The organism is Acinetobacter sp. YH12098, assembly GCF_013419235.1.
Classification (GTDB): domain Bacteria; phylum Pseudomonadota; class Gammaproteobacteria; order Pseudomonadales; family Moraxellaceae; genus Acinetobacter; species Acinetobacter amyesii.
In genome coordinates this window covers 1-50,426 of the sequence record NZ_VPAO01000033.1, presented here as the reverse complement: position 1 = coordinate 50,426, position 50,426 = coordinate 1, and the positions used below count along the sequence as shown (strand labels likewise).

At 39.9% G+C, this 50,426-nt stretch carries 45 protein-coding genes and 1 tRNA gene; 24 read left to right on the top strand and 22 right to left on the bottom strand.

Translation table 11 applies throughout. The features are described from left to right. Nucleotides 1-444 precede the first annotated feature (444 nt). The 5 genes from dapC to FTU38_RS11670 all read right to left on the bottom strand — a co-directional run bounded on the left by dapC (nucleotide 445) and on the right by FTU38_RS11670 (nucleotide 7,545). On the bottom strand, nucleotides 445-1,614 hold the full coding sequence (gene dapC / locus FTU38_RS11690; protein ID WP_180022559.1) for a succinyldiaminopimelate transaminase: 1,170 nt from the start codon (nucleotides 1,612-1,614) through the stop codon (nucleotides 445-447). A 24-nt stretch (nucleotides 1,615-1,638) separates the two neighbouring features. After that, nucleotides 1,639-4,305: a [protein-PII] uridylyltransferase gene (gene glnD, locus FTU38_RS11685; protein WP_180111271.1), complete on the bottom strand. Its 2,667-nt coding sequence runs from the start codon at nucleotides 4,303-4,305 to the stop codon at nucleotides 1,639-1,641. Between the two features lie 29 nt (nucleotides 4,306-4,334). Then, nucleotides 4,335-5,540, bottom strand: coding sequence for a formate-dependent phosphoribosylglycinamide formyltransferase (purT, locus tag FTU38_RS11680; protein ID WP_180111269.1), 1,206 nt, complete (start codon nucleotides 5,538-5,540; stop codon nucleotides 4,335-4,337). Nucleotides 5,541-6,448: 908 nt separating this feature from the next. Then, nucleotides 6,449-6,796, bottom strand: coding sequence for an L-valine transporter subunit YgaH (gene ygaH, locus FTU38_RS11675; RefSeq protein WP_078189050.1), 348 nt, complete (start codon nucleotides 6,794-6,796; stop codon nucleotides 6,449-6,451). Then, nucleotides 6,793-7,545, bottom strand: a complete 753-nt coding sequence (locus FTU38_RS11670; RefSeq protein ID WP_180111266.1) for an AzlC family ABC transporter permease — start codon at nucleotides 7,543-7,545, stop codon at nucleotides 6,793-6,795. The genes ygaH and FTU38_RS11670 overlap by 4 nt, the downstream gene beginning before the upstream one ends. A 103-nt stretch (nucleotides 7,546-7,648) precedes the next feature. Between FTU38_RS11670 and FTU38_RS11665 the strand changes: the two genes are divergently transcribed. Further along, nucleotides 7,649-8,128, top strand: a complete 480-nt coding sequence (locus FTU38_RS11665; RefSeq protein WP_078189048.1) for a hypothetical protein — start codon at nucleotides 7,649-7,651, stop codon at nucleotides 8,126-8,128. Between the two features lie 435 nt (nucleotides 8,129-8,563). After that, entirely contained in the window at nucleotides 8,564-8,722 is a 159-nt protein-coding gene (locus tag FTU38_RS11660; protein ID WP_180133541.1) for a hypothetical protein, read from the top strand. A 96-nt stretch (nucleotides 8,723-8,818) separates the two neighbouring features. Here FTU38_RS11660 and FTU38_RS11655 read toward each other — a convergent pair whose 3' ends face one another. Continuing rightward, nucleotides 8,819-9,526 (bottom strand): Crp/Fnr family transcriptional regulator, encoded by a 708-nt coding sequence (locus tag FTU38_RS11655; protein ID WP_180111264.1) that lies wholly within the window; start codon nucleotides 9,524-9,526, stop codon nucleotides 8,819-8,821. A gap of 100 nt (nucleotides 9,527-9,626) precedes the next feature. On the opposite strand from FTU38_RS11655, the gene FTU38_RS11650 reads away from it, so the two are divergent. Then, on the top strand, nucleotides 9,627-10,166 hold the full coding sequence (locus tag FTU38_RS11650) for a DUF962 domain-containing protein (protein ID WP_180022557.1): 540 nt from the start codon (nucleotides 9,627-9,629) through the stop codon (nucleotides 10,164-10,166). A gap of 65 nt (nucleotides 10,167-10,231) precedes the next feature. On the opposite strand, the gene FTU38_RS11645 is transcribed toward FTU38_RS11650, so the two are convergent. After that, nucleotides 10,232-10,624: a hypothetical protein gene (locus FTU38_RS11645; RefSeq protein WP_218954720.1), complete on the bottom strand. Its 393-nt coding sequence runs from the start codon at nucleotides 10,622-10,624 to the stop codon at nucleotides 10,232-10,234. Nucleotides 10,625-10,897: 273 nt separating this feature from the next. After that, complete coding sequence (ychF, locus tag FTU38_RS11640; protein WP_180111263.1) at nucleotides 10,898-11,989, bottom strand: redox-regulated ATPase YchF; 1,092 nt, start codon at nucleotides 11,987-11,989, stop codon at nucleotides 10,898-10,900. A 269-nt stretch (nucleotides 11,990-12,258) separates the two neighbouring features. Between ychF and FTU38_RS11635 the strand changes: the two genes are divergently transcribed. After that, a complete protein-coding gene (locus FTU38_RS11635; RefSeq protein WP_180111261.1) occupies nucleotides 12,259-13,023 on the top strand; it encodes a glutathione S-transferase family protein in 765 nt (254 codons plus the stop codon). A gap of 83 nt (nucleotides 13,024-13,106) precedes the next feature. Here FTU38_RS11635 and FTU38_RS11630 read toward each other — a convergent pair whose 3' ends face one another. Beyond that, nucleotides 13,107-14,435 carry a hypothetical protein gene (locus FTU38_RS11630; RefSeq protein ID WP_180111259.1) on the bottom strand — a complete coding sequence of 443 codons (1,329 nt, stop codon included), beginning with the start codon at nucleotides 14,433-14,435 and terminating at the stop codon, nucleotides 13,107-13,109. Nucleotides 14,436-14,918: 483 nt separating this feature from the next. On the opposite strand from FTU38_RS11630, the gene FTU38_RS11625 reads away from it, so the two are divergent. Further along, entirely contained in the window at nucleotides 14,919-15,389 is a 471-nt protein-coding gene (locus tag FTU38_RS11625) for an Lrp/AsnC family transcriptional regulator (RefSeq protein WP_111885999.1), read from the top strand. Nucleotides 15,390-15,478: 89 nt separating this feature from the next. Here FTU38_RS11625 and FTU38_RS11620 read toward each other — a convergent pair whose 3' ends face one another. The 3 genes from FTU38_RS11620 to FTU38_RS11610 all read right to left on the bottom strand — a co-directional run bounded on the left by FTU38_RS11620 (nucleotide 15,479) and on the right by FTU38_RS11610 (nucleotide 17,940). Continuing rightward, nucleotides 15,479-16,231, bottom strand: a complete 753-nt coding sequence (locus tag FTU38_RS11620) for a YebC/PmpR family DNA-binding transcriptional regulator (RefSeq protein ID WP_111886000.1) — start codon at nucleotides 16,229-16,231, stop codon at nucleotides 15,479-15,481. A gap of 298 nt (nucleotides 16,232-16,529) precedes the next feature. Next, a complete protein-coding gene (locus FTU38_RS11615) occupies nucleotides 16,530-17,099 on the bottom strand; it encodes a 1-acyl-sn-glycerol-3-phosphate acyltransferase (protein ID WP_078189041.1) in 570 nt (189 codons plus the stop codon). 764 nt (nucleotides 17,100-17,863) lie between these two features. Continuing rightward, nucleotides 17,864-17,940: transfer RNA gene (locus FTU38_RS11610), tRNA-Ile, on the bottom strand. Between the two features lie 368 nt (nucleotides 17,941-18,308). Here FTU38_RS11610 and FTU38_RS11605 point away from each other — a divergent pair. Both FTU38_RS11605 and FTU38_RS11600 read left to right on the top strand, forming a co-directional pair. Beyond that, on the top strand, nucleotides 18,309-20,513 hold the full coding sequence (locus FTU38_RS11605; RefSeq protein ID WP_180111257.1) for an OsmC domain/YcaO domain-containing protein: 2,205 nt from the start codon (nucleotides 18,309-18,311) through the stop codon (nucleotides 20,511-20,513). 536 nt (nucleotides 20,514-21,049) lie between these two features. Beyond that, nucleotides 21,050-21,274, top strand: coding sequence for a hypothetical protein (locus FTU38_RS11600; protein WP_168379636.1), 225 nt, complete (start codon nucleotides 21,050-21,052; stop codon nucleotides 21,272-21,274). Between the two features lie 127 nt (nucleotides 21,275-21,401). On the opposite strand, the gene bioB is transcribed toward FTU38_RS11600, so the two are convergent. Both bioB and queG read right to left on the bottom strand, forming a co-directional pair. Next, a complete protein-coding gene (bioB, locus tag FTU38_RS11595) occupies nucleotides 21,402-22,394 on the bottom strand; it encodes a biotin synthase BioB (RefSeq protein ID WP_180111255.1) in 993 nt (330 codons plus the stop codon). 277 nt (nucleotides 22,395-22,671) lie between these two features. Further along, nucleotides 22,672-23,766 carry a tRNA epoxyqueuosine(34) reductase QueG gene (queG, locus tag FTU38_RS11590; protein ID WP_180111254.1) on the bottom strand — a complete coding sequence of 365 codons (1,095 nt, stop codon included), beginning with the start codon at nucleotides 23,764-23,766 and terminating at the stop codon, nucleotides 22,672-22,674. Between the two features lie 20 nt (nucleotides 23,767-23,786). Here queG and FTU38_RS11585 point away from each other — a divergent pair, with 20 nt between their 5' ends. Together FTU38_RS11585 and FTU38_RS11580 are read left to right on the top strand one after the other, a co-directional pair. After that, a complete protein-coding gene (locus tag FTU38_RS11585; protein WP_180027228.1) occupies nucleotides 23,787-25,274 on the top strand; it encodes an NAD(P)H-hydrate dehydratase in 1,488 nt (495 codons plus the stop codon). A 1-nt stretch (nucleotide 25,275) separates the two neighbouring features. Further along, complete coding sequence (locus FTU38_RS11580; RefSeq protein WP_180012138.1) at nucleotides 25,276-25,551, top strand: acylphosphatase; 276 nt, start codon at nucleotides 25,276-25,278, stop codon at nucleotides 25,549-25,551. Between the two features lie 70 nt (nucleotides 25,552-25,621). Here FTU38_RS11580 and ruvC read toward each other — a convergent pair whose 3' ends face one another. Continuing rightward, a complete protein-coding gene (gene ruvC, locus FTU38_RS11575) occupies nucleotides 25,622-26,167 on the bottom strand; it encodes a crossover junction endodeoxyribonuclease RuvC (RefSeq protein ID WP_078189034.1) in 546 nt (181 codons plus the stop codon). Between the two features lie 132 nt (nucleotides 26,168-26,299). On the opposite strand from ruvC, the gene FTU38_RS11570 reads away from it, so the two are divergent. Together FTU38_RS11570 and FTU38_RS11565 are read left to right on the top strand one after the other, a co-directional pair. Next, nucleotides 26,300-26,872, top strand: a complete 573-nt coding sequence (locus FTU38_RS11570; protein WP_180111252.1) for an FxsA family protein — start codon at nucleotides 26,300-26,302, stop codon at nucleotides 26,870-26,872. A 146-nt stretch (nucleotides 26,873-27,018) separates the two neighbouring features. After that, entirely contained in the window at nucleotides 27,019-27,666 is a 648-nt protein-coding gene (locus FTU38_RS11565; protein WP_180007363.1) for a LysE family transporter, read from the top strand. A 69-nt stretch (nucleotides 27,667-27,735) separates the two neighbouring features. Here the strand turns inward: FTU38_RS11565 and FTU38_RS11560 are convergent, their stop codons facing one another. From FTU38_RS11560 to ahpF, 3 genes are all read right to left on the bottom strand, one after another. Beyond that, on the bottom strand, nucleotides 27,736-27,930 hold the full coding sequence (locus FTU38_RS11560) for a hypothetical protein (RefSeq protein ID WP_180111273.1): 195 nt from the start codon (nucleotides 27,928-27,930) through the stop codon (nucleotides 27,736-27,738). Between the two features lie 235 nt (nucleotides 27,931-28,165). Then, nucleotides 28,166-28,408, bottom strand: coding sequence for a hypothetical protein (locus tag FTU38_RS11555; RefSeq protein ID WP_180007362.1), 243 nt, complete (start codon nucleotides 28,406-28,408; stop codon nucleotides 28,166-28,168). A gap of 266 nt (nucleotides 28,409-28,674) precedes the next feature. Beyond that, nucleotides 28,675-30,240, bottom strand: coding sequence for an alkyl hydroperoxide reductase subunit F (gene ahpF / locus FTU38_RS11550; protein WP_078189029.1), 1,566 nt, complete (start codon nucleotides 30,238-30,240; stop codon nucleotides 28,675-28,677). Between the two features lie 283 nt (nucleotides 30,241-30,523). On the opposite strand from ahpF, the gene FTU38_RS11545 reads away from it, so the two are divergent. Continuing rightward, nucleotides 30,524-30,742, top strand: coding sequence for a DUF1653 domain-containing protein (locus FTU38_RS11545; RefSeq protein ID WP_078189028.1), 219 nt, complete (start codon nucleotides 30,524-30,526; stop codon nucleotides 30,740-30,742). Nucleotides 30,743-30,799: 57 nt separating this feature from the next. Further along, nucleotides 30,800-31,393 (top strand): O-methyltransferase, encoded by a 594-nt coding sequence (locus FTU38_RS11540; protein ID WP_180111250.1) that lies wholly within the window; start codon nucleotides 30,800-30,802, stop codon nucleotides 31,391-31,393. Nucleotides 31,394-31,477: 84 nt separating this feature from the next. On the opposite strand, the gene FTU38_RS11535 is transcribed toward FTU38_RS11540, so the two are convergent. From FTU38_RS11535 to ahpC, 3 genes are all read right to left on the bottom strand, one after another. Beyond that, nucleotides 31,478-31,684: a KTSC domain-containing protein gene (locus tag FTU38_RS11535; RefSeq protein WP_078189026.1), complete on the bottom strand. Its 207-nt coding sequence runs from the start codon at nucleotides 31,682-31,684 to the stop codon at nucleotides 31,478-31,480. 218 nt (nucleotides 31,685-31,902) lie between these two features. Beyond that, nucleotides 31,903-32,379 carry a hypothetical protein gene (locus tag FTU38_RS11530; protein WP_180111249.1) on the bottom strand — a complete coding sequence of 159 codons (477 nt, stop codon included), beginning with the start codon at nucleotides 32,377-32,379 and terminating at the stop codon, nucleotides 31,903-31,905. Nucleotides 32,380-32,670: 291 nt separating this feature from the next. Continuing rightward, nucleotides 32,671-33,234 (bottom strand): alkyl hydroperoxide reductase subunit C, encoded by a 564-nt coding sequence (gene ahpC / locus FTU38_RS11525; protein ID WP_078193727.1) that lies wholly within the window; start codon nucleotides 33,232-33,234, stop codon nucleotides 32,671-32,673. A gap of 356 nt (nucleotides 33,235-33,590) precedes the next feature. Between ahpC and FTU38_RS11520 the strand changes: the two genes are divergently transcribed. The 11 genes from FTU38_RS11520 (at nucleotide 33,591) to FTU38_RS11470 (ending at nucleotide 49,780) form a co-directional block, all read left to right on the top strand. Then, on the top strand, nucleotides 33,591-34,034 hold the full coding sequence (locus FTU38_RS11520; protein WP_180111248.1) for a hypothetical protein: 444 nt from the start codon (nucleotides 33,591-33,593) through the stop codon (nucleotides 34,032-34,034). A 535-nt stretch (nucleotides 34,035-34,569) separates the two neighbouring features. Beyond that, entirely contained in the window at nucleotides 34,570-38,487 is a 3,918-nt protein-coding gene (locus FTU38_RS11515) for a DUF3418 domain-containing protein (protein WP_218954719.1), read from the top strand. A 30-nt stretch (nucleotides 38,488-38,517) separates the two neighbouring features. After that, nucleotides 38,518-39,633, top strand: coding sequence for a beta-ketoacyl-ACP synthase III (locus tag FTU38_RS11510; protein ID WP_180026928.1), 1,116 nt, complete (start codon nucleotides 38,518-38,520; stop codon nucleotides 39,631-39,633). An 11-nt stretch (nucleotides 39,634-39,644) separates the two neighbouring features. Beyond that, nucleotides 39,645-40,412, top strand: coding sequence for a 1-acyl-sn-glycerol-3-phosphate acyltransferase (locus tag FTU38_RS11505; protein ID WP_180108750.1), 768 nt, complete (start codon nucleotides 39,645-39,647; stop codon nucleotides 40,410-40,412). A gap of 212 nt (nucleotides 40,413-40,624) precedes the next feature. After that, the gene (locus tag FTU38_RS11500) at nucleotides 40,625-42,640 is read left to right on the top strand and encodes a hypothetical protein (protein ID WP_180111246.1); all 2,016 of its coding nucleotides are present in this window, start codon (nucleotides 40,625-40,627) and stop codon (nucleotides 42,638-42,640) included. Nucleotides 42,641-42,736: 96 nt separating this feature from the next. Further along, nucleotides 42,737-44,452 (top strand): AAA family ATPase, encoded by a 1,716-nt coding sequence (locus FTU38_RS11495; RefSeq protein ID WP_180111245.1) that lies wholly within the window; start codon nucleotides 42,737-42,739, stop codon nucleotides 44,450-44,452. Between the two features lie 148 nt (nucleotides 44,453-44,600). Next, nucleotides 44,601-45,587 (top strand): ion transporter, encoded by a 987-nt coding sequence (locus tag FTU38_RS11490; protein WP_180007353.1) that lies wholly within the window; start codon nucleotides 44,601-44,603, stop codon nucleotides 45,585-45,587. 182 nt (nucleotides 45,588-45,769) lie between these two features. Continuing rightward, entirely contained in the window at nucleotides 45,770-46,690 is a 921-nt protein-coding gene (locus tag FTU38_RS11485) for a LysR family transcriptional regulator (protein WP_078189020.1), read from the top strand. A gap of 69 nt (nucleotides 46,691-46,759) precedes the next feature. After that, nucleotides 46,760-47,026, top strand: coding sequence for a gamma-glutamylcyclotransferase family protein (locus FTU38_RS11480; RefSeq protein ID WP_257222647.1), 267 nt, complete (start codon nucleotides 46,760-46,762; stop codon nucleotides 47,024-47,026). A gap of 271 nt (nucleotides 47,027-47,297) precedes the next feature. Continuing rightward, entirely contained in the window at nucleotides 47,298-48,308 is a 1,011-nt protein-coding gene (locus FTU38_RS11475; RefSeq protein ID WP_180065242.1) for a sensor domain-containing diguanylate cyclase, read from the top strand. 305 nt (nucleotides 48,309-48,613) lie between these two features. After that, a complete protein-coding gene (locus FTU38_RS11470; RefSeq protein WP_257225711.1) occupies nucleotides 48,614-49,780 on the top strand; it encodes a CynX/NimT family MFS transporter in 1,167 nt (388 codons plus the stop codon). 32 nt (nucleotides 49,781-49,812) lie between these two features. On the opposite strand, the gene FTU38_RS11465 is transcribed toward FTU38_RS11470, so the two are convergent. Beyond that, nucleotides 49,813-50,268 (bottom strand): DUF441 domain-containing protein, encoded by a 456-nt coding sequence (locus FTU38_RS11465; RefSeq protein ID WP_078189017.1) that lies wholly within the window; start codon nucleotides 50,266-50,268, stop codon nucleotides 49,813-49,815. Between the last annotated feature and the right edge of the window lie 158 nt (nucleotides 50,269-50,426).

Genomic DNA, 50,426 nt, shown 5'->3' with positions numbered 1-50,426 from the left:
GTATTTGGATTGTCACTGCTTGCTCCAAAGTTAACATGTTGAGCAGTCCAAAATGACCGCTATATTAACCAAGGGGGTCAGTTTTTAAATGCCATTAGGGGGTCATTTTTACACTGCCGCTAACAATAGATTTGGGTGCAAACTATAAAACGCAAATCAAGAATGTACCCACCAGTTTGAATTTTAGTGTGACTAATGTTTTAGATAAAAACTATTGGGCTTCAGCCTCGGTGAACGACTATACGTATTTGTCACTGAGCGAACCTCGAACATTTAAATTGAGTGCTACATTTGATTTCTAATATTTTTCAATGATTTCTTAATAATTGTTTCTAAGTGAATACCCTTAAATGATTTTCTCTGAATGATGGTTAAGAAATGACTCAAATAAAAATGCCCCAAATCTGGGGCATTTTTTGTTTTAAGCAAAACGCTTTAAATCAATTAAAGTACTGCTTTTAAGCGACGAATCACTTCTTCACATTGGGCAATATCGGCAACAAGGGCTAAACGCACATGATTTTCGCCCGGATTACCTTGTGCTGTATCACGCGATAAATAACGGCCTGGAAGCACTTTAACGTGTGCTTTTTCCATGAGCATTTTGGCAAAGCTTTCATCATTATCCACTTTTAACCAGTAGTAGAACCCTGCATCAGGTTTTTGTAATGGTAGTAGGTGACCCAGTTCGCGTTGGAATAATTCAAATTTTGCACGGTACTGGACGCGGTTTTCTTCGACGTGTGCTTCGTCATCCCAAGCTGCAATTGAAGCTAACTGGTGTTGAACAGGCATCGCAGCGCCATGATAAGTACGATATTGTAAATAAGGTTTTAAAAGCGCAGCATCACCTGCAACAAAGCCAGAACGCATACCCGGTAAGTTAGAACGCTTAGACAGTGAGTGGAATACCACGCAGTTCTTATAATCATCACGGCCTATTTCAGCACAGACTTCAAGCAGACCAACAGGTGCTTCATCAAACCAAAGCTCTGAGTAGCATTCATCAGATGCAATCACAAAATTATATTGGTCAGACAGTGCAATCAGTTTTTTAAACTGTTCTTTAGAAAGTACCGCACCTGTAGGATTACCCGGTGTGCAGACAAACAGTAAAGTGGTTTTTTCCCAAACTTCAGCTGGCACAGCGTCAAAGTCGCCAAGGTAGTTATTTTCTTCTGTACAGTTGATGAAGTAAGGTTCTGCACCCGCAAGTAAAGTTGCGCCTTCATAGATTTGGTAGAACGGATTTGGCATCACGACATAAGGGGCATCTTCACGTTTAATCAAAGCTTGTACAAACGAGAAGATCGCTTCACGCGTACCTGACACAGGCAGTACGTTGGTATCTGCACTGATGCTATTGAGTTTAAAGCGACGGGTTAACCAATTTGCAATACTTGTGCGAAGCTCAGGTAAACCCTTGCTGTTAGGGTAAGTGGATAAATGCTGAAAATTATCAATAATGGCCTGTTTCACAAACTCCGGTGCAGGATGCTTTGGCTCACCAATCGATAGGGGAATCAAAGGCAAATCTGCGGGTTTCACATCCTGAAATAGCTTATTTAGCTTTTCAAATGGATAAGGGTGCAATAATGACAAACTGGAGTTCATGGAATGGATACCGATCAATTTAAGTTAATGATGACTACAAACCTGATTCGAAGCTTCATCGAGTGCTGACTTTAACTGTGCAGCAAACGTTTCTGCTTCTGAATCACTCATAGGTGAGCCATCTTTTTTAGTGACATAGAAAATATCTTCAGCACGTTCACCGAGCGTCGCAATTTTCGCAGAGTGAATATCTAGGCCTTGCATCATAAATAAACCACCGACTTTAGCGAGTAAGCCCGGATGGTCAAGTGTCGCAATTTCAACCATATTTTGTTGAAGCGCTTCATTAAAAGAAATACTCACGGTATTTTCAATATCAAAATGACGCAGTTGACGTGGAATGCGACGTTGCATCAGGCCTGGGTACTTGTCAGATTGGCTCAAGGCTTTTTTAAGCGCTTCAATAACGGTTTGCTCACGCTCTGGATTTGTTAATAAGGTGCCAAAACGGTCAAGTACAACATAGGTGTCCAAACTAAATGCAGTGGATGCAGTGATAATACGGGCATCTTGAACGTCTAAGTTCATTCTGTCCAAAATTGCCACTGTTGTTGCAAACAAGTTAGGCTGATCTTGGGTGTAAATAAAGATCTGTACCGCATCTTGTGCAAATTTACGATGTGCTCGCATCAGTACCAATGGTTCTGCATTATTGCCATGCTTTAATATGGCGCGCGTATGCCATGCGATTTCATCGGCAGATTCTTTTAGGAAATATTCATCACCGAGTTCTTGCCAAACAGTTTCTACATCGTAGAGCGAAAAATCGTTGACTAATAGTTCACTGGCCGCAAATTTAGTGTCTTCGATCAGCATTGGATAATCTACAGGACGACCCAAACCAGAACGAATCACATCACGCGCTTGTGTATACAGTTGGCGCATGAGGGATGCACGCCATGTATTCCAAAGCGTCGGATTAGTTGCATTGATATCAGCAACTGTCAATGTGTAAAGATAGTCGAGATGTTCCATATCGCCCATTTTCTCAGCAAATTCTTTCACTACATCTGGATCGGAAATATCTCTTTTCTGAGAAGTAACGGACATCAATAGATGGTTTTGAATCAACCATGCGACAAGGTTGCATTCACGTTCAGTAAACCCATGGGTACGGCAAAAAGCAATTGCATCCGCTGCACCAAGTTCACTGTGGTCACCACCACGACCTTTGGCGATATCATGGAAAATTGCCGCTAAATAAACAATGTCACGGCGCGCCAGTCGTTGGAATACGGAGCTAACGACAGGGAAGTCCTTAGCAAATTCAGGCTCTTTAAAACGGTTTAAATTACGTAGTAGTAATAGGGTGTGGGCATCGACAGTATAAATATGGAACAAGTCGTATTGCATGAGTCCCATGATTTGCCCAAAGGCAGGAATATAGTTGCCGAGCACACCATAACGTTTCATCGCCACCATGGTGTCGTATAACCGGTAGGGTGAGCGAATGATCGCCATAAATAAGGCTTGATGTGCGGGATTGTTACGGAAGTTTTGATCAATACGTTTTGCCGCAAGAGACAATAGACGTAAAGTTCGGGCACGAATGCCTTCAATTTCCGGACGATTCGCCAAGAGGTAGAAAATTTCTAAAATAGCACTTGGATTTTCAGAGAAAATTTTATGATGCTGCACCGCCAATTTGCCATCAACTAATTTGAAGTTGGCATTGATTTCTTCAATCTTACGTTCATAGTCAGGCAAGCGCGGTGTGATGACCGATTCATTGAAATAAGCCAAGAGCATTTCATTTAACGTCGTCACTTGCTGAGCGCTACGGTAGTAACGTTTCATGAACTGTTCGATTGGATAATTCGGTGATTTGCCTTCTTCACGCTGATAGCCAAATTTAGCGGCAATGTCACGTTGATAATCAAACAGTAAGCGGTTTTCGTCGCGCTTGGTTAAGCGATGTAAATGATGACGGATTTCCCAAAGAAAGCTTTCTGTTTCTTCAAGAACGCCAAGTTCAAACTCTGAAATAAAACCTAGATGTACAAGGTCATAGATGCGATTGACACGGAAATGACGCTTTGCAATCCAACCGATTTGGTTGATGTCGCGGATACCACCGGGCGCATTTTTAATATCGGGTTCTAAGTTGCTTTCGGTATTGTTATGTTGAGCATAGCGTTTGGCTTGCTCTTGCATTTTGGCATCATAGAAGGTTTTATCCGTCCATGTCTGTGACACGATACGGCGTGGCCATTTGGCTAGGTGTTCATTGCCCACAATCAAACGTGCTTCGATCAGCGCTGTTGCCACGGTTAAATCATTGGTGGCTTGAGCAACACAATCGTTAATAGTACGTACACTGATGCCCGGTTTGAAATTACCAACATCCCAAAGTGTTGAAATAAAGCTGGAGATGAGTTTTTCTTGTTCTGGGCTGATTTCATCCTCAGACAAAATCATGATATCGACGTCGGAGTATGGCAGCATTTCACGGCGACCATAGCCACCTACAGCAAACAAACCGAGATCGGTTTGGTCGAGTTCAGCATGTGTCCATAAGAACTTTAAAGCTTCATCGATTAGATTCGATCGCGCCAAAATCACATCACGAATCGACTGTCCATTTTCAAAGCATTTCTGTAGCTGATTTTCAACATCTGAGCGCCATTGGTTAATCGCCTGAATGTCGTGGTTACTTTTAATGTAATTCAGCAGAGGAAGCGTATTGATCATGAACAGTGGTCCGTTAAGGTGTTACAAACTTAGTTTTGTTGAACACTGACTTGTTGTGCAGCATGTTGAGCAAGTTCACGCGCGTGATCTGTGGTTTCAGCGCGTGCTGTTGCTACGCCCATACGGCGACGTTTAAAGCCTTCTGGTTTACCAAAGAGGCGTAAATCGGTGTCTGGATTAGCCAAAGCAAGATTTAAGCCAGTAAATGATAAATTGGTATCATCCACGCCTGCATAGATGACTGCGCTCGCAGCAGTACTGTGTCGAGCAGTATTCACAGGCAGACCAAGAATGGCACGTGCATGCAGTTCGAATTCGCTTTGGAATTGCGATGCAAGAGTGACAAGGCCTGTATCGTGTGGACGAGGTGATACCTCACTAAACCATACTTTATCGCCTTTGACAAACAGTTCCACCCCAAAAATGCCACATCCACCTAATGCAATGGTTACTTTATTGGCAATACGCTTGGCTTCCTCTAATGCAAGAGCAGTCATAAGTTGTGGCTGCCAACTTTCAACATAGTCACCAGCGTCTTGGCGGTGGCCAATTGGGTCGCAAAATGATGTTTCAATTTCACCTGTTTCTGCATTTTTAGCTCGAACAGTCAGCAGGGTGATTTCAAAGTCAAAGTCAATTTGTGATTCCACGATCACGGTGCCTTGATTTACACGTCCACCTGTTTGTGCATATTCCCAAGCAGCATCGACTTCATCAAAGCTTTTTACACGTGACTGTCCTTTACCCGAAGACGACATGACAGGTTTAACAAAGTTTGGATAGCCAATGTCATCGCATGCTGCACGGAACGCTTCAAGGGTATTGGCAAATCGGTAGGCTGAAGTCGGGAGTCCAAGCTCTTCGGCAGCTAGACGGCGAATCCCTTCACGATTCATCGTCAGGTTGACAGCTTTTGCAGAAGGAATGACAGTGGCAATCTTTTGTTCTTCAATCTCGACCAAAACTTGAGTCGCAATGGCTTCAATTTCAGGGACAATCAAATGAGGCTTCACTTGAGAAATTAAGGCTTTAAGTGCCTCGGGATCTGCCATATTTAAAGTATGAGAAAAATGTGCAACTTGCATGGCCGGAGCATGGTCATAACGATCGGCAGCATGAACTTCTACACCCAAACGTTGCAATGAAATCACAACTTCTTTACCGAGTTCACCAGAACCTAACAGTAAGATTTTATACGCTGAAGACTGAAGTGGAGTACCAATAGTGACGCTCATGTAATCATCCATGCTTGATTTTATGGGAATTTAAGCATAGCAGAACTTGTTCGAGAGATAAGCGAGTGTTCACATAAATAAATGATATTGTCCAACAATTTTTTTTATATCTTTATGGGTATGCGTTCGTGTAATTATTTACCTGTGAAAATCTTTAAAAAGTGGTATTTAGTTGTTTTTATTTAAATTCACTTTAAATATACCTGCATTTTTTACAGATGCAGGGAATGGCTCAATATCCAAATTTGCACATTGAAGCGCACAAAGCTGTATAGATGTTTGGCGGAAATTGGGCTAGTACAGCAATCCGAGCAGTGGTGCGACACATATGCATAAAATCAATATTAAGCCAATTAAAATGGCAGTGAAATAGAGTGCGTCTGCAACTACCGATAGAATGTGAAATGATGAATTGAGCCATGAACTGAGGCTAAAAATGCACAATAGAAAAATCAATAAAAAACCCGCCAGCTGCAGAAAATTGTTGAACAGGCGGGGCATTGAGATGTGTGAAAACATCAGGCGACGTTGATGTAAGTGCAGAATCTGCTGTGTGCAGTTATATAAGCCCACAATCGTCTTTTGCTGATTTTTCTCTATATAAATGGCGCGGATCTGATCAGCAGGTTGGCAATGTACAGCACAGAAATTACCACTGAACAGTTGGCTTTGAATGAAGCATTGAAAATATACGCTTTCGATGGGCCTATGCAGTCCCCAACTCAATTTAGATGGTTGTATAGAATGAATATAAATTTTGCCTTGAATAAAATGGTACTTTGCCATCTATTGGTTTTCGCTAGATTTTTTATGTTATGCGTTGACTATCTCATAAATATTGCTAATTAAAAGGCACAGGCTGAAGAAGCTTGTGCTTGAGGGAGATTTGGATTGTCGCTGACTTAGCTTTAGAGGTGAAAAGGTATATAGGTATAGACTAAGCCGTAAGTCAGTGCCGCGGTCAGTGTAGCAGGGACAATTTTTTTAAACTTGAAATACAAGCCTGCAAGCACAGCAAAACCAACCAACATGGCAAAGCTTTTATTTGGTGTCTCAAGCAGAGGTGGTAAGGTTGCAACCACCAACATTGAACTAATTGCGGCAATGCCAATCGAGCCCAAAGCGATTTTGAGCCATAAAGAACCACGCTGCTGTGAACCTTGCTGAAATTTCTGAATTACAAAAAATGGCCCAAACCGTGATGCAAAATTCGCAATCCCGACCAAGATCCCAACCAAGATAATTTCTAGATTCATGATGCTTCACCCATATGTTCAGGATCAGTTTTTTTTAAGACATAATGTTTGAATAAACCGGCAAAAATACCAGAAGAAATACCGATAAAAATCGCAGCAGACAAGTCGATAAAGTAGCAGGCAATCGCAGAAAGAATAATTGTAACCGTGACCACAAATGTATGTTTTTTCTCAAATGCTGCGAGTAAAAAGCTTAAAAACAATGCAGGCAGTAGGAAGTCGAGTGCGGCTTGTAAAAATTGTGGAAGGTTGCTGACTTGATCGGCAAATAAACCGCCTAAAAATGAGCCTGTTGCCCAAGACAGCCAACTAAATAAGCTGAGTCCTAACATCCAAGATTCTGACCATTCTTGACGACGTTGCGACAGTTTGATCATGCCTGATGCGAAAACTTCGTCGGTTAAACCCCAAGCCCAAACTGCCGTTTTCTTTAAATTGAGTCGGTCTTGAATCAGGTTTTGTAAAGCAGGACCGTAGAGCAAATGGCGTATATCGAGAGCAATCACAGTGAGTGCAGTCATCCAAATGGATGTTCCACTTCCAAGTAAAGCAACGACGAGAAACTGACTGGCACCTGCATACATAGAGCATGATAAAAATAAGGCTTCCCAAGCAGTGAAACCAAATTGAGTCGCGGACACCCCAAATGCAAAAGAAACAGGAAGATAGGTAAAGATAATGGCTTGACTATCTTTAGCACCTTGCCAAAAACCCGCAGGCTGAACTGTAGGAAGTTTGTGCTCAGACACGACACACCTTTGAAAGAGTTGAACAACAGGTCAAATGATGATTGAGTATTGTACGCGAATTCACTAGCATATTGCCGAATATGTTTGCTGAAATGAGCCAGATATGCAGAGGTTAAAGATGCGTGGGATACTGATTGTTTCATTATTGAGCAGCACGGTGTTGTTGCAGGCCTGTGGTAATGATGGAGCTGAACAAGCTCAAGTCGAAATTAAAGCAGCACCAAAATTAACCAATGATGCAACGGAGTATGCTGCCAAAGCTTGGGCATTTATCAATGAAGTTGATCCGATTGTTTATGCAAAGCAAGTCGATCAGATGGAAGAGAAAGTCCGTGTTCCAGCGCGTAAATTGAGTACCGAATGGCGTATCAATGTCAAAATGACCGATTCTGTGACTGAAGGTAAATATGCACTGTGTCGTAAGGCTTTAACAAGTCTGGAAATTTGGGCACGTGAAAGTATTGATCAGAGTTCGACTGTTGCACAGAAGCAAGCTGATTATGAGCGTGATAAAAATCAATGCAAAGGTGCGATTGAAAACCCTGAACTCGGAAATACCGATCCGAAAAAAGTAGGCGTTTAACCCGATCAAAGCAGTGAAGATTCACTGCTTTTTTTTTGGAAAATATCAAAAAACAAGAATAAATCTATAAGAGAGGATTGGGAAATCCTCCTCAAAGTATCGCTATTTCATATAAAAATTAAATCAGACTGCTGTCTTGGTATTGAGCTAAATTCCAAATTGTATGGTTGTTTTTTGAAGTCAAATAGATAAAAAGCATTGATTATTAAGTACATAATTATTTTTTATAAAGATTCAGTGATAAAAAATACTCCATTTTAGAACGCCAGTCGTCTGTCCTTCCCTTTAATTAATATTTTTAAAATATTAATAATACGAAGTATAGATAATGTGATAAAAAATTAAAATTATCAGTATTTGATAAAATATGTAAAAATAACTGCGTAAAAGATGAAGTATGTAAATTAAATTAAAGACGTTGAATAGGTGATTAAGATGAAAAAAACATTAATGATGTTATCGGTTTTGGCTGTTTTGACTACAGCAGTCAATGTACAAGCAGCGACTGAAGACAAATCAGAAGCATCAACTCAAGAAGTTGCAGCATGTACAAATGGTTTTGACAGTGTAAATGTTTGCCAATTATTGTCTTGATCAAAATTCGATAAAGCGAAGTGCCACAAATAAAAGCAAAATAATTATAAAGAATCATTCTGGTGCAATTAAATGCACTTATTTAAATCACAAATGTCAGACATCATGCACAGGAAGTGCATGAGCAATCTGATGTAACTGCGCTAGATCTAAAATTTCAATTTGTTTAAACGCTACACGAAGCACCTGCATTTTTTCCAACTGCTGAAGCTCCTGATTGACTGATTGTCTTGAGCAATTCATCAGTTGCGCGAGTTGTTCCTGTGAGATGTGTATGGTGTGTTGCTCAATTTCCAAATGATTTCCATATCCATTTAAAATAAACAGCAGACGCTGTGCGAGACGTTGACTTAAACTTTGCGTTTGTAAGGCTATGAGTTCCATAAAGGCATAGCGAAGTTTTTGACTGGTGAGCTGGGCAATATGAAACCAAAACTCAGGGTGTCGTTGTAATAATTGCTGAATTGCTTGAGCCGGTAAGTGTAATAAGGTGGATTTTTTGATACAGATGGCATCGTGAGAGCGTGGTAATTGGTCAACCAAGGATATTTCGCCAAACCACATAATTGGCTCAGCAATGGCGGCAATCGCTTCTTTGCCATGAATATCAATATAGCCTAAGCGAACTGCGCCATCTAAGACTGCATACATACCATTAAAACGCTGTCCTGATAAAAAAACACGTGCGTCTTTTTCGAAAGTTAAGGTCAGGGCATGGCGGCAGATAAAGTCTTGGAAGGAAATATTTAAGCCTGAATACCACACATTTTTATTGAGTTGATGCACATATTGGGCGTCCAGCACAGCATATCCTTATTTTATGGTCCAACTTGTCTATTAGATGACAACTTTATTGATGCATTTTTTATATAGTGAAATGAGTGAATGAACAAGGAGTAAGTTAATGAGCAAACTTGAAAGACTGTTAAGCCAATATGCAGCATATCATTTAGATCGAAAAAATGTGCTGACGCATTTTGTGGGTATTCCGCTTATTGTATTTTCGATTATGTGTCTAACAGCACGAGCAGGGCTAATGATTTCAGGTTTTGAACTGACCCTTGCATTGTTGTTGATTATTGCCAGTGTCATTTATTACCTGAGTTTAGATAAAATTTTCGGTTTGATTATGCTTTTGGTATTTGCCGTCACGTATCCCTTAGCCTTAATGATCGCAAAAATGAGCCTTATGTCATGGCTGATTTGGAGTGTGGGGATCTTTGTTGTGGGTTGGATCATCCAATTTATCGGTCATTATTATGAAAAGAAAAAGCCTGCGTTTATGGATGATGTTATTGGCTTGGCAATAGGACCTTTATTTGTTCTAGCTGAGTTTGTGTTTCTACTCGGCTTTCGTAAAGAGCTTGAACAACGCATGTTGACAGAAGCAAGAAGACAGCGCGCAGAGATGGATGCAAAAGCATTACATATTGCTCACCCATAAATGAGTTGAATAAAAAAGCCGGATAATTCCGGCTTTTTTTGTGCTATGTGTTAATTCTCAACTGTTTAGGATTTCACAGCAGCTTTATGTTGTTCCGCTGCGACCTTTTGTGCAGCGATTTTTGCTTTTGCGTCAGTATTTGCAGCTTTGGCAGCATGGGCTGAAGTTTTAGCTTCTGATTTTGCTTGTGTTGCAAGATGCTGTGCTTGAGCTGCATCATGTATTGCTAATTTTTGATTATGTTTCACTTTACTCTGAGCCAATTGGCTGGCTTGTTTTGTATTGTGTCGAGCGACTTTTGCATCATGCTGCGCAACTTGTGCTGCATGTGTAGCAGTACGGTCCTGATGTTTTGCATCTTTAGCAATGGAAACACAAGTACCACCTTTATGGTTTGCACCTGTACCACCTGTAAGTGTGGTGCCTTGTGGACATGCAAACGCAGTTACACTAAGCATTGTAAAGATACCTGCTGTTAGAATTTTGCTGATTTTTTTCATTGCTATTGTTCTATGAAAATAGGCATTAGTGCCTATGAGTAAATTTATAGCAGAACGGTAGAGATTTAAGTCGTTGCACTGTGGTGACTCGGCAACCAAATCATGTATTCGTGTCGATATAATTTTGTTTTTAAGTAGGTTTTAAGTTTTTAAATATGCTTATTTTTTAGCTTGAGCTTTTGCCTGAAATTAAAAAAGCCAGCAAATTGCTGGCTTCTTATGAGTACTGTCTTATACGTTAAAACGGAAGTGTAAAACATCGCCATCTTGAACGATGTATGTTTTACCTTCTAAACGCCATTTACCTGCTTCTTTAGCGCCGGCTTCACCGTTGTATTGAACGAAGTCGTTGTAGGCAACACATTCAGCACGAATAAAGCCTTTTTCGAAGTCAGTGTGAATCACACCTGCAGCTTGAGGTGCAGTTGCACCAATTTTTACTGTCCAAGCACGAACTTCTTGTACACCAGCTGTGAAGTATGTTTGAAGGCCGAGTAAGCCATAACCTGCACGAATAACTACGTTTAGACCAGGTTCTTCCATGCCTAAAGCTTCAAGGAATTCCGCACGGTCTTCGTCTTCAAGTAATGAAATTTCTGCTTCGATTTGGTTGCAAAGTGGAACCACAATCGCATTTTCTTCAGCAGCTAATTTTTGTACTGCTTCTAAGTGAGGGTTATTTTCGAAGCCATCTTCTGCAACGTTGGCAATATACATGGTTGGTTTAAGGGTTAAGAAGCCATAACCACGCACCAATTTACGTTCATCTTCATCAAGGTCAGCTGCACGCGCAGGTTTACCTTCATCCAGTAAAGGTAAGATTTTGTCTAAAACAGCTTTGGTCGCAATCGCTTCTTTATCGCCACCTTTTGCAGATTTTGCTAGACGTGTAATTGCTTTAGAAACAGCTTCTAAGTCAGCAAGTGCAAGTTCAGTGTTGATTGTTGCGATATCGTCAAGTGGATTAATTTTGCCATTTACGTGAATGACATTCTCGTCTTCAAAACAACGTACAACATGTGCAATAGCATCCGTTTCACGAATGTTAGCTAAGAATTGGTTACCAAGGCCTTCACCTTTAGATGCACCAGCAACGAGACCTGCGATATCCACAAATTCCATCGTGGTTGGGACAACACGTTGTGGGTTTACAATTTCAGCAAGTTTATCCATACGTGGGTCAGGTACAGGTACGATCCCAGTATTTGGCTCAATTGTACAGAATGGGAAGTTTTCAGCAGCAATCGCAGCTTTGGTTAATGCGTTGAAAAGCGTTGATTTACCAACGTTCGGCAGGCCGACAATACCACAGTTAAAACCCATGAAATAACTCACAAAGTATTATAAAAAAATTGTGGATGATTTTACATGAAAGCCATAATAAAGTCAGGTGATATGGGCAGGAGAATGTATATCTTATTGAATCGCGCTGAGATCGAGATAAATTCACGTCTGAATAAAGCTTAAGTTGCACTACGGATGCAGAATAGGTGCAAAAATGACATTGTGTTTCAATAACACAGTGACTAAAGTATCCCTATAAAATTACTGGGTTTTATAAACCACAGTTACAACAAAAACTTGGAGCATTTATGCGAACTCTCTACCAGTTTCCACTCTCACATTTTTGTGAAAAGGCGCGCTGGTTACTCGATCATAAAGAGTTGGATTATGTGGCTCATAATTTAATGCCGGGTGTACATCGTGCATTTGCACAGCTTAAAACAGGGCAAAACAAATTACCGATTTTACGTGATCAAGATCATTGGGTTGCAGATTCAACTCAAATCGCCTTTTACTTGGATGCGACCTACCCCGAACATAGTCTGATCCGTCCAGATGTCAAACTGCGTGAAGACGCTTTAGAAATTAATGAACTCTCCATTGAGTTAGGCCAACATGTGCGCCGTTGGGGGTTGGCACATGTATTAAATGAAAGTGAAGAATCACTTGATATTTTAATTGGTGAAAAGGGCTATTTACGTCAGTTTGAAAAATATTCCAAGCCCATTATAAAGGCACTGGTTTCTAAAGGTTATCAATTAGATACGGATAAGGTTGCGGCTTCACGTGAGCGATTGGACGAAATTGTGGTTGATTTAAATCAACGTCTGATCGAACAAGGTGGGCGTTATTTTGTAGGCGACCGATTAGGTTTGGCTGATATTGCAGTGTGTTCAATGTTAGCCCCGATATTAGAGATTGTTGGAACGCCGTGGGAAAAAGAGCATGGTGGAACTTTGTCAGAAGAATTTAAAGCTTACAAAGCCTATTTGAGCGATTTGCCTTTAGGTCAATATGTGCAACGTATATACCAAACAGAACGGAATGCACGGGTAGATTGGCGTGGTGTATAACCCCTTTATATGAAAACTTTGTGTCATGCTGCTTTAAAAAAGCACGCCTAATGGCGCACTTTTTTTTATTAGACTTTCAATCCTTAAATATAGCTTTGTTGTTGAATATCCATAATATTCAACACTGGACTGATACTATCGGCTTGTAAAGTATTCAGCGGCATAACAGGGTAGAAGATATTTCCTAGCGCATCTTTAATACTTGGGATGATGGTGGAGATATCAAAATCACCTTGAGCAGAACCTAAATTTTCCAATAGGTCATTAATATTCGGTAATTGGCCTGTGAGGTTTTCAGTCAATTGGTTGAACTGATCCGTAATAGAACCCAGATCAATTTTTTCTGGAGCAAGATTGCTGAGTAAATCGCCAATATTTGGAATGGTCAGTTGATCGAGGAACTGAGTCGCTTCACCATTACTGTCCATCAGAGCAATGACTGGTTTCAACGAGTCAATCACTTGATTTAAATCAGTTGAAAGCGTCAGTAAGGATGGATTGTTGACCACATCCAAAATGGTGCTCACGCTATTTAATACATCATAAATCGCTTTGACGGTTTGAGCCTGATCCGTATCGATGACATCGCTTTTTGCCAGTAAATCTAATAGCGGATTAAGTCCTTTGATCACCCCTGAAATGGTCTCAGGGATATTGCCTTGGTTGGCTGATGAAATGGCGGTCACTAGATTGGTCACACTTCCAATCACTGTCGGTAAAGCATGACTCAACTGTTCCATATCAATAGTTGAGTTGTCTTTATTGATTGAAGCTAATAAAGGTAGGAGGGTAGTCGTTGCACCTTGTGCAATTTGCCCAAAGTCGATGTTTCCAGAAGACGAGCTCCCAATCATCTGAATAATGGGTTGCGCATATTCTAAAACTTGGCTGAGTGTATTGATAATTTGCGTTGAATCCGTTGACCCAGTTGCGCTTCCAAGCATAGCAAGCAATGGTTTGATGGCATTTACAGCACTGCTAATATTGTCAGGAAGATTGGCTTGATTATTGGTGCTACTCAGTAAACTTTGCAAGCTGTTGACAATGGTAGGTAAGGATTGAACCAACTGATTCATCTCTGTTGAGCCAGCTTTGCTACCTAAGTTTTGTAGGAGTGGTTGCAGAGTTGTCATCAATGTCTTGAGTGCATCCGAATTTGAACCGTTATTGGATGTTAGACTTTGAATCGTGCTAATCACTTGGGGCAGCGTTTTAGTCAGTGCGCTAAAATCAAAAGACTTTGTGCCACCTAAATTACCCAATAATCCTGTCAGCGTATCCGTGATATTGGTTGTAGGTTTAAGCGGGCTAAGTAGGTTACTGACCGTGCTGCTAATTGTACTCAGCTGTAGGGAAGGACTTAGTACAGAACTTAATTTTGAGCTGAGTGAACTCAGTGATTTAATTGCCATGTTTATTCTTCCGTTTTTATTTTTTTGTATATTTATGAACCGCCGCTATTTTTTAATGTAATTACCAAACCAAGTAAATAAGTGAAAAAAAAGAAATGTGACATAGAGCGCACATTGAAAAATAAAGTAAAAATAAAAAATTGAAAAATATAAATAAAATATCTTTCCCTTTTATCTGAAATTGATTTATTCAGATTAATGGAATGCATTTTTGAAGCTTTATTGGTAGGTTGTCTAAAGGCGTTATTTAGAATATAAAAACTAAACTTTGATGAAAAAACATTCATTTAAACACGATATATATGCAAATTATTATGTTCATAATGCATATGAGCTTTATTATTTTTAATAAATCATGCTATACATGAGAAAACTTGCACATAAATGCTGATTTTAAAACTTAAAATAACATTGAAAATGACAACAGGTGTTTGATGAATCTGGATCATCAGCACTGTTTTCAAAAATGGCTGGAGTAGACTGATGGAACTAGACCGTTTTGATAAACAAATTTTAGAAATTTTGACCCATGAAGATGTCAATTTAAATGAACTGTCAGAGCGGGTGAATTTATCGGTCAGCTCCGTACATCGTCGGATTAAACAATTGATTGATCACAATATTATCAGTGGTCTGAAACGTGAAATTAATTATCAAAAATTGGGATTTAGTTTGCATGTGCTGCTGCAGGTGTCCTTAAGCAAACATGATACAGATACTTTTGCTAAATTTTTAGAAGCATTAGAAAGTATTCCAGAAGTCATTAATGCATTTTTGGTGACAGGGCAGTCTGCCGATTTTATTGTGGAAGTCGTTGCACGGGATATGGAAAACTATAGTGAAATTTTACTCAAGCGCATTGGTAAAATTGAACATGTGGTCGCATTACATTCGAGCTTTGTAATTAAACAATATAATGTCTTTAACTGTAATGGTTTGTTAAATAAGGTTTAAATGTAGCTCTCAAAGATAGACTCAAACAGTTGAAAGTTTGGTATTAAAAAACGCACCGAAGGGTGCGTTTTATACATCACTCGATTGAATTATAGAGCTTCTAACTCAGCCATCACTTCATCGGTGAATTCAACGTTGGTATATACGTTTTGAACGTCGTCAAGATCTTCAAACATATCAATCATTTTGATGATTTTTTTCGCTTGTTCGATATCTGAAATTAACGCTTTAGTTGAAGGGTTCATGACTACTTCGGCGTTATCAGATTTTAAACCTGCTGCTGCAAGTGCATCCTGAACCTCACCGAAAGTTTCAGGTGTTGTGATAACTAGAATTTCTTCTTCGTCCACTTCGATGTCTTCAGCACCCGCTTCTAAAGCGACGTCCATGATTTGATCTTCTAAAGAAACATCTTCAAAAGTAATCTCACCACGTTTGGTAAACATATAAGCTACTGAACCTGCAGTACCTAAATTACCATCAGTTTTCGAGAAGCAATGACGAACGTCAGGAACAGTACGGTTCAAGTTATCCGTCATTGTTTCAATGATGACCGCAACACCACCAACGCCATATCCTTCGTAGGTTACTTCTTTTAGATCGGTATTTTCTTCACCGCCCACACCACGTTGGATCGCACGGTTAATGGTGTCACGTGTCATGTTTGCAACTAATGCTTTTTCAACAACAGCACGTAAACGTGGGTTAGACGCTACATCACCGCCGCCTAAACGTGCAGCTGTCACGATTTCACGGATAAATTTTGTGAATACTTTAGCGCGGCTCGCATCTTGTTTTGCTTTACGATGCTTAGTATTAGCCCACTTGGAATGACCCGCCATGCGAAATATGCTCCTTGTAGATTGGCCTTATGCCTATCAAATTGAGCAAATTCTACCATAATGGCTTTTTTGTGTGAAAGTACTGGATTTCATGAATTGAGTAGTTGAAAAAAAAATATCCAAATTTGAGAAATTAATGCGAAATGTCTAAACGCTGGTACTGTAATTTTTCTTATGCTGAGAATCGGACTAAAGGGCAGTTCGATCTTGTTATAAAAAGAAGATGTAAATGTACAATGCATGGAGCATGATACATTTACATCTTTAAATACGTATATCTTAAAAAAGTGAATGGCGCTTAGTCTTTATTTTTAGGTTCTGGGATCACAATGTCTAAACCTACTTTATCTTTATAGAGTTGTTTAATTAAAGCTAAATCGTGATCGAGGTCAGTCGGGTAAATCTTACCGAAAATACCGCCTTGTTTGGTTTTTGAGTTGGCATACATTAATACAATCGGCACACCTGCTGCTTTAGCGATATACCAAAAGCCTGTACGAATCGGTTTTCGTGCTTCACCACGTTCTGCACGGGTCGCTTCTGGAGCAATGACTAAATTAAATTTTTCATTGGCTTCAAAATGCTCAACCATTTGAGTCACGATGTCTTTATTGGCTTTACGGTCTACAGGAATACCGCCAATCGCTTCAAGTACAGGTTTAAATGGACCTTTAAAGAGTTCTTTTTTAATCAGCGTGTGAATTTTAATGTCGTAAATTTGGCAAAGGGCCAGTGAAAGAACAGCATCCATCATTGAGGTGTGTTCAAAGCCGACGATCACTTGTTTATTTTCTAAAACATCAGGTTCTACGTGGTATTTCCAGCCTGCCAATTTAAATGCAGATTCGCCAATAAACTTTTTCAACATAGTCGGTGATACGGTGATTTTAAAAAGGTGTAATTTCTGCTTGTTTGGATCATGAGTCAAGAGGATTTAAGTGAGCTTTGATCTGAATTGTGCAGATATTTCAAATCGGAATAAGAAGGGCGGATTGAAGAATTATACTTTTTAGCAATAAATCGGTTAAATTTTATATAGCAAAGCTATCATCATAGATAAAAATACTCTTAAAAATTTGCTAAATATGGCTAGGCACCGTCAGAAATTCTTATTAGACTTTTGTCGTAGGTTAAAATTTTTAACCTGTTGGTCTTAACTCGTTTTCTAACGGAGAACTCAAGCATGATTTATTTAACTGCTGTGTTATTCGCTGTTGCTATGTTTGCTTTGATTGTTATTTGGTCAATTGTTGAGTTTTATTTGGACTTAAGAAAGCCTGAACAGGTTGAGTCTTAATATTTGTGCTTTTAAAGTGTGAAATATATAGTATTTCTAAATGTCATGAATCAAAAAACATTTGCTTATAATGAATAAAATAATACCTTTTAAGTATAACAAATCGTGACTTTATTTAAGGGTATCTAGAACTTAAGCTTTTAAATTTTTCTTGAATGTATTTTTTTATAACCTACTTCTCGTATTAAGCAATCGTGGCTTACTCAAGCTGGCTTGAAGTTTTGTACGTATCTATATGTTATCTGCCATATCTTTTAAAGGCTTAGACTGACTTTATTTAGTTTTTAACATTAAAAAACCCCTCACGATTAATGCACGTAAGGGGTTGTTTTATATGGTGGGCCCACACAGACTTGAACTGTGGACCAACGGATTATGAGTCCGCTGCTCTAACCAACTGAGCTATAGGCCCTATATTCTGAATGTGTTATTTATCAACAAGTTCAGACGCAAAGCATACTAGCGAAGATTTTTTTAAAAGACAAGCCTTTTTCTTCACGGCTGCACACTAACACAACAAATTGGCTGTAGTTGCAGCAGTTGAGCTTGGATTCGACCAAAATGCACAAAGTGTCGAATCCTATCGTGATGTAAATCACGACAAAAGTTATCAAACAGTCAAAATAACCTTATAATAATGCCCATTCTTGTCAGTACCGTGCCCAACAGCGCTTAGATTGGTACTGGCCTCACATTTTTAAGTCAATGTCCTACAGTTATTCGGCTTATGTTTTCATTTTTATGTGTTGCACTGACACATAAGAATATTTAGGTGCCCACATGGAAATTAAGGTTAATTATCTCGATAACCTTCGACAAGAAGCCAAATTTGATGACTTCACGGTAATTGCCGACCAACCTATTCGCTATAAAGGTGATGGTTCTGCTCCAGGACCATTCGACTACTTTTTAGCGTCATCAGCATTATGTGCAGCGTATTTTGTAAAAGTGTATTGTGCGGCGCGAGACATTCCGACAGATAATATTCGCTTATCACAAAATAATATTGTTGATCCTGAAAACCGCTACAAGCAAATTTTCAAAATTCAAGTTGAACTTCCTGCGGATATTTCAGAAAAAGACCGTCAAGGCATTTTGCGTTCAATTGACCGCTGTACGGTTAAAAAAGTCATTCAAACTGGTCCTGAATTTGTCATTGAAGAAGTAGAAAGCATTGATGCAGATGCACAAGCTTTACTTATGCCAAATTTAGCGTCAGACAGTACCACGTTTATTCCGGGTAAAGATCTGCCATTGGAAGAAACCATTGCCAATATGTCAGGTATTTTGGCTGGTTTAGGCATGAAAATTGAAATCGCGTCATGGCGTAACATCGTGCCGAATGTTTGGTCTCTACATATTCGTGATGCACAATCGCCAATGTGTTTTACCAATGGTAAAGGCTCAACCAAAGAAAGCGCATTAGCTTCGGCTTTGGGTGAATTTATTGAACGTCTCAATTGCAACTTCTTCTATAACGACCAGTTCTGGGGTGAAGAGATTGCCAATGCTGACTTTGTGCATTACCCAGATGAAAAATGGTTCCAACCCGGCCCAGAAGGCGAGTTACCTACTGAAATCTTAGATGACTATACACGTGAAATTTATAACCCAGAAGATGAGTTATTAGGTACACATCTATATGACACCAATTCAGGAAATACAGCACGCGGTATTTGCTCTCTTCCTTTTGTCCGTCAGTCAGATGGTGAAACAGTGTATTTCCCATCAAACTTGATTGAAAATTTATACTTGTCAAACGGGATGAGTGCAGGGAATACCTTGGCAGAAGCGCAGGTTCAATGCTTATCTGAAATCTTTGAACGTGCAGTAAAACGTGAGATTTTAGAAGGTGAATTGGCTCTACCAGATGTACCAGAAGAGGTTTTAGCCAAATATCCAAGTATTGTTGCGGGTATTCAAGGCTTAGAAGAACAAGGTTTTCCTGTATTGGTAAAAGATGCTTCACTTGGTGGTCAGTACCCTGTGATGTGCGTAACCTTAATGAACCCACGTACTGGTGGGGTTTTTGCATCTTTTGGTGCGCACCCTAAACTCGAAGTAGCTTTAGAGCGTAGCTTAACCGAGCTTCTACAAGGCCGAAGCTTTGAAGGTCTAAACGATCTACCAAAACCAACGTTTAGCTCGAATGCAGTCACTGAGCCAAATAACTTTGTAGAACACTTTATTGACTCAAGTGGTTTGGTATCTTGGAAATTCTTTAGCGCACAATCAGACTATGATTTTGTAGAGTGGGATTTCACATCTGAAGGTGAAAATGCCAATGCGGAAGAAGCTGCAGCGATGTTTGCGATTCTAGAAGACATGGGCAAAGAAGCGTATATGGCGGTCTACCAGCATCTAGGTGCTACGGCATGTCGTATTTTGGTTCCGGGTTATTCTGAAGTGTATTTGGTTGAAGACTTGGTTTGGGATAACACCAACAAAGCTTTGGACTTCCGTGAGGATATTTTAAACATTCATCGTCTAGATGAAGATGAGTTAGTGTCACTGGTTGAGCGCTTAGAAGAGCTTGAAGTGGATGACTACACGGATATTGTGACGCTCATCGGGATTGAGTTTGATGATAATACCGTATGGGGCCAATTAACGGTACTTGAGCTCAAACTACTGATCTATATTGCCTTACAAGAGTTTGAAGAAGCAAAAGAGTTGGTTGAAACTTTCCTTCAATACAACACCAATACGGTCGAACGTGGTTTGTTCTATCAATGTATGAATGTGGTTTTAGAAGTTGAATTGGACGATGACTTAGATCTCAATGACTATGAACATAATTTCCGTCGTATGTTTGGTGACGAACGTATGGATGCAGTGATTGGTTCAATGGATGGCAGTCTTCGCTTCTACGGTTTAACTGAAACCAATATGCAACTTGAAGGTTTAGATCGTCATTTACGTCTGATTGATAGCTATAAAAAATTGCATGCTGCACGTGCGAAGTTTGCCAGTCAGAACGTTTAAATCTGGGCTTGTGAATAACGTTACTCATGTGATCATCTATTTGAAAAAACTCTCCTAAGGGGGAGTTTTTTTGTGCAAAATTTGCTGAAAAATAATCTATATCTGTGATGCTGATATTAATAAAAAACCTTAGAACTCAGGTGAATATAAGGAAAGCTTAAAAATAACCGATTATCCGAAATTGTGTCATTTTAAAGTAAAGATATTTGACTCATTGGAAAAATATGATAATAAATTAGCTATGGCGTGTTTAGGCATGATCATAATATTTCAGGACGAAATATTCAGAAGCACATTAATAAATAAACGGGAGTTTTAACAACATGCTTCAATTATTCAGAAAACTATTTTGCATGCATATTTACGAATACGAGCAAATGGAAGAAATCGGTTCGCACAAGGAATGTCGTAAGTGCGGTGTGACAAAGTAATGCAGAGTCTAAGCCGAAAAAAAAGTGAGCGAAAGCTCACTTTTTTAATGCCTGTCAATATTGAAATCATTAAAATAGAAATACATTCACAGTTTTTATGCAGATATGAGTAAAGATTTTCAAGCCGAGCGTTATACCGTCGATGCCAATATGGCAGATACCATTGCATGGTTATTACAACATCAAGATTGCTTTGAATCTTTTCATTATGATGCGATTCAGCAGCAATTGGTGGTTCAACATGCTAATGGTCAAGACGTCATCCGTGAAGGGGATTATTTAAATGCAGGCTATGGCATTTTAATAACAGCACATAACTTCGCTAAGTAAACGATATATTTTCCCTACTCATGGTGATTTAGCCATTTCATTAATTCGCACCGTCTCTTGCATTGCACATTGAAACCTATCACTGATCATTCAATTGAACTAAGCCCCGATGTTCGGGGCTTAGATTTTAAGCCATTTGCATGGCATCAGTTGAAAGCTGTGCAGCATTTGGTTTGGGCTGTTCAGCCACTAAACCGAGTTTACTAAATAAAAGCTGATCTTTGCCTTCGCCTGCGTTTGGTGTGGTCAGCAGTTTTTCACCGGAGAATAGTGAATTTGCACCTGCCATAAATGCCAAAGCTTGTTCTGAATCACTCAGGGATTCACGACCTGCAGAGAGTCGAATATAGCTTTTTGGCATAATGATCCGTGCGACTGCAATGGTGCGAATCCATTCGATCACATCGAGTTTCTCAACGTCTGCAAGTGGGGTACCTTGAATAGGCACAAGGAGATTGATCGGCACAGATTCAGGATGAATCGGCAGCGTTGCCAACTCCATTAGGAAGGCAATACGGTCATCACGGCTTTCACCTAAACCTACAATTCCACCGCTACAGATTTTCATTCCAGATTGGCGGACATAGTCCAGCGTCGTTAAACGGTCATCATAACTACGTGTGCTAATGACATTGGGATAATACTCACGAGAAGTATCGAGGTTATGGTTGTAATAATCTAAGCCCGCCTCATGTAAGCGCTCTGCCTGAGATTGATTCAGCATGCCAAGGGTCATACAGGTTTCAAGTCCAAGCGCTTTGACTTCACGAACCATTTCTAGCACATAGGGCATGTCCCGTTCATGTGGATTGCGCCATGCAGCGCCCATACAAAAACGCGAAGAACCTGAAGCAAGCGCAGCTTTCGCTTCATTGATGACTTTTTCCACAGCCATGCGTTTTTCAGCTTCTAATCCAGAGTCATAATGTGCAGACTGAGAGCAATATTTACAGTCTTCAGGGCACTTACCGGTTTTAATCGAAAGTAAGGTGCTGACTTGAATATGATTGGCTTGGAAATATTCACGGTGAATGGTCTGTGCTTGGAATAATAAATCCATCAATGGTTGTTGATACAACTCTTGTATTTCTGGATGTGTCCAGTCATTTCGGTAGCTCATAAATAATCCATATTTTCTGCCTAATGCAGATCATCATACGTAAAATTTGCAGACTTCCAAGACTATTTTGTAACATTGCAATTTAGCTAAAATGCATTGAAATGACTTTTTCAAAGAACTTTTGATATTTAAGATGCTTGCAAAGTTATGCTAAATGACAGCACAATCGCTGCAATGTTTATTTTGAGCTAAAAAATTAATTTTCTTGGATTACGTCACTAAGTTTTAGCTTAAATGAAAACTTTGTAAGGATCTGGAAAATAGAGAATAAAAGTCCTTAAAGCATTTTTGAGTTTTGTTCTGCAATTGCCCAATCAATATGAACTTGCACAATCGCGTCATGTTTTTTGCGAGAATTTTTTAATGATTGCACAATATTTGAACTGTATGGTGCATTGCCTAAGCCAATGGCGATATTTCGCATAAAACTTTGATAGCCTGTTCGTCGGATAGGACTGCCTTCAGTACAGCTTAAAAAAGTGGCTTCATCCCATTGCCAAAGATCTAATAAACTCACTTGGTCGAGGCCATGACGTGGATAAAAGTCCTCAATTTGAGTTTTATGCGCAAAGCTATTCCATGGACAGATAAGTTGACAGTCATCACAGCCAAACACACGGTTGCCAATGCCACTGCGTAATTCTTCAGGAATGATGCCTTTATATTCGATGGTTAAGTAGGCAATGCATTTACGTGCATCTAACATATAGGGCTCAACGATGGCCTGAGTTGGACAGATATCAATACAGGCTGTGCATGAACCACAATGTTTGGTTGCCGGAGAATCAAAAGGCAAATCGAGTGATGTAAACAGCTCACCTAATACAAAAAATGAGCCTGATTTTTTATGGATCAGTAAGGTGTGTTTGCCTGTCCAGCCCATGCCTGCATTTTCAGCTAAGGATTTTTCAAACACTGGTGCAGAGTCGGCAAAGGGTCTAGATTCAAAATCTCCGATTTTTTCACGGATGATATTCGACAAGGTTTTTAAACGACCACGCATGACTTTGTGGTAGTCACGACCTCGTGCATAGCGTGCAATGATGGCTGCATTTGGCTCATCAGGAACATAACGTGGTTTTGGGGTTTCGACCAAATAATCCATGCGGACACAAATGATACTGCGGGTGCCGGGGACTAAAAGTGCAGGATTGGCACGTTTTTCAAGGTTTTCCTCTAGGAATTTCATATCGCCATGATAACCACGTTCTAAATATTCTTTAAAACGAGGGAGTTCCTCTTGAGCATCTGGCTTTGCGATGACACAATCAGAAAAACCTAAATTTAAGGCTTGCGCTTTAATCCATGCTTTTAGGGTTTCTGGATCATATTGATCGACAGGAATTTTTTGTGCAGGAGTTGAAGCGGCCATAATCATAACAAGGAAAAACAATGCGTCTGCAAGTTTACCATAGCCCTGTTTATCTTAGCCAAAGTATTCAAGCTTGGGAGCAGCGTTGGTTTGCTCAGCACAATAGCAGTTATGGTCTGATGCAGCAGGTCGCATGGTCGATTGCTCAGCAACTTATTCCAATGTTAAAGCAGCAAAATTTAAAAAATATTGCAGTGTGTTGTGGGCAGGGTAACAACGCAGGCGACGGCTATCTTACAGCGCAATATCTACAGCAAGCAGGCTTTCAAGTCGATATCTATGCCGCTGAAATAGGGGCATCGAAAGATTTGCATTCTGCGGTACAGGAAACGATAGATCACAAGCTCAAGATCTATACACATTTTGATTTTCAGCGTGACTATGACGTCTATATCGACGCATTATTTGGTATAGGGCTCAATCGTGAACTTTCTCACGAGTGGCAAGCCATTATTCAACGATTGAATGCATGCACGGGACTCAAAGTTGCGATTGATATTCCAAGCGGTTTACATGCCAATACAGGACAGCCTTTACCCATCGCATTTCAAGCCGATTATACCTTTACGGCATTGGGTTTAAAAGCAGGGTTATTTACAGGCCAAGCGAAGGAATATGCAGGTGAAGTTTCGGTGATAGCATGCATACCGACTGATATTAAGCTTGAGCCACTTGCGTATTTGTCACCGCAGAAAATCACTTTACCTGAGCGACAAGCTTTTGGTCATAAAGGCAGTTATGGACATGTTTTAGTTGTTGGTGGACATGCTGAAATGGGTGGGGCGGTGATTATGGCTGCTGAGGCTGCATTCCATGCAGGTGCAGGTAAGGTCACGGTTGTTTGTGATGCACGACATCACACCGCAATTTTGGCGCGCGCACCGAATATTATGCTACGCGATATCAATGCTTTAAATACAGAAGCGATTCGGCAACTGATCGATCATGTCGATGCGATTAGCTTTGGCATGGGGCTTGGTCGTGACAATTGGGCACAACAGCAGTTTCAGTCATGGTTTCCATTGATTCAGCAGTCAACCTTGGAAATTGTTTTGGATGCAGATGCCTTGTGGTTTCTAGCTGAAACACCTGAAAAATTGAATACACGCACCTATGCAACGCCACATCCGGGTGAGGCTGCAAAATTATTGGGTCTATCTACTGCAGAAGTTGAAGCGGATCGTGTACAAGCAATTCAGTATTTAAAAGAAAAATTTCAAGGTCAATGGGTGCTTAAAGGGGCAGGCAGCTTAATACTTGAAGATCAGCTTTGGATTTGCACCGCAGGTAATGCAGGAATGGGTACAGGCGGTATGGGCGATGTGCTTGCAGGGATGATTGCAAGTTTAAAAGCACAATTCCATCAGCAAATTCATCTGCACGAAATCGTAAGCCTGCATGCTTTAGCAGGTGATGTATTGGCGAAGCCGGGGATGCGTGGTTTGCAAGCGCAGGATATGGCCCAAGCGGTTTATCATGTGGTCAATCATTCAGGAGTTGAAGACTAAAATGCATGCAGTTAAATTGCGAATTCAAGGTAAAGTGCAGGGCGTTGGCTATCGTCGTTGGTTTGAACAGCAAGCGATTGCACTTGGTTTAAATGGCTATGTGAAAAATCTAGCGACGGGCGAAGTTGAAGCACTGATTATTGGAACTGAAGACGCCATTCATAAAATACTGAAACACAGTCTGGTGGGGCCTTTACGAGCAGACGTAACTAAAATCGATCAGCAAGAAATTCCAATGCATGAATTAGACTATAGCAATTTTAAAATGATCCGCTAAATTTGATCACTAGATTGAGTGGGCTTTTGAAAACAATCTGAATTACTGAGCTATATGTTTTGACGATTATTTATCGACGTCGAGTGCTTACACGACTTCGACCACGAGCCATACCACCTAAGGCATTCAGTACAGCCATTTTACTCATACTACCAGACGCATGCGCATGACAAATTGCGGCAGCCAAAGCATCGGCTGCATCCTGCTGTGGTTTGATGCTTAGGTTCAGAATGCGCATAACCATCATTTGGACTTGTTCTTTGTCTGCCGCACCATAGCCGACCACTGATTGTTTGATTTGACGTGCTGTATATTCAGCGACTTGTAAATCTAAATTGGTTAAAGCGGCAATGGCAGCACCGCGTGCTTGACCCAGTTTTAAGGCAGAGTCAGGGTTTTGAGCCATAAAGACTTGCTCAACCGCGGCTTCAGTAGGTCCGTGAAACTTTACGATACGATCAATACCAGCAAAGATACGTTTTAAGCGTTCAGGCATTTCTGTCGTTTCGGTACGAATGGTGCCAGCATCGACAAAACGTAGTTTAGAACCATCCTTTTCGATGATGCCGTAACCAGTTAAGCGCGACCCAGGGTCAATACCGATAATTAATGACATGTTTGCCCTATTTGCCCTTTAAAAATAAAATAATGCCCATATTGTTACATAAGCGTGTCAAAAAAGCTTGATAGTGATTGAGCAGTTGAACGCAACACCTTAAATTAATTTACTGAGATTTGTTTAATTTTCATGAAATTATTTCTTCTGATTTTAGCAGGCTTGATCCTGGAAGTGTTAGTCTGGATCGGTGTGGGCGACCTCGTCGGCAGCATGTGGTATGTCTTTTTCTGGTTCGTGGCGGCCTTCTTTATAGGGATGAATATTATCCGTAAATATTCATCAGGTCTGATGCCTCAAATGCAGCAAATGCAAGCAGGTCAAATGAGTAATGATCCAGCTTTAACTGGAAATTTACCAAAAATTTTGGCTGGTTTCTTATTGCTGTTACCGGGTCTAATCTCAGATATTATGGCATTACTTATTTTGATTCCACCTGTACAAAATGCCATGAAAGCAGTCATGATGAAAACCATGATGAAGCGTCAGCAAGCCATGATGGAAAAAATGATGGGTGGCATGATGGGCGATATAGGAGGCATGGGCGGTGCTCAAGGTCAGAACCCATTTGCAGATATGATGCGTCAAATGCAAGATATGCAAAATCAGCAATCAGGTCGTGATTCATCCGTTATTGATGGTGAAGCTCGTGAAGTGACGCCAGATGCGAAACAAATTGAACTGAAAGATGTCAATAAAAAATAATTAACTCAGTATGAAAGGCCGAATGTGTATTCGGCTTTTTTTTTGCGTAAATTTTGATACGGCCTAAAAATAAACCTTGTGTTGCCAACAAAAAAATTGAACAAGCGATATAATCTTCACGTTTTAATTCAAATGAATCAGCTTGCATGTCACTGTTATTCACCATCTGTGCGCTTCATTTTGTTGCGCAGTTGAGTCCCGGTCCAGATGTATTATTAATTGCTAAAAGTGCAGCATCAACAACGCGTGCAAATACCTTAAAAATTATTGCGGGGATCTCTGTCGGGATTGTGGTGTGGGTCGTTTTAACCTTATTGGGCTTTACGGTTCTGGTTGAGCAATTTCCATGGATACAACAAGTTTTAATGGCTGTTGGTGGATTTTTCTTAGCGAAAATGGGTTGGGCAATGTTTAGTGGCGGGCTTAAAAGTTTAAATCAAACAGCCAATTTAGAAGATGGGCAGGCCTTAAGTCAGCAGAAAACTGAAAATTATTTCTTATTAGGTTTATTTACAAATTTAGCCAATCCGAAAACATTGATTTATTTTAGTAGTGTGTTCTCACTGGCGTTGAGTTCATCAGCCAGTAGTAACCTAAAAGCACAGCTTGCTGTCATCATTCCGATTCAGACCTTTATTGTGTTTAGTTTGTTTATGATGATTATGTCTTTGCCTAAAATTAAAGCACTCTACCAACGTTCGGGTAGTTATATTGATGTGGTTTCAGGGGCGTTATTTTTAATTTTTGCGATTTGGCTGTGGTTCGACGCAATTAGAATGTTCAATCTTCAATAGCTGCAAACATATTACTGTCAGCAAAGCGAAAGCCAAGTATTAAAACTTGGCTTTTTTTATGTCCAAGTTCTATTGCTCTGGATTGGTTTGATCTTGGTCTTTAGACGGTGCTGTATTTGATGGATCTTGTGCAATATCGATGGTTTCAGCATGATCACGATAACGGTTTGGCTTGAGGGTAGTTTCGGTATTTTCAGAGCCTTTGTATGATCGGCTACGATTGGCGCGTTCACGTAAACCGCCTTTTTTGATTAACTGCACCATCATCTAGAACCTCATTGCTATCGCCATAGTTTAAAGAATTTTCCTCGTGAAGATAAGTAAGCAGGGCGATGCAAGCGCATAAAAAAGCCTGAAATCATTCAGGCTTTCATCATTTTAATTTCTCGCTTTGAATGACTTTAAAGCAACTGGATAATAGCGCTTAAATACGGATTGTATGATATTTAGGCATTGCCAGCCTGTTCATAGGGCTATATTTGGCTGTTGTAAAAAAAGCTTAATTTTTACCATCCTGCTTGAGTATTTCAAAGATGTTGAGTTGGGTCGTAGCTTCAGTATCGTGCTGTTGCAAATACACTTGAACACTCTTAAATAGAATGGCAACAGCCAAACAACTGAGTATGCAAAATATCCAAAAGCCATATGGGCTACGGATATTATGCGAGCCACATTCGGAACATTCTTTATCGCTTGAAGCCAATACTTTATTGCAACAAGCACAGTGATATTGATAGTGCATTGCTTTTCTCCATTTAGTCGAATTTGACCAACATTCTTGTTGTTATTGTCAACCATCAATCCGTGATGATTGTTTTATCTTAATGTGCAAATAAGCTGCTGTACAAGTTTTAAACGGTTTGTTTTGCTCATTATTGTGTAAGTGAAAAGCGTCAGAGAGTTAAATATTTGTTTTATTAATAATTTATAAATGAAACAAGAGATGAATTTTCAGACATAAAAAAAGCCAGTTCGAAAACTGGCTTTTGCTGTTCTGTCTAAACTGAATTATTGACCAGAACGGATGATGTAATCAAAAGCAGATAATGATGCTTTCGCGCCTTCACCTGTCGCAATGATGATTTGTTTGTACGGTACTGTTGTACAGTCACCGGCAGCAAATACACCTTTTACATTGGTTTCGTTACGCTCATTAATTACGATCTCACCACGGTTTGAAAGTTCAACCGCTGTTTCTTTTAAGAAATCAGTGTTTGGTAACAAACCGATTTGTACGAAGATACCAGCCAATTCTATCGTTTTGATTTCATCTGTTGCACGATCTTTATAGTTTAGTGCAGTGACTTGTGAACCATCACCGACCACTTCTGTAGACAATGCATTCATGATTACAGTCGTATTCGGTAAGCTGTTTAACTTGTCTTGAAGGACTTGGTCAGCACGAAGCTTAGTATCAAACTCAACAAGTGTTACATGTTCCACAATACCAGCAAGGTCAATCGCCGCTTCGACACCTGAGTTACCACCACCGATCACTGCAACTCGTTTGCCTTTGAACAATGGACCGTCACAGTGTGGGCAGTATGCAACACCACGAGTACGGTATTCTTGCTCACCTGGAACATTCATCTCTCTCCAGCGTGCACCTGTTGAAAGAATCACTGTTTTAGATTCAAGTTTTGCACCATTCTCTAAAGTCACCTCAACTAAGCCATTAGCTGTTTGGTCAGCACCTTTGATGTCAGATACACGTTGCAAGTTCATGATGTCCACACCGTACTCACGTACATGTGCTTCCATTTCAGCAGCAAACTTAGGACCTTGAGTCTTTTGAATCGACGTGAAGTTTTCAATGTCCATCGTATCCATGACCTGACCGCCCATGCGTTCAGCCACGATACCTGTTTTAATGCCTTTACGTGCTGCATAGATTGCAGAAGTATTCCCCGCAGGGCCGCCACCAATCACAAGAACATCAAAGGCTTCTTTGGCATTTAGCTTTTCAGCATCTTTTGCGGCAGAGTTCGTATCCAATTTCGCAATGATTTCTTCCAAGGTCATACGACCTTGACCGATGTGGTTGCCGTCTTGGAATACCATCGGTACAGCCATGATTTTGCGTTCTTCAACTTCGTCTTGGAAGAATGCACCATCAATCATGGTTGCAGTTGTACCTGGGTTATAGATCGCAATTAGGTTCAAGGCTTGAACCACGTCAGGACAGTTATGGCAGCTTAGAGATACAAACACATCAAAGTCAGTTTTAAGACCTAGACCTTTGATGGTATTCAGTACTTCGTCAGATACTTTCGGTGCATAACCAGAGGTTTGTAACAATGCCAAGATCAAAGACGTGAATTCGTGGCCCATCGGCAAACCTGCGAAGAATACGCGTGGAGTTTCACCTGCTTTTGCAATACCAAAGCTTGGCGCGCGGCTGTTGTTACCGTCAAAACGTGCAGTCACTAAATCAGATAAGGCAGCAACTTCAGTTACCAATTCTTTAATTTTGTCTGATTTGTCCGTGCCGTTTAAAGTCGCGACGATTTCAATCGGGCCTTCAAGGCGTTCAAGTAAGGTTTTTAATTGAGCAGAAGTATTTTGATCTAACATTGCTAACGTCTCCAGAGGAGTAAATTTATTTGATGAGAGAATGATAGAACAAACCATTAAATAGGTGAAACGGTTTGTTTTTATAAAATTAATCGGTTTTACAAATCAAGTGATTAAATTTCTTTCTAAATCATAAGAATATACCGATGTGAATCCAGTCAATATTGGGCCAATATCGAGAAATACAAGTTAAATAGTGGAAAAATAAACGAATTCATCGCGCTTTAAGCAAGACAATGCTAGAGTCAACGCTATTGTATTGAGAACTTTTTAGGGAAATGGTATGCAGGTTAAACAGGGAATTTATCAGCATTATAAAGGTCAGTTGTATCAAGTCTTTCATGTTGCAACACATAGTGAAACGCGTGAAAAAGTTGTGGTCTATCAGTGCTTGTATGACGACTATTCCATGTGGGTCAGACCCTTAGAGATGTTTATGGAAACCGTTGAAATTGATGGTGAAGTAATTCCACGTTTTAAACTGATCCAAGAAACCCACTGAGCAGATATTTAGTACTTTAATCTTTAAATATGAAAGAAATAACAAAAGGACAGAATCATGAGCATGGACGCAAATCTTAAAAACTATATGCAACAACTCTATGCAGACTTTAGTGCTCACGATGCTGCGCAAAATCACCGACTTGCGCGTTACCGAAATATTGAGCCTGAGTCTGCACTGTTTTTGGCTATGCAAATTCGCTTAAAACAAGCCAAACAGATCTTGGAAATTGGAACATCTACAGGCTATTCCACGCTGTGGTTGGCAGATGCTGCCCAGTCTACACAAGGGCGAGTCGAAACCATTGAAATTGATGCAGCGCGTATCGAACAAGCTAAACAGCATGCGGAAAATTTAGCTTTATCCGAATACATCGAATTTCATCATGGCGATGCGCTGCATTTTTTACAGCAGTTAAATCAGCGTTATGACTTCATTTTATTGGATGCAGAACGTGATGCGTATATCGGGTATTGGCCATATTTAGCTGAATTGATACAAGTTCAAAGTGGCGTGTTAATCGTGGATAATGTGCTGTCACATGCCAATGAGGTCGCTGAATTTATCCAACGTGTTGAAGCGGATGATCGTTTTATCAGTATGACATTAAATGAGGGCGCAGGGCTCTTTATGGTGACTTGGCGCAACTAAAAATCAGGGCATTCAGCCCTGATTTGATCGATTTTTTTTTAATTAGTAAAAATACTGTTGCTATAGCGCTGAGCTTGTAGCGGTTTAACCCTGTAGGCTTACGCGTGAAAAATGTAGATCATATTCTAGATATTTGTGGACAAATGCCGTTTTATCACTACATCGAAGTAAATTATCATAAATAAAAGGTGAAACTGGATAAAAGAGATCCCCAGAACCATTCGCATAAAATATTTTTAAGTAACGTGAAGAAGAACTGTATTTCCAAGAAGTTACAACAGTTGTTGTCATAAGCCACCCCCTTATTGCGTTGTTATAGTCATACTGCAGTTAAAGGTTTATCTCATTTGAAATTAAGACAAATTTAGGGCGTGGAGTATTGCAGAATTGTTAAAAAATAATGTTTTATCTCAAATTTTTTTCATTTCTTTATCAACTAATTTGATAAAAAAAATGCCAGTTCAAATAAATGTCATAAGTGTCATTCTCCCATATTAGTGTAAGGAGAGTTAAAAACTACGGCATTGTTCTGATTTATTGCCTTTGACTTGGTTGTTGCTGCCATTAATTGAAAAAGCATTTTCAAGACAAATCAAATTACCTGCGATTTCATTATTATTTAGCACAATATTGCCATTATTTTTCTTTAATTTCAGGTCGCCTGAAATTTGGTTATTGAGGAGTTGGATGTTTTTCCCAGTCGTAAAATCGACATTGCCAGTGATATTGTTATGATTGGCAATAATCTTGGTAAAATTTTTATTCGATTCAATATTGCCTTTGATGTGGTTGTCATGTAGTTCAACACTGGCACCATTTTCTAAAATAACATTGCCATGAACAATTAAACCTTCAAGCTGACAATTTTTTTTGACTTTAATATCTTCACGAATACTTTGGTTTTTAATTTCACCTTCGCAGTTCATGGCAGCAAAAGTTGTAAACGAACATAAAATTAAACTGATTGAGACGAAATATTTTTTCATGGGCTTACATCTTCCTGAAATAAGCAATTGACCTAAAATTCATGTTAAAAATACTGAAATACTGGCAAAGATGTAAGCCTAGACAATCGGGTTTGCGGCGCATTTTTATTATATTTGTGTAAGCTCTAACTTGATGAATATCTACAGATATGTAGAAAGTGCTAGTACGTTAAAGTTGTATGAATAAAGTGTGAACTGCGTAGGGTGTATAGAGGTATATACTCGCAGATAATAGGCATAAAAAAACCACGCTAAAAGCGTGGTTTTTGAATCAGTTCAATCTAATACAGATTAGATTTTACCAACTAGGTCGATTGAAGGAGCAAGAGTTGCGTCGCCTTCTTTCCATTTAGCTGGGCAAACTTCGCCTGGGTGAGCGTGTACGTATTGAGCTGCTTTAACTTTACGAAGAAGTTCTTGAGCATCACGACCGATACCACCAGCGTTGATTTCAACGATTTGGATTTTACCTTCTGGATCGATAACGAAAGTACCACGATCAGCAAGACCGTCAGCTTCGATTAATACGTCAAAGTTTTTAGCAAGAGTCCAGTTCGCATCACCAACCATTACGTATTGGATTTTTTTGATTTCTTCTGAAGAATCGTGCCAAGCTTTGTGAGTGAAATGAGTGTCAGTAGAAACTGAGTAGATTTCAACACCTAGTTTTTGGAATTCTGCATAGTTGTCAGCAAGGTCACCAAGTTCAGTTGGGCAAACGAAAGTGAAGTCAGCTGGGTAGAAGAATACAACAGACCATTTACCTTTAAGATCAGCTTCAGTTACTTCGATGAATTGACCATTTTGGAATGCTTGTGCTTTAAACGGTTTAACTTCAGTATTAATTAAGCTCATCATTGTCTCCATGATTGAGGTTTGTTTTTGATTTCCAATAGGGTACAGAAATTTTTCTTATTGCTGAAATAGTATTTTTACATAACTAATATCGGAAAATCCGAATTAGTACACTCCAGAACTATTTCAGCAATAACGATTATTTATCATTATTTCATTCGATATAAGCCATATCAATGCCATATAAAGTTGAAAGTAAAATGACAAAATCATCTTTTCAAAGTCTGTAACCAACATGATGCTTGTGGCATAAGATTTCAAGGGTGATCTCTAAAAAAGTTATAAAAAATATTTCAAATTATAGAATTTGTTCATATAAGATGGCATGAACATAAAATGATTCCAGATTTGATCAAGTGCTTAGTCAATTTTTTCGTATCATTGCCATTCTCAGTCTTGCACTTGCATCACTATGTATTCTTAAAGTTGAAGATATAGGTACAAATTTATGTATCTATGAATACTTACAACCTCAAAAAGCGACCTATTTTAATGAACTATTAGGAACTTCATCAGATGATCCTACGCTATTGAGTACCATGGGAATCGTTGGAATCTTCTTTTTTTTCCCACTGTTGCTATCATTTAGACGTGCTTGGTATGTGGTTATATTATGGCTATATGCGATTTTTCAATTCATCATCATTTTAATGATAGAAACTGCTTCAATTTCAAAAATTATCTATGACAGTATTGTTTATTGTCATAATGGTTGGTTGTTCGCATGGGTGATCGGGCAGAGCATATTTATTGTTTTTAGTTTCGTTTACATTTTCTATGGCACTGAAACTAATGTATAAAGCTTTCAAATGGATTGGCTTGAGTTGCCTATTCTAGTCAGCATGTGGCTTTATTATTCTGTACTGGATGAATCAAGAATGTGCTTTCATTTCAAGGTGCTAGCCCGAATCAAATTAATTATTAGGCTGAAATGAATGGTTCTTCATCGGATGAACCTCTTTTATTTATTTTTATTGCGTTGATTTGCATTTTATTTTCAATTTTTTTTTGTGCTTAGCAAAATCTGTTCATCATTTCTTGATCATCACTTTCACTTTATTGATGTTTTTAATTGTGCCATTGAGTATATTCTATACAGTGTCATTTTATCAGCCATTACATGGCAGTATTGAAGCATGTGGCAATTATTGGTTATTGGCCGCAATTTTAGTTTTTTATCATTTTATTCTGTTCGGCTTTACCTATTGGTTTCAGGCACGCAAAAAATAGATTCATCTTTCACTATTTTTACATACAGCGTAAAATATTCGGTTCTATTTTAATTATTAGGATAATGCATCTGTGCCAAGTCAGTTAAATGTCGATCAATTGGTCATGGTTCGTGATCGCCATCGCTTAAGTCGGCTGAAAAAAGGCAAAGAGGCCAATCCTGAAAAATTTCAAGATTTGTTTGAAAAGTCGAATGCGAAAGTGCGCGAACGGATTGCCCGCATTCCCAATATTAAATTAAATCAAGACTTACCTGTTACGCAGTATGCGGACAAACTAATTGAAGCGATTCAAAAGCATCAAGTGATTATTGTGGCAGGTGAAACGGGTTCGGGTAAAACCACACAGTTGCCTCAAATTGCCATGCTTGCAGGTCGTGGTTTAACAGGTTTGATTGGCCATACTCAACCCCGTCGACTAGCAGCGCGTAGCGTTTCGCAACGTATTGCCGAAGAAGTGGGCGAAAAGCTAGGGGAGTCGATCTCCTTTAAAGTTCGTTTCAATGAACAAGGTTCACAAGATTCCATCGTGCGTTTGATGACTGACGGTATTTTATTGGCTGAACTGGCCAATGACCGATTCTTAAATAAATACGACACGATTATTATCGATGAAGCGCATGAACGTTCGCTAAATATCGACTTCATCATGGGCTATCTCAAACAGCTCTTGCCTCGTCGTAAAGATCTCAAAGTCATTATTACTTCAGCAACTTTAGACGTAAATCGATTCTCGAATTACTTTAATGGGGCACCTATTTTTGAGGTGGAAGGTCGAAGCTTCCCTGTAGAGTTGCGTTATCGTCCGATTTCTGAGCTGAGCATTATCGGTAGTGATGATGATGAATTTGACGATTTTGAAGAAAATTTACCCCGTGCCGTGGTTTCGGCCGTAGAAGAATGTTTTCAAGATGCGCAGGAAAAAGGTCATCCTGAACATGCCGACATTTTGATTTTTGCCAGCACTGAACAAGAAATTCGTGAGTTACAGGAAACACTGCAAAAGTTTGGGCCACATCATACCGAAGTTTTACCTTTATATGCTCGATTGGCTTTGGCAGAACAGCAAAAGATCTTTAATCCATCGGGTGGTGGGCGACGTATTATTATTGCCACCAACGTGGCAGAAACTGCTTTAACTGTACCGAATATTCGCTACGTAATTGATAGTGGCTTTGCACGGATATCCCGTTATAACTATCGTTCACGTGTACAACGTTTACCGATTGAGGCTGTATCGCAAGCGGCAGCAAATCAACGTAAAGGTCGTTGTGGTCGTATTGCACCAGGTGTGTGTATTCGACTGTATTCAGAAGAAGACTTTATGAGTCGTCCTGAATTTACCGAACCGGAGATTAAACGAACCAACTTGGCCTCGGTTATTTTGCAAATGCAAAGTTTGGGCTTTGGTGAATTAGAAGACTTCGATTTTATTGAGCCGCCAGATCATCGTTTGGTGAATGATGGTCGTAAACTGTTAATTGAGCTTGGGGCGATGGTTGAGAAAGGGAAAGCCCCTCTTTCGCAAAGAGGGGTTGGGGGAGATTCTATTGAAAGTAATCCCCCTAAATCCCCCTTTACAAAAGGGGGACTTCCTCCGGCGAAGGGTGGTGGTTTAACCAAAATTGGTCAGCAAATGGCGAAAATGCCGATCGACCCACGTCTTGCAAGGATGATTTTGGGTGGAGCGCATTTTGGTGTATTAAATGAAGTCTTGATTATTGTCGCTGCTTTAGCGGTACAAGATCCACGTGAACGTCCTGCGGATAAACAAATGCAGGCCGATCAGAAACATGCTTTGTTCCGTGAAGCTGACTCGGATTTCTTGTTCTATATCAAATTATGGGAAGCTCTAGTCGCTAACCGTGACATGAGTGAAAATAAGCGTCGTACATTTGCACGCAATCATTTCCTCAGTTGGTTACGCCTCCGTGAGTGGAAAAAAACCCATGAGCAATTGGTGGATTTGGCTCAGGGCTTAAAACTGTCCTTTAATGAAAAGAAGGCCAATTATGAAAATCTGCACCGTGCGCTATTAACGGGTTTACTTTCATTTATTGCCAATAAAACCGATGAACGTAACGTGTTCATGGCGGTGCGTCAGCAAAAGGCACGTATTTTCCCTGCATCAACCTTGCATAAAACCAATACACCTTGGGTCATGGCTTTTGAGATGGTTGAAACCTCTCAGGTATATATTCGAACGTTGGCAAAAATTGAACCTGAATGGATTTTGTTGGCTGCAGGCGATTTGTTGAAGCATCATTATTTTGAACCCCATTGGTCCAAAAAATCTGGTGTAGTCAATGCCTATGATCAAATTTCTTTGTTTGGTTTAATTATTGAGCCACGCCGTCAGATTAATTATGAAAAAGTAGATCATCCTGCGGCGCATGAAATTTTCCTACGCGATGCGTTGACGACGGGACATTTGGGTATTACGCCACCGTTCTTAAAACACAATTTATTAAAACTCGAAGAAGTTGAGCGCGTTGAAGATAAACTGCGTCGTCGTGATTTAGTAGTGGATGAAGAAACCATCTACCAGTTTTATGCTGCTAAAGTACCTGAAGAGGTGGCAAGCCGTCGTAGTTTTGAAGACTGGCGTGCAACGGTAGAACCACAAAATCCGCGTCATTTATTTATCGATGATGATGCACTTTGGATGAATGACCGTCCAACGACCCAGCAATTTCCAGACTACCTACGCAATGGTGAACTGCGTTTGGCTGCAAGTTATCGTTTTGACCCAAGTCATGATGAAGATGGCGCAACGGTCAAAATTCCAGTTCAAGCGTTGCCGCAAGTGGACGAAAATATTTGGTCATGGGGCATACCCGGTTGGCGACAAGACCTGATTGAAGCCTTGCTTAAAGCATTGCCAAAAGATAAGCGTCGCCACTTGGTGCCAATACCAGATACAGCGCGTAAATTGATGGATCGTGTCGATGCCGTGCATTTGCGCGAGCATATTTTTAGTTTCTTGGCCTTCCAACTGCGTGGTGAGCAAATCACAGACAAAGACTTTTCTTGGGAACGTGTGGAGCAATATCTGCTGCCATTAATCAAAGTCATTGATGAAAAAGGCCGTGTGATTGAGCAAGGTCGTGACCTAGACGAACTCAAAGCACGCTGTCGTACTGAAACTCATAGCCCAGTCAAACAGTTAAAAGGTGAGTTTAAAACCTTCCCTGATAATTTTGTGTTCGAAGCATCACAAAAAGTCACGGGTGTGGTGGTAAAACAATACCAAGCGCTTGTTCCAGTCAAAGGCTTTGCGGAGTTGGATGCCAAAGATGAATCGGGTGTGGTGATTCAGACCTTCAATGACCAATTTGAAGCAGTCAAACAACATCGCGAAGGGATCATTCGTTTGGTTCATATGCAGTTGGGGGATTTAGTTCGTCAGTTGAAAAAACAGATTTCTAAACCCTTGGCATTGGCTTATTCACCGCTAGGTGACAAAGCAAAACTAGAGCAAATGTTAGTTTATGCCACACTTCAGCTTGCAATAAATGAGCTACCTGTCAATATGCAGGAGTACCAAAACCTGATTTTAAATGTAAAGAAATCTTTCTTGACCCATGAGCAACAAGCGTTAGCCGTTTTAACTGAAACCTATATTCAATGGCAGGATATACGTCGGAAATTATTGGTTTTAGATGATTCTGTGTTTGGAAAGAATATTGATGACATTGAAGATCAGCTCGATTTGATGCAACTTTCAGATTTTGTTTATGGCAAAACTTCCGATGTGTGGCTCGAATTTCCAAGATATTTGAAGGCATTAGTCTTGCGTTTAGACCGCTTGCCAAATAACCTACAAAGGGACAATTCTGCCATTGATCAAGTTGACCCATGGATGGAAAAATTATTTAAGTTTAAAAATGACACTCGCCTTAAAGAATTGTATTTCATGGTTGAGGAGTTACGCATCTCTATTTTCTCTCAACCAATGAAGACCAAGATGCCAATTTCTCCATCCCGCTTGCAAAAAGTATGGGATAAGCTCGGAATCAGTTAAGATATAGGTAATTTCTAAAAGGAGTTTTACATGGGCATCCGCATTACGGGTACAGGTCTTTATCATCCAGAAGACGTAATTACTAACGAAGAGTTAGTTGAAGCTTTAAATGCTTATGTGGAACAGTACAACAGCGACAATGCTGAAAAAATTGAAGCCGGTGAGCTAGAAGCGCGCCGTGGTTCAAGTGCAGAATTTATCGAAAAAGCGTCTGGCGTGAAAGCACGTTATGTTGCTGAAAAAAGCGGTATTTTAGATCCAAAACGTTTACGCCCAGTGCTACATGAACGTCCAAATGATGAAATTTCGCTACAAGCGGAATGGGGTGTCGCTGCGGCTAAACAAGCGATGGAAAATGCAGGCGTGACTGCAGAAGACATCGATGTAGTAATTTTGTCTTGTTCAAATATTCAACGTGCATATCCAGCCGTTTCAATTGAAATTCAAACTGCTTTGGGTATTCAGGGTTATGCCTATGACATGAACGTTGCATGTTCAGCTGCAACTTTTGGTATCAAGCAAGCCTATGACGCGATCAAATCAGGCGCTCGTCGCGTGTTATTGGTAAACGTTGAGATCACATCTGGTCATACAGATTTCCGTATGCGTGACTGCCACTTCATCTTTGGTGACGTTGCAACGGCTTCGATCATTGAAGAAACTGAAACCAAAGCTGGTTTTGAAGTGTTGGATATTGACCTGTTTACTCAGTTCTCAAACAACATTCGTAACAACTTCGGTTACTTAAATATGAGTGAAGTCGATGCTGACATCGACAACAACCGTTTCCGTCAAGACGGTCGTAAAGTATTTAAAGAAGTGTGTCCATTAGTGGCGAAAATGATCACTAAGCAATTGGATGACAACAAAATTGCGGCAACAGATGTAAAACGCTTCTGGTTACACCAAGCGAATGCCAGCATGAATGAATTGATTCTGAAACTGGTTGTGGGTAAAGAACATGCTCAGCCAGACCTTGTACCAATCATTCTTGATGAATTTGCCAATACTTCATCAGCAGGTGTCATTATTGCGTTGCACCGTACAGCAAATGAAGTAAACCATGGCGAATACGGTGTGCTTTGCTCATTTGGTGCAGGCTACTCAGTAGGTTCTGTACTTGTTCAAAAACATGATGCTGCCTAAGGTCAGCACATTTGCAGGTTGAACATGATGCAAAATGGATAAAGCGTTTAAGCGCTTTATCCCGCATGTATTTCACGCCGACCTTTTTTGGCGCTGAATATATTGATGCATCAAAACCTGCAATGTATGTAGGGAATCATACAATTTACGGTGTACTCGATTCACCGTTGATTATTGATTATCTCTACAATGAACATAAAGTGGCTGTGGTCAGTATCGCTGATCATAGCCATTTTTATTTGCCCGGTTGGCGTGGCATGGTCAAAAAGTTCGGTGCAGTCCAAGGCATTCAGGACTATGTCAGAACAGTGATGCAACAAGGTTATTCCATTTTAGTTTTTCCCGGTGGTGGTCGAGAGGTTTTGAAGCGAAAAGGCGAAGCCTATCAACTGATTTGGAAGCAACGTTATGGCTTTTTAAAACTGGCGCAAGAATTTAATTATGATATCGTGCCTTTTGCCGCTTTAGGTGGAGATGAAGTCTTTGAACTGGGTTTTGATGCCAGTGTGATTGTTGAACATCGTTGGTTTAAACAACTATTAAAAATACAAAAAATCGATAAATTATTACGTCATGGTGATGTGATTCCGTCTTTACCCAAGCGTATTATCCCCAAGCGCATTCCATTCTATTTTCAATTTTTACCCCGTCAAAGTTTGAGTCATATTCAGAGTGTGGAGGATTTAAAGCTCTATCGAGAGGCACTACAACAAGATATTTACAATGCGATAGAACAGCTTAAGAAAATCCGTTCAGAACAATATTCTACAGATCAATAATAGTGACTACTCTTCAACTTCATTCATTTTTATTCGTCACAGCTCAAAATTATGGTGAATTTTGTCACAACAATAGCTTTTAGATTTTTTTATTGAACGCCTTTGTATTGACCTTTTGTACAGCTATTCGGCTGATTAATGGCAGTAGTCGGAGCATTAAACTTTGACTATAGTGAAGGTTGAAAAATAATCAACGATCGTTAGGGCGGAAGATGGAAAAGAAAAGCTTGACCCCGCAGCTTGAGCATATTGCTCGGCAACTTATTCGAATATCTCCAAGTTTAAAGCAGTTGTATCAAGAGCAAATGGATCTTGCTACAGCACTCAATTCACAAAATATCTTTAAAATTGAACAAGAGCAGCACCGCATTCAACTGTGTAATGGACTGTGGACCTTACAGCTACAAAGTCGTGAATCGATTGGCTATCAGTTTCCTAGAAGTCCATTTAGACCCATCAAAATTGCTGAATTGCATACGACAGTGCCATGTATTGAAGTAGTAGAAGATTTCTTATTTCATGAATTGTATTTTTTTACTGGCGACCTAAAGCCGCAACATTCACTCTTGCTCAGAGAAAAAGCACAGCAATTTAGACAATTGATCTTACAGTCGATTTTTCAACATCTAAATGGGCCAGCGCGTGTTCAGCAGTTTTTAGCACAGATGACAGCAGTTGAAGCGCAAATTTTTGATCAGCTGATGCAAGAGCAGCAGATTTATCAGACACCGCTATTACAAACGTATATCGAATGCCAAATCTGTCTACCACATTGGTTGATGCAAAAGATTGAGCAGATGTTTGCGCTTCATTCACTTACAGAAGCTGAAATATTGCCGATACAGCTCTTGATGGATAGTTTGGACGAGATTTGTTTTGCTACAGCACAATTTTTAGATCCAACGATTTACCGGATCATGAGTTTGAGTTATGAAGATCGGTTCAATTTACAAGAATTAAATGAACATATAGAAGATATTATTTTGTTGCTCGACCATGCATATGAGCGTCCCAATTTGTTGGGTTTTATTCGTTTGATGCATCGGGATGTTTGGGCAGAGCAGGACATATTAAGCCACAGTAATTTTGTGCAAGCTACAGCAATTTGGCAAAAAAAATGTGGAAAACTCCCTTTACTCGATAACAACCGTGCAGTGCGATGGATGTTCAAGCAGTCAGTCGAAGTGTTGGATTGGCTGAGTCGTAATTTTCAACACAGTAATGTACGAGTGGCTGTGACGGCATTAAGTTTTGTCGATACGCAGCATATTCATCCCGCATTGATTCTTACAACCTTACAACATTTTCAATTTGTTGCAGCGCGCTTATTTATTCAAAATTGTCATACGATTGCGCATGAACATGATTGGTTTAATCATGAAAAAAATCTACAGTTTGTTTTACAGCGAAAATATCAGCAGCATGATGACCATCGTGTAGTGATCAGCCCATCGATTTTGTATTTAGATGAGTGGTTGATCTTAATGCGACAGGTGTTAGGCGCAGAGGATCAGGCCATAAAAAAAGTCTATCTACCTTTGAGCCGTATTATGCAGGCCTATCTGCAACATTTAGTACGTTGTACGCAGCAATTACCGCAGGCTTTGATGGATTATATCCGTCCAGAAACCCAAGAAAATCGCCAGTTTTTAAGTATGTTACGACAGCATAAAATTCAACTGCAGGATTTTCGAAATTTATTTTATTTAAAGCATGCTAATTTAAGAGTATCTGTATTTGATGCATATGTGCGTGACTATGTTAGTGCGACTTATTCTACAGGTCATACAGTCCCTAAAAATATTACCTGGAATGGGGTCTTTCATCAGGCGGTGCATTGGCATGCTAAGCAACAAAAGCAAGAAATGTTAACTCAATTAAAGCGTAAATTTGCGACAACAGTCTGGCAGCCATTTACAACAGAAGACAAAATATATTTTCAAGATTGGGTCTTTGAAGAATTAAAAACCATCGATCGAATTATTGATGAATCTATTCACTTTAAACATTGTTTGGCATCAAGTTATAGCGCCAGTATCATTGCAAGAGTATATGTAGCTTTTCATATGTACCATCCCATTTTGCATGTATCGATGACTTTGGGCTGTCATGTGCAAAACCACATTTTGGTTTTTGATCAACTTGAGTATTCAAATAATACCCAAGCAGAAATAGAAAAAGTAAATATCGCCAAAGAATTTTTAAATAGGTTCAATAGCTTAAAGTAAGATTGGCGAAATACGGATTTAGGAAACTGTGTTGTGCGCTTAACTTTTGAGTCAAAAATCGTTAGGCTATAGCCGTTCTTTTACGGTATAGGTCTTATGAAACAAGAAACTGCACTCAAGCTGCTCAAAGCAGGCGAAAATGTGTTTTTAACAGGTTCGGCTGGTGCAGGTAAAACTTATACTTTAAATCAATATATCAATTATCTGAAAGCGCGCAAAGTGCCGGTGGCAATTACGGCTTCTACAGGGATTGCTGCAACCCATATGAATGGCATGACAATTCATACATGGGCAGGGATTGGGATTAAAGATGCGATTTCCGAAGATGAGTTAAAGCGCTTAAAAGAACGTAAATATTTAAAAGAGCATTTGGAAAATGCCCAAGTTTTAATCATCGATGAAATTTCGATGTTGCATGCCAAGCAATTAAACTTGGTGAATAAAGTTTTAAAATTTTTTAAAGACAGTGAAGATGCTTTTGGGGGGATTCAAGTCATTGTTGCAGGTGACTTCTTCCAGTTACCCCCTGTGGGACGCAAAGGTGAATTAAACCGTGATAAGTTTTGCTTTATGTCTGAGGCATGGGTAGAAGCGAAGTTTCGCGTGTGTTATTTGACCGAACAACATCGTCAGGGTAATGACTATCTCAATGATATTCTAAATGCGATTCGTGCTCAACGAATTACTGGCGATCATTTGTATGCTTTAAGGCAGACAAGTTCACAAAATATAGGTGAAACCTTTACGCGCTTGTATACCCATAATATGGATGTAGATAGTATTAACTATAAACATCTAAATGAAATTGAACAAGAATCTCGCCAGTTTGATGCCCAATGTGATGGTAATGACAAACTGATCGAAACCTTAAAATCTTCAGTGCGTGCGCCGGAAACTTTGACCTTAAAGAAAAATGCCAAAGTGATGTTTGTAAAAAACAACTTTGACGTGGGCTATATCAATGGCAGCCTCGGTGAAGTGATAGGTTTTGAAGAAGATGATGAATATGGCATCTTGCCTAAAGTAAAACTCACTGATGGCACGACCTTGGTGGTAGAACCTGAAACATGGTCTGTCGATAATGATGATGGTAAAACCATTGCCAGTTTCCAACAAATTCCACTGCGTTTGGCCTGGGCGATCACCATTCACAAATCTCAAGGGATGACCCTTGCAGCGGCTGAAATTAACTTGACCCATACTTTTGAGAAAGGTCAGGGTTATGTGGCATTGTCGCGTTTAAAAACATTAGATGGTTTGCGTTTACTTGGTTTTAATGAACAAGCCTTAGAACTCGACAGTTTGGCCATTAAAGCCGATCGACGCTTTCAGGAACTCTCTGACGAAGCGGAAACCAATTTTGCAGAGGCTGATTTAACCGTACAACATAAAGCCTTTATTCGCCACTGTGGCGGAACACTGAATGAAGTGGAAATCGAGCGCAATGAAAAGAAAATTGCCAAAACTGGTGTGAAACAAAGCTTTGCCACAGCGACTTTAGATCAAACTCGTGAGTTGTTTGAGGAAGGTTATGAAATTCAAGATATTGCTGTGGAGCGTGGTTTAACACCAGCTACGATTATTAATCATTTGGCTCGTCTGCAAAAAGAGCAAGGTTTGGATATCTCGGTGGCACATCCGGGAGAAGATGTGGTTGAGCAGGTGCGTAAAATCTATAAACGTTTGGCGAAACGACAAGACCCAGCACATTATAATGATGACGGCACGGTTAAGTTGCGTCCAATTGTGGAGTTAACCAGTCCACGCATGGGATATGACCAAGTTCGTTTGGCTTTATTATTTGTGGAATAATGGATATATGGTGCATACGAAAAATACTGATGAATAAAGTGTGGTTAATATCGTTCAATAGATTTAACAGTAGACTGTCTAAAGGATTCGTATTTTTCCTAAGCGATGGTTTACACTGTAGCAAGTTAATTTGCTAACGATTTGAATTATGACTTTTAGTGCATGGTATTCACTGCGTAAATTTGTCTATAACAATTTACATAATGATGATTATGAAACTAAATTTAGTCATTTTCTCAACTATGCTTTGATATTGCTGATTTTAGGTAATGCTGCTGCGGTTTTACTCGAATCGGTCAATGATATTTATTTGTCTTATCAAGTTTACTTTGATTTTTTTGAAAATTTTTCAATCATTGTATTTAGTGTTGAATACGTATTGAGGCTTTGGTCGATTGCAGATAAAGACCCATTTTACTCCGCTTGGCGTAATCGTTTGAATTGGGTAAAAAGTGGTGGCGCAATTATTGATTTATTGGCAATTTTACCTGCATATCTAAATTTCTTTGTCCATTTTGATTTGCGTTTTTTACGTATTTTACGATTACTGCGTTTATTAAAATTAACTCGATATTTTGTGTCGTTGCAAATTTTGTTACGTGTCATTGAACGTGAAAAAGGTTCATTTCAAGCTGTTGTTTTTATTTTATTTATTATGATTATTATGGCCGCAGCTGGGGTGTATTTAGTTGAGAGTAAAGCACAGCCAGAGGTCTTTAGTTCTATTCCTGCGTCCATGTGGTGGGCTGTTGTTACTTTAACGACGGTCGGTTATGGCGATGTAACACCGATAACCCCTGTTGGGCGGATATTAGGTGCAATGATTACGATATTAGGGGTTGGCTTGGCAGCATTGCCAGCAGGTATTTTAGCCAATGGTTTGGCACATGAATTGGAGCAACGCAAACAACAATTAGAACTCAGTTTTCGTGAGTTGATTCAAAATCGTGAAATTGATTTTGTACTTGAGCCTGAAAAAATCGAAGAAATCCGAAAAACAGTGGGTTTAACCCGTGAGCAAACACAGGATATTATTTGGCAATTGTTACGTGAGCAAAAAGAGGAATCATTAAAGCAGGAGCGTGAGCAGTATGCATATTGCCCGCATTGTGGAAAAAAATTACCTGATTTGTAATGTGAAAAAAACACATTAGCTAAAGATGATTCAGTAAAACTTGATGAAGTATATTCATGTGAATAAAAAAATAGTTAAATAAAATTTATGATGAATATGATTCATAAATATCATGATATGATAAATATAATTTAAAAATACTGATTTTCAGCTCATTCAGTATGTCGTTTGTGGAACTCATTATGTTGGAATTACGCCATCTCAAAACATTATTGGCACTCAGAGAACACGGTTCTTTGGTCGCTGCATCTAATGATCTGTGTTTAACGCCTTCTGCACTTTCACACCAGTTGAAAGAGCTAGATCATTGGTATGGGGTAGAGGTGGTGAACCGACGCACACGTCCTGTTACTTTTTCGAATGTTGGGCAACGTTTACTACGCCTTGCCGATGACATTTTGCCGCAAGTTCAAATTGCGCAATCGGACATTACACGTATTGTGCATGGTCAAACCGGCCGAATTATTTTTTCTTCAGAATGTCATAGTTGCTTTGATTGGCTCATGCCGTTATTGAATGTCTACCGTCAGCAATACCCCGATGTAGATTTGGACTTTGCCTCTGGCTTTGAAGCCAATCCGCATGAACTATTACAAACAGGCGAGTTTGATCTTCTGATTACGGCAGACCCAATCAATTTAAAAGGTGTGGAATATTTCCCAATCTTTGAATATGAATCTCGTTTGGTACTGTCAAATACGCATCCATTGGTTCGTGCGACAAATGTGACTGTTCAAGAATTAGCAGAAGAAACGCTGATTACCTATCCGGTTGATAAACATCGTTTAGATATCATGGCAAAATTATTTTTACCGGCCAATATTCAGCCTAAACACGTTCGTACTACAGATTTGACCCAGATGCTGATTCAGTTGGTTGCAAGTGGTCGTGGTATTGCGGCATTACCAGATTGGGTGGTAAATGAATATGAACAAAAAGGTTGGGTGACCTCTCGACGTTTAGATTGTGTTTCACCTGAAGGTTTAAGACGGACCTTGTACGCAGGCTATCGTACCGAAGAGGCTGAAAAAAGCTATTTTGAAGGCTTCCTAAAACAGTTGGCCAAATTCTCACAAAAACGCAATCAATATTATTCCAACTAAGGAGGAGCTATGACTCAGAGTCTTTTTGTATACGGGACATGACGTCTAGGTCAGCCCAATGCTCATGTGATGGAGCACATAGGTGGCGAGTGGAAGAAAGGTGTGGTTTGGGGTGAGTTAGAACATAAAGGCTGGGGTGCGGCGATGGGCAGTCCGGGCATCCGTTTATCGAAGGCAGGTCAAGCCATTGAAGGCTATGTTTTTATCTCTGAAAACTTAGCAGCTCATTGGGCTGCTTTAGATGAATTTGAAGGTGCTGAATATCAACGTGTGGCTGTTGATGTGCAATTGGAAGGCGGAGAATGGATGCAGAGTGAAATTTACGCTTTGAAATAATATTGAGGGGAGAGTCGTAAAATACGTGGGTCATCCATACATTACGTGGGTCATCCATACATTATGACTTTCCCCAACCTGCGAAATATGTATCGATGATTCTGCTTGCTCTGTTGTTTCCTTGAGTGCAATTTTTTAAAGAGCCGTATCTGAAAGAGTTGTATCTAAAGTGCTTGAATGCACAGAAATCACTTTAAGATTGCTATACAAGTGGATGAATAATTTTTAGAATTGAGCTGTATCTCACACTGAAACCTGTTTGAGCTCAATCATGCCGAATACTATAGAACCCTCACCAACTCAACTCATGTCTGTGATTCAAACGCAGACAGCAATTGCCAAACTGGGTTTAGATCTAAATGCAGTGATGACCGTAGTTGCAGAACAGGCGCAGCAGATTACACATGCAAAAGGTGCAGTTGTAGAGTTGGCTGAAGATGGTGATATGGTCTATCGTGCAGTGTCTGGTGGGGCGAGTCATTTATTGGGTTTAAGACTTCATATTGAAAATAGTTTATCGGGTCTATGTATAGCGCAAAAACAAACACTGTATTGCCAAGATTCGGAAACAGATGCACGGGTAGATCGCGTGGCATGTCAACGTGTTGGATTGCGTTCGATGGCAGTAGTGCCATTGATTCATTGTGATGAAGGTGTCGGTGTTTTAAAGATTTACTCTGACCAAGTCGATGCCTTTCAGGAAGCCGACTTGCATATATTAAGTTTGATGTCTGAGTTGATCGCTGCGGCGATGTACCATGCGACACGTTTCGGTGCGACAGAGTTATATAAATTGGCGACTCAAGATAGCTTAACAGGTTTAGCTAATCGGGCTTTGTTTGTCGACTTTTTACGCCAAGGTATAGAAAAAGCACGTGCGCAGAAAAAAGTGCTAGGTATCTTGATGATTGATATGGATGGTCTGAAGCCGATTAATGATCAGTTTGGACATCGCATTGGGGATGCTGCACTGAAAGAAATTGCACAGCGCATTTTGCGTGAAACACGTCAAGATGACTTGGTTGCACGCTTGGGTGGTGATGAATTTGCTGTGATTTTAACCAATATTGCCAACTTAGAGCGTGCGCAAACGGCGATGAATCGAATCGCAGAAAGTTGCGGACTACCGTTTGCATTTGAGCAAATGAGTTTGAAAATTGGTGCCAGTATTGGCATGGCTTTATTTCCAGAGGATGCCGAATCCATCGATCAATTGGTCGAAATGGCAGACTTGAAAATGTACGCCAATAAGCGTGAACGGAAACAAGTAAATATTGAATAACTCACTGCTTAAATAATTCACTAATTGTTATGCAGGTGAATTCCTTCACTACCGCCAAATTATTGAAAGTATCAGAAAAAACATTTTTGATGGGAATACGTGTTGTCTCAAACAATTGCAGATGACATCACGGAATATTATTGTTTAATTTAAATCAAAGTGCGCTTAGCATGTGACGGTGCAAGATGATTAAATAATTGAAAAATCATCTAAGGTCATTTGTTTTTTGACTCAAAATAATATTTTGAATTGTTAAGCTGTGCACTATTGCATGGCGAAAAGAGCATGACAATTCAATGAAAGGGATGTCAAAAGATTTATTCATTATTGCGGCAGGTTTTATTGCTGCAATGCATATCGGGAAACTACCGCCCGCAATACCTGTATTACAACAGCAACTCGGCATTAGCTTTATTCAGTCTGGTTTATTGCTCTCACTAGTACAGGGTGCAGGAATGTGCTTTGCATTGTTGATTGGTAGTTATATCCAAAAAATTGGATTTAAACTGTGTATCTTATTGGGCTTAAGTCTATTGACGATAGCAAGTGCATGGGGGAGCTTTGCACAAAGCTTTGATGTCTTGTTGCTACTGCGTGTCATAGAAGGATTTGGCTTCTTATTGGTGACACTCACAGGGCCTGCATTTATCCGTCAGCTTGTACCGCTACAGCACATCAGCGCAAAGATGGGACTGTGGAGTGCTTATATGGGCGGAGGTATGGGCATAGCCTTATTGGTTGCGCCATTTCTAATTGCTCAATATGGTTGGAGTGTGGTTTGGCTCAGTTTCGCTATGATTACTGCAGCATTACTACTCTGTATCGCTATGTTTATTCCTCAGCCTAATGTGGCGCTGAATACAACACCTATTATTGGTCTCATTCGGGATACTCTGAAACATCCTGCGGCATGGCTTTTGGCGCTCATTTTTGGGACATATGCAGGGCAATGGTTTGCATTGGTGGGTTTCTTACCGATGATTTATGCACAAAACCAAATTTCAGCCGAATTGGCAGGTGCTTTAACAGCCAGTGTTGCCGTTGCCAATGCTGTGGGTACATGGGGGTGTGGGCTGTTATTACAGCGTGGTTTTCAAGCTAAAACTTTAGTCCAACTGGGTTTTGCAGTTTTGATCATTTGCTCCTTAGGGTTTTATCTCTTTAAAGACGCGTTACCGTTTTTACTGCAATATTTAACGGTGTTTAGTTTTTCGCTTTTTGGAGGCTTGGTTGCTGCGACGGTCTTTGCACAAGCACTGCATTTTGCACCTTATCCTGCGGCAATCAGTACGACGGTCGGCATGATTTTACAATGTTCTGCAATTTCCCAATTTATTCTGCCACCTGTGATTGCCACTCTGGTTTCACAGACTGGAGCGTGGTTTTGGGCGGGTATCTTGATGTCAGCGTTGTCATTCGTTGGAATCATGCTTAGTCGACGTTTATTTCAAATGCAGCATGGCTCAAATTAAAATTTTGTTAAACCGCTATGTCAGCAACGGCCTTATTGTTTAATCCCAATCAGTAGCGACAAGATGCCTGCTGCAATGAGTGGGCCGACAGGTACACCACGCAGCATGGCAACACCTGCGACTGTCCCAATTAATAGTCCGGCAACCACATCTGGCTGATTGGACATCAGTTTGACACCACGTCCGCCTAGCCATGCGACAAAGACGCCAATGGCGATTGCGACGAGGGATTTCCAACTTAAAAAGGATTTTAAAATCGAATCACCAGGAATTTTTCCGCTAGCGATCGGCGTGAGTACACCAATGGTTAAAATAATAATGCCAATGTTTAAGCCATATTGTTGCAGATAGGGGAAAAATTCACTTAAAGGCGTGATGCGGAAAACAATCAAGACACCTGCTGCTATGGTGATCGCTGTATTGTGGCTAAAGATGCCACAAGCCAATAACACCAATAACACGATCAGATTTAAATCCAACTGAGACATAGGATATTCGTGAGAAACTTCAATAAATAATTAGGGTCTGTTGACATTTGTTGATTAAAAAAATAGCGAGATAGTAAAATTAAATCGCCAAACCCAATTTTACACTCGCTATGCCTCGAACAATGCTAAATGATCAACACTGGTCCAAGTTACTTGCT

Coding starts and splice junctions, on each gene's coding strand:
- FTU38_RS11645 (WP_218954720.1), bottom strand. CDS start 10,624: ATGCTTAGTGTAACTGCGTTTGCATGTCCACAAGGCACCACACTTACA.
- FTU38_RS11660 (WP_180133541.1), top strand. CDS start 8,564: ATGAAAAAAACATTAATGATGTTATCGGTTTTGGCTGTTTTGACTACA.
- FTU38_RS11515 (WP_218954719.1), top strand. CDS start 34,570: ATGGTTCGTGATCGCCATCGCTTAAGTCGGCTGAAAAAAGGCAAAGAG.
- glnD (WP_180111271.1), bottom strand. CDS start 4,305: ATGATCAATACGCTTCCTCTGCTGAATTACATTAAAAGTAACCACGAC.
- FTU38_RS11485 (WP_078189020.1), top strand. CDS start 45,770: ATGTTGGAATTACGCCATCTCAAAACATTATTGGCACTCAGAGAACAC.
- FTU38_RS11650 (WP_180022557.1), top strand. CDS start 9,627: ATGAGCAAACTTGAAAGACTGTTAAGCCAATATGCAGCATATCATTTA.
- dapC (WP_180022559.1), bottom strand. CDS start 1,614: ATGAACTCCAGTTTGTCATTATTGCACCCTTATCCATTTGAAAAGCTA.
- FTU38_RS11615 (WP_078189041.1), bottom strand. CDS start 17,099: ATGTTGAAAAAGTTTATTGGCGAATCTGCATTTAAATTGGCAGGCTGG.
- FTU38_RS11625 (WP_111885999.1), top strand. CDS start 14,919: ATGGAACTAGACCGTTTTGATAAACAAATTTTAGAAATTTTGACCCAT.
- FTU38_RS11475 (WP_180065242.1), top strand. CDS start 47,298: ATGCCGAATACTATAGAACCCTCACCAACTCAACTCATGTCTGTGATT.
- FTU38_RS11470 (WP_257225711.1), top strand. CDS start 48,614: ATGTCAAAAGATTTATTCATTATTGCGGCAGGTTTTATTGCTGCAATG.
- FTU38_RS11570 (WP_180111252.1), top strand. CDS start 26,300: ATGAAATTATTTCTTCTGATTTTAGCAGGCTTGATCCTGGAAGTGTTA.
- ygaH (WP_078189050.1), bottom strand. CDS start 6,796: ATGAATCTAGAAATTATCTTGGTTGGGATCTTGGTCGGGATTGCGAAT.
- FTU38_RS11500 (WP_180111246.1), top strand. CDS start 40,625: ATGGAAAAGAAAAGCTTGACCCCGCAGCTTGAGCATATTGCTCGGCAA.
- FTU38_RS11580 (WP_180012138.1), top strand. CDS start 25,276: ATGCATGCAGTTAAATTGCGAATTCAAGGTAAAGTGCAGGGCGTTGGC.
- FTU38_RS11555 (WP_180007362.1), bottom strand. CDS start 28,408: ATGCACTATCAATATCACTGTGCTTGTTGCAATAAAGTATTGGCTTCA.
- purT (WP_180111269.1), bottom strand. CDS start 5,540: ATGAGCGTCACTATTGGTACTCCACTTCAGTCTTCAGCGTATAAAATC.
- FTU38_RS11565 (WP_180007363.1), top strand. CDS start 27,019: ATGTCACTGTTATTCACCATCTGTGCGCTTCATTTTGTTGCGCAGTTG.
- FTU38_RS11495 (WP_180111245.1), top strand. CDS start 42,737: ATGAAACAAGAAACTGCACTCAAGCTGCTCAAAGCAGGCGAAAATGTG.
- FTU38_RS11630 (WP_180111259.1), bottom strand. CDS start 14,435: ATGGCAATTAAATCACTGAGTTCACTCAGCTCAAAATTAAGTTCTGTA.
- queG (WP_180111254.1), bottom strand. CDS start 23,766: ATGGCCGCTTCAACTCCTGCACAAAAAATTCCTGTCGATCAATATGAT.
- ahpC (WP_078193727.1), bottom strand. CDS start 33,234: ATGAGCTTAATTAATACTGAAGTTAAACCGTTTAAAGCACAAGCATTC.
- FTU38_RS11600 (WP_168379636.1), top strand. CDS start 21,050: ATGAGTAAAGATTTTCAAGCCGAGCGTTATACCGTCGATGCCAATATG.
- FTU38_RS11635 (WP_180111261.1), top strand. CDS start 12,259: ATGCGAACTCTCTACCAGTTTCCACTCTCACATTTTTGTGAAAAGGCG.
- FTU38_RS11560 (WP_180111273.1), bottom strand. CDS start 27,930: ATGGTGCAGTTAATCAAAAAAGGCGGTTTACGTGAACGCGCCAATCGT.
- FTU38_RS11465 (WP_078189017.1), bottom strand. CDS start 50,268: ATGTCTCAGTTGGATTTAAATCTGATCGTGTTATTGGTGTTATTGGCT.
- ruvC (WP_078189034.1), bottom strand. CDS start 26,167: ATGTCATTAATTATCGGTATTGACCCTGGGTCGCGCTTAACTGGTTAC.
- FTU38_RS11585 (WP_180027228.1), top strand. CDS start 23,787: ATGCGTCTGCAAGTTTACCATAGCCCTGTTTATCTTAGCCAAAGTATT.
- FTU38_RS11545 (WP_078189028.1), top strand. CDS start 30,524: ATGCAGGTTAAACAGGGAATTTATCAGCATTATAAAGGTCAGTTGTAT.
- FTU38_RS11480 (WP_257222647.1), top strand. CDS start 46,760: ATGGAGCACATAGGTGGCGAGTGGAAGAAAGGTGTGGTTTGGGGTGAG.
- FTU38_RS11535 (WP_078189026.1), bottom strand. CDS start 31,684: ATGACAACAACTGTTGTAACTTCTTGGAAATACAGTTCTTCTTCACGT.
- FTU38_RS11620 (WP_111886000.1), bottom strand. CDS start 16,231: ATGGCGGGTCATTCCAAGTGGGCTAATACTAAGCATCGTAAAGCAAAA.
- bioB (WP_180111255.1), bottom strand. CDS start 22,394: ATGAGCTACCGAAATGACTGGACACATCCAGAAATACAAGAGTTGTAT.
- FTU38_RS11510 (WP_180026928.1), top strand. CDS start 38,518: ATGGGCATCCGCATTACGGGTACAGGTCTTTATCATCCAGAAGACGTA.
- FTU38_RS11540 (WP_180111250.1), top strand. CDS start 30,800: ATGAGCATGGACGCAAATCTTAAAAACTATATGCAACAACTCTATGCA.
- ychF (WP_180111263.1), bottom strand. CDS start 11,989: ATGGGTTTTAACTGTGGTATTGTCGGCCTGCCGAACGTTGGTAAATCA.
- FTU38_RS11490 (WP_180007353.1), top strand. CDS start 44,601: ATGACTTTTAGTGCATGGTATTCACTGCGTAAATTTGTCTATAACAAT.
- FTU38_RS11605 (WP_180111257.1), top strand. CDS start 18,309: ATGGAAATTAAGGTTAATTATCTCGATAACCTTCGACAAGAAGCCAAA.
- FTU38_RS11530 (WP_180111249.1), bottom strand. CDS start 32,379: ATGAAAAAATATTTCGTCTCAATCAGTTTAATTTTATGTTCGTTTACA.
- ahpF (WP_078189029.1), bottom strand. CDS start 30,240: ATGTTAGATCAAAATACTTCTGCTCAATTAAAAACCTTACTTGAACGC.
- FTU38_RS11665 (WP_078189048.1), top strand. CDS start 7,649: ATGCAGAGGTTAAAGATGCGTGGGATACTGATTGTTTCATTATTGAGC.